At 71.5% G+C, this 56,394-nt stretch carries 54 protein-coding genes and 1 pseudogene (1 of these 55 only partly in view); 26 read left to right on the forward strand and 29 right to left on the reverse strand.

Annotated features, from left to right (window positions below; all coding sequences use genetic code 11):
* From CHC11_RS42255 to trxA, 3 genes are all read right to left on the reverse strand, one after another.
* Positions 1-206 (reverse strand): hypothetical protein (locus CHC11_RS42255; RefSeq protein ID WP_218826402.1); only part of this gene is annotated, 206 nt, incomplete at its 3' end.
* Positions 207-1,492: 1,286 nt separating this feature from the next.
* The gene (locus CHC11_RS36900) at positions 1,493-2,344 is read right to left on the reverse strand and encodes a putative RNA methyltransferase (protein WP_245920241.1); all 852 of its coding nucleotides are present in this window, start codon (positions 2,342-2,344) and stop codon (positions 1,493-1,495) included.
* Between the two features lie 97 nt (positions 2,345-2,441).
* Entirely contained in the window at positions 2,442-2,795 is a 354-nt protein-coding gene (gene trxA / locus CHC11_RS36905) for a thioredoxin (protein ID WP_089316545.1), read from the reverse strand.
* A 130-nt stretch (positions 2,796-2,925) separates the two neighbouring features.
* Between trxA and CHC11_RS36910 the strand changes: the two genes are divergently transcribed.
* Positions 2,926-3,930, forward strand: a complete 1,005-nt coding sequence (locus tag CHC11_RS36910) for a sigma-70 family RNA polymerase sigma factor (RefSeq protein ID WP_245920242.1) — start codon at positions 2,926-2,928, stop codon at positions 3,928-3,930.
* A gap of 148 nt (positions 3,931-4,078) precedes the next feature.
* Positions 4,079-5,428: a class II 3-deoxy-7-phosphoheptulonate synthase gene (locus tag CHC11_RS36915; RefSeq protein ID WP_089316546.1), complete on the forward strand. Its 1,350-nt coding sequence runs from the start codon at positions 4,079-4,081 to the stop codon at positions 5,426-5,428.
* Positions 5,429-5,554: 126 nt separating this feature from the next.
* On the opposite strand, the gene CHC11_RS36920 is transcribed toward CHC11_RS36915, so the two are convergent.
* From CHC11_RS36920 to CHC11_RS36930, 3 genes are read right to left on the reverse strand one after another with little or no spacing between them, the layout of a single operon-like run.
* A complete protein-coding gene (locus tag CHC11_RS36920) occupies positions 5,555-5,923 on the reverse strand; it encodes an ATP-binding protein (protein WP_067638735.1) in 369 nt (122 codons plus the stop codon).
* A gap of 44 nt (positions 5,924-5,967) precedes the next feature.
* The gene (locus CHC11_RS36925; protein WP_089316547.1) at positions 5,968-6,306 is read right to left on the reverse strand and encodes an STAS domain-containing protein; all 339 of its coding nucleotides are present in this window, start codon (positions 6,304-6,306) and stop codon (positions 5,968-5,970) included.
* 31 nt (positions 6,307-6,337) lie between these two features.
* On the reverse strand, positions 6,338-8,614 hold the full coding sequence (locus tag CHC11_RS36930) for a SpoIIE family protein phosphatase (protein WP_245920243.1): 2,277 nt from the start codon (positions 8,612-8,614) through the stop codon (positions 6,338-6,340).
* A 327-nt stretch (positions 8,615-8,941) separates the two neighbouring features.
* On the opposite strand from CHC11_RS36930, the gene CHC11_RS36935 reads away from it, so the two are divergent.
* Together CHC11_RS36935 and CHC11_RS36940 are read left to right on the forward strand one after the other, a co-directional pair.
* Positions 8,942-13,183: a hybrid sensor histidine kinase/response regulator gene (locus CHC11_RS36935; RefSeq protein WP_245920244.1), complete on the forward strand. Its 4,242-nt coding sequence runs from the start codon at positions 8,942-8,944 to the stop codon at positions 13,181-13,183.
* Positions 13,184-13,254: 71 nt separating this feature from the next.
* Entirely contained in the window at positions 13,255-13,911 is a 657-nt protein-coding gene (locus tag CHC11_RS36940) for a response regulator (protein ID WP_089316549.1), read from the forward strand.
* 26 nt (positions 13,912-13,937) lie between these two features.
* Here CHC11_RS36940 and gltX read toward each other — a convergent pair whose 3' ends face one another.
* Together gltX and CHC11_RS36950 are read right to left on the reverse strand one after the other, a co-directional pair.
* The gene (gltX, locus tag CHC11_RS36945; RefSeq protein WP_089316550.1) at positions 13,938-15,338 is read right to left on the reverse strand and encodes a glutamate--tRNA ligase; all 1,401 of its coding nucleotides are present in this window, start codon (positions 15,336-15,338) and stop codon (positions 13,938-13,940) included.
* Between the two features lie 45 nt (positions 15,339-15,383).
* Positions 15,384-15,962, reverse strand: coding sequence for a TIGR03086 family metal-binding protein (locus CHC11_RS36950; RefSeq protein WP_089316617.1), 579 nt, complete (start codon positions 15,960-15,962; stop codon positions 15,384-15,386).
* Between the two features lie 97 nt (positions 15,963-16,059).
* Here CHC11_RS36950 and CHC11_RS36955 point away from each other — a divergent pair, with 97 nt between their 5' ends.
* Together CHC11_RS36955 and CHC11_RS36960 are read left to right on the forward strand one after the other, a co-directional pair.
* Entirely contained in the window at positions 16,060-16,917 is an 858-nt protein-coding gene (locus tag CHC11_RS36955; RefSeq protein ID WP_218826403.1) for a helix-turn-helix domain-containing protein, read from the forward strand.
* Positions 16,914-17,552: an NUDIX hydrolase gene (locus tag CHC11_RS36960; RefSeq protein WP_089316551.1), complete on the forward strand. Its 639-nt coding sequence runs from the start codon at positions 16,914-16,916 to the stop codon at positions 17,550-17,552. Before CHC11_RS36955 ends, CHC11_RS36960 begins: the two co-directional genes overlap by 4 nt.
* Before the next feature lie 3 nt (positions 17,553-17,555).
* Here the strand turns inward: CHC11_RS36960 and CHC11_RS36965 are convergent, their stop codons facing one another.
* The 3 genes from CHC11_RS36965 to CHC11_RS36975 all read right to left on the reverse strand — a co-directional run bounded on the left by CHC11_RS36965 (position 17,556) and on the right by CHC11_RS36975 (position 20,003).
* Entirely contained in the window at positions 17,556-18,317 is a 762-nt protein-coding gene (locus tag CHC11_RS36965; RefSeq protein ID WP_089316552.1) for an SDR family NAD(P)-dependent oxidoreductase, read from the reverse strand.
* 82 nt (positions 18,318-18,399) lie between these two features.
* On the reverse strand, positions 18,400-19,410 hold the full coding sequence (locus tag CHC11_RS36970; protein WP_089316553.1) for a methyltransferase: 1,011 nt from the start codon (positions 19,408-19,410) through the stop codon (positions 18,400-18,402).
* Positions 19,411-19,502: 92 nt separating this feature from the next.
* Positions 19,503-20,003, reverse strand: coding sequence for an HAD domain-containing protein (locus tag CHC11_RS36975; protein ID WP_089316554.1), 501 nt, complete (start codon positions 20,001-20,003; stop codon positions 19,503-19,505).
* A gap of 101 nt (positions 20,004-20,104) precedes the next feature.
* On the opposite strand from CHC11_RS36975, the gene CHC11_RS36980 reads away from it, so the two are divergent.
* The gene (locus tag CHC11_RS36980) at positions 20,105-20,959 is read left to right on the forward strand and encodes a class II glutamine amidotransferase (protein ID WP_089316555.1); all 855 of its coding nucleotides are present in this window, start codon (positions 20,105-20,107) and stop codon (positions 20,957-20,959) included.
* 57 nt (positions 20,960-21,016) lie between these two features.
* Positions 21,017-21,829, forward strand: coding sequence for a PIG-L family deacetylase (locus CHC11_RS36985; protein WP_089316556.1), 813 nt, complete (start codon positions 21,017-21,019; stop codon positions 21,827-21,829).
* On the opposite strand, the gene CHC11_RS36990 is transcribed toward CHC11_RS36985, so the two are convergent.
* The 5 genes from CHC11_RS36990 to CHC11_RS37010 form a co-directional block, all read right to left on the reverse strand.
* Positions 21,822-22,964 carry an ARPP-2 domain-containing protein gene (locus CHC11_RS36990; RefSeq protein WP_089316557.1) on the reverse strand — a complete coding sequence of 381 codons (1,143 nt, stop codon included), beginning with the start codon at positions 22,962-22,964 and terminating at the stop codon, positions 21,822-21,824. The genes CHC11_RS36985 and CHC11_RS36990 overlap by 8 nt on opposite strands.
* On the reverse strand, positions 22,961-24,403 hold the full coding sequence (locus CHC11_RS36995) for a hypothetical protein (protein WP_089316619.1): 1,443 nt from the start codon (positions 24,401-24,403) through the stop codon (positions 22,961-22,963). The genes CHC11_RS36990 and CHC11_RS36995 overlap by 4 nt, the downstream gene beginning before the upstream one ends.
* Before the next feature lie 226 nt (positions 24,404-24,629).
* Positions 24,630-24,992, reverse strand: coding sequence for a VOC family protein (locus CHC11_RS37000; protein ID WP_089316558.1), 363 nt, complete (start codon positions 24,990-24,992; stop codon positions 24,630-24,632).
* A gap of 84 nt (positions 24,993-25,076) precedes the next feature.
* Positions 25,077-25,709, reverse strand: a complete 633-nt coding sequence (locus tag CHC11_RS37005; RefSeq protein ID WP_089316559.1) for a TetR/AcrR family transcriptional regulator — start codon at positions 25,707-25,709, stop codon at positions 25,077-25,079.
* Positions 25,702-26,994 carry an acyl-CoA dehydrogenase family protein gene (locus CHC11_RS37010; RefSeq protein WP_089316560.1) on the reverse strand — a complete coding sequence of 431 codons (1,293 nt, stop codon included), beginning with the start codon at positions 26,992-26,994 and terminating at the stop codon, positions 25,702-25,704. Before CHC11_RS37010 ends, CHC11_RS37005 begins: the two co-directional genes overlap by 8 nt.
* A gap of 106 nt (positions 26,995-27,100) precedes the next feature.
* On the opposite strand from CHC11_RS37010, the gene CHC11_RS37015 reads away from it, so the two are divergent.
* From CHC11_RS37015 to CHC11_RS37025, 3 genes are all read left to right on the forward strand, one after another.
* A complete protein-coding gene (locus tag CHC11_RS37015; RefSeq protein ID WP_342750033.1) occupies positions 27,101-28,165 on the forward strand; it encodes a phosphotransferase family protein in 1,065 nt (354 codons plus the stop codon).
* A 55-nt stretch (positions 28,166-28,220) separates the two neighbouring features.
* A complete protein-coding gene (locus CHC11_RS37020) occupies positions 28,221-28,727 on the forward strand; it encodes a GNAT family N-acetyltransferase (RefSeq protein WP_089316562.1) in 507 nt (168 codons plus the stop codon).
* A 186-nt stretch (positions 28,728-28,913) separates the two neighbouring features.
* Entirely contained in the window at positions 28,914-29,852 is a 939-nt protein-coding gene (locus CHC11_RS37025) for a TIGR03621 family F420-dependent LLM class oxidoreductase (RefSeq protein ID WP_179279192.1), read from the forward strand.
* Here CHC11_RS37025 and CHC11_RS41810 read toward each other — a convergent pair.
* From CHC11_RS41810 to CHC11_RS37040, 3 genes are all read right to left on the reverse strand, one after another.
* Positions 29,849-30,022 (reverse strand): hypothetical protein, encoded by a 174-nt coding sequence (locus CHC11_RS41810; RefSeq protein ID WP_179279193.1) that lies wholly within the window; start codon positions 30,020-30,022, stop codon positions 29,849-29,851. The two genes, CHC11_RS37025 and CHC11_RS41810, sit on opposite strands and share 4 nt — an antisense overlap.
* Positions 30,023-30,305: 283 nt before the next feature.
* Positions 30,306-30,992 (reverse strand): RlpA-like double-psi beta-barrel domain-containing protein, encoded by a 687-nt coding sequence (locus CHC11_RS37035; RefSeq protein ID WP_089316565.1) that lies wholly within the window; start codon positions 30,990-30,992, stop codon positions 30,306-30,308.
* 771 nt (positions 30,993-31,763) lie between these two features.
* Entirely contained in the window at positions 31,764-32,333 is a 570-nt protein-coding gene (locus tag CHC11_RS37040) for a hypothetical protein (protein ID WP_089316566.1), read from the reverse strand.
* Between the two features lie 517 nt (positions 32,334-32,850).
* On the opposite strand from CHC11_RS37040, the gene CHC11_RS37045 reads away from it, so the two are divergent.
* Entirely contained in the window at positions 32,851-33,945 is a 1,095-nt protein-coding gene (locus CHC11_RS37045) for a winged helix DNA-binding domain-containing protein (protein WP_089316567.1), read from the forward strand.
* 70 nt (positions 33,946-34,015) lie between these two features.
* Here the strand turns inward: CHC11_RS37045 and CHC11_RS37050 are convergent, their stop codons facing one another.
* On the reverse strand, positions 34,016-34,285 hold the full coding sequence (locus tag CHC11_RS37050; RefSeq protein ID WP_089316568.1) for a hypothetical protein: 270 nt from the start codon (positions 34,283-34,285) through the stop codon (positions 34,016-34,018).
* Between the two features lie 364 nt (positions 34,286-34,649).
* Here CHC11_RS37050 and CHC11_RS37055 point away from each other — a divergent pair, with 364 nt between their 5' ends.
* Positions 34,650-36,062, forward strand: coding sequence for a DUF2786 domain-containing protein (locus CHC11_RS37055; RefSeq protein WP_245920246.1), 1,413 nt, complete (start codon positions 34,650-34,652; stop codon positions 36,060-36,062).
* 82 nt (positions 36,063-36,144) lie between these two features.
* On the opposite strand, the gene CHC11_RS37060 is transcribed toward CHC11_RS37055, so the two are convergent.
* A complete protein-coding gene (locus CHC11_RS37060) occupies positions 36,145-36,357 on the reverse strand; it encodes a helix-turn-helix domain-containing protein (RefSeq protein WP_021594883.1) in 213 nt (70 codons plus the stop codon).
* A gap of 416 nt (positions 36,358-36,773) precedes the next feature.
* Between CHC11_RS37060 and CHC11_RS37065 the strand changes: the two genes are divergently transcribed.
* The 3 genes from CHC11_RS37065 (at position 36,774) to CHC11_RS37070 (ending at position 40,044) form a co-directional block, all read left to right on the forward strand.
* Positions 36,774-37,733 carry a hypothetical protein gene (locus CHC11_RS37065; protein WP_089316569.1) on the forward strand — a complete coding sequence of 320 codons (960 nt, stop codon included), beginning with the start codon at positions 36,774-36,776 and terminating at the stop codon, positions 37,731-37,733.
* 780 nt (positions 37,734-38,513) lie between these two features.
* Positions 38,514-38,711 (forward strand): hypothetical protein, encoded by a 198-nt coding sequence (locus CHC11_RS40820; RefSeq protein ID WP_143227446.1) that lies wholly within the window; start codon positions 38,514-38,516, stop codon positions 38,709-38,711.
* Between the two features lie 610 nt (positions 38,712-39,321).
* On the forward strand, positions 39,322-40,044 hold the full coding sequence (locus CHC11_RS37070) for a hypothetical protein (RefSeq protein ID WP_089316570.1): 723 nt from the start codon (positions 39,322-39,324) through the stop codon (positions 40,042-40,044).
* 135 nt (positions 40,045-40,179) lie between these two features.
* On the opposite strand, the gene CHC11_RS37075 is transcribed toward CHC11_RS37070, so the two are convergent.
* Complete coding sequence (locus tag CHC11_RS37075; protein ID WP_089316571.1) at positions 40,180-40,962, reverse strand: hypothetical protein; 783 nt, start codon at positions 40,960-40,962, stop codon at positions 40,180-40,182.
* Positions 40,963-41,085: 123 nt separating this feature from the next.
* Between CHC11_RS37075 and CHC11_RS37080 the strand changes: the two genes are divergently transcribed.
* The 3 genes from CHC11_RS37080 (at position 41,086) to CHC11_RS37090 (ending at position 44,764) form a co-directional block, all read left to right on the forward strand.
* Complete coding sequence (locus CHC11_RS37080; RefSeq protein WP_218826404.1) at positions 41,086-42,042, forward strand: aldo/keto reductase; 957 nt, start codon at positions 41,086-41,088, stop codon at positions 42,040-42,042.
* A gap of 57 nt (positions 42,043-42,099) precedes the next feature.
* Complete coding sequence (locus CHC11_RS37085; RefSeq protein ID WP_218826405.1) at positions 42,100-43,014, forward strand: serine/threonine-protein kinase; 915 nt, start codon at positions 42,100-42,102, stop codon at positions 43,012-43,014.
* A 466-nt stretch (positions 43,015-43,480) separates the two neighbouring features.
* A complete protein-coding gene (locus CHC11_RS37090; protein WP_089316572.1) occupies positions 43,481-44,764 on the forward strand; it encodes a citrate synthase in 1,284 nt (427 codons plus the stop codon).
* A 120-nt stretch (positions 44,765-44,884) separates the two neighbouring features.
* Here the strand turns inward: CHC11_RS37090 and CHC11_RS37095 are convergent, their stop codons facing one another.
* Positions 44,885-45,073: a hypothetical protein gene (locus tag CHC11_RS37095; protein ID WP_089316573.1), complete on the reverse strand. Its 189-nt coding sequence runs from the start codon at positions 45,071-45,073 to the stop codon at positions 44,885-44,887.
* Positions 45,074-45,253: 180 nt separating this feature from the next.
* On the opposite strand from CHC11_RS37095, the gene CHC11_RS37100 reads away from it, so the two are divergent.
* Both CHC11_RS37100 and CHC11_RS43100 read left to right on the forward strand, forming a co-directional pair.
* Positions 45,254-46,168, forward strand: coding sequence for a hypothetical protein (locus tag CHC11_RS37100; RefSeq protein ID WP_089316574.1), 915 nt, complete (start codon positions 45,254-45,256; stop codon positions 46,166-46,168).
* Positions 46,169-46,179: 11 nt separating this feature from the next.
* Positions 46,180-46,866, forward strand: a complete 687-nt coding sequence (locus CHC11_RS43100) for a nucleoside triphosphate pyrophosphohydrolase (RefSeq protein WP_245920247.1) — start codon at positions 46,180-46,182, stop codon at positions 46,864-46,866.
* A gap of 323 nt (positions 46,867-47,189) precedes the next feature.
* Here CHC11_RS43100 and bioB read toward each other — a convergent pair whose 3' ends face one another.
* Positions 47,190-48,341 (reverse strand): biotin synthase BioB, encoded by a 1,152-nt coding sequence (bioB, locus tag CHC11_RS37115; protein ID WP_089316575.1) that lies wholly within the window; start codon positions 48,339-48,341, stop codon positions 47,190-47,192.
* Between the two features lie 435 nt (positions 48,342-48,776).
* The gene (locus CHC11_RS37120; protein WP_089316576.1) at positions 48,777-49,007 is read right to left on the reverse strand and encodes a hypothetical protein; all 231 of its coding nucleotides are present in this window, start codon (positions 49,005-49,007) and stop codon (positions 48,777-48,779) included.
* A gap of 156 nt (positions 49,008-49,163) precedes the next feature.
* On the opposite strand from CHC11_RS37120, the gene CHC11_RS37125 reads away from it, so the two are divergent.
* A complete protein-coding gene (locus CHC11_RS37125; RefSeq protein WP_245920248.1) occupies positions 49,164-49,853 on the forward strand; it encodes an alpha/beta fold hydrolase in 690 nt (229 codons plus the stop codon).
* Positions 49,854-49,868: 15 nt separating this feature from the next.
* Here the strand turns inward: CHC11_RS37125 and CHC11_RS44000 are convergent.
* Positions 49,869-50,114: pseudogene (locus tag CHC11_RS44000) on the reverse strand (DUF4291 family protein); the annotation flags it as partial.
* Between the two features lie 18 nt (positions 50,115-50,132).
* Positions 50,133-50,837 carry a TetR/AcrR family transcriptional regulator gene (locus CHC11_RS37135; RefSeq protein WP_218826406.1) on the reverse strand — a complete coding sequence of 235 codons (705 nt, stop codon included), beginning with the start codon at positions 50,835-50,837 and terminating at the stop codon, positions 50,133-50,135.
* Between the two features lie 86 nt (positions 50,838-50,923).
* On the opposite strand from CHC11_RS37135, the gene CHC11_RS37140 reads away from it, so the two are divergent.
* Positions 50,924-51,820: a TIGR03620 family F420-dependent LLM class oxidoreductase gene (locus CHC11_RS37140; RefSeq protein ID WP_089316578.1), complete on the forward strand. Its 897-nt coding sequence runs from the start codon at positions 50,924-50,926 to the stop codon at positions 51,818-51,820.
* A gap of 172 nt (positions 51,821-51,992) precedes the next feature.
* Here the strand turns inward: CHC11_RS37140 and CHC11_RS37145 are convergent, their stop codons facing one another.
* Complete coding sequence (locus tag CHC11_RS37145; RefSeq protein WP_089316579.1) at positions 51,993-52,649, reverse strand: response regulator; 657 nt, start codon at positions 52,647-52,649, stop codon at positions 51,993-51,995.
* Positions 52,650-52,657: 8 nt separating this feature from the next.
* Positions 52,658-53,794, reverse strand: a complete 1,137-nt coding sequence (locus tag CHC11_RS37150) for a sensor histidine kinase (protein WP_245920249.1) — start codon at positions 53,792-53,794, stop codon at positions 52,658-52,660.
* Between the two features lie 157 nt (positions 53,795-53,951).
* Here CHC11_RS37150 and CHC11_RS37155 point away from each other — a divergent pair, with 157 nt between their 5' ends.
* The 3 genes in view from CHC11_RS37155 to CHC11_RS37165 are tightly spaced (each overlapping or abutting the next) and all read left to right on the forward strand, a layout consistent with a single transcriptional unit that may run on beyond the window.
* Positions 53,952-54,857: an ABC transporter ATP-binding protein gene (locus CHC11_RS37155; RefSeq protein WP_089316581.1), complete on the forward strand. Its 906-nt coding sequence runs from the start codon at positions 53,952-53,954 to the stop codon at positions 54,855-54,857.
* Positions 54,854-55,630, forward strand: a complete 777-nt coding sequence (locus tag CHC11_RS37160) for an ABC transporter permease (RefSeq protein ID WP_089316582.1) — start codon at positions 54,854-54,856, stop codon at positions 55,628-55,630. Before CHC11_RS37155 ends, CHC11_RS37160 begins: the two co-directional genes overlap by 4 nt.
* Positions 55,627-56,394 carry the 5' portion of a hypothetical protein gene (locus CHC11_RS37165; protein WP_089316583.1) on the forward strand. It continues 15 nt past the right edge of the window, so the window shows 768 of its 783 coding nt (coding positions 1-768); its start codon is at positions 55,627-55,629; its stop codon lies beyond the right edge, outside the window. Before CHC11_RS37160 ends, CHC11_RS37165 begins: the two co-directional genes overlap by 4 nt.

Genomic DNA, 56,394 nt, shown 5'->3' on the forward strand with positions numbered 1-56,394 from the left:
AGGATCAAACTCTCCATCAAGGCCACACGACCAGCCAGGGGGCGAACCCCAGCCGACCAAACCTCAGGAAACAATCCCAGCATCACCATCCCCCCAAAAGGGGACAGCATTGCCTCAAAGAAATCCCCACCACCCCACAAAAGCGAGATGGCACGGGGCGACCCGGCCAAAAAGACCGAGCCGATAAAGGCACTGGCTTTTAACACGCTGTTGAGTTCTCAAGAAACGGACACCCACCGCGCCGAACCCCGCTCCCGCGGTCCCCGGCTCCGGGGCAACCCTGCTAACTTACCAGGCTCATCTCCGGTGTCAAGCCGATCTGGGAAGATCTTTTTGACGAATCGAAGGTTTCCCGGTCCCCCACGCGACGACACAACCCAAGTCGAAGACTCAGAAAGATCGTTCCGTGGGAGGCGCCCTGCGGGCCGGCCACCTCGCGGCGTCCTGCATCCCGTTGTGGGCTCTCAAACCATCTTACATCGGTCCGAGTGGCGCTCGAACCACTTTCAGTGGCTTGCTCCCCAGGGCCGGCCGCCTCTCGGCGTCCGCGTCCCCTTGGGGCGAGGACGACATTAAGGCGCCCCGCCGGGACCGTCAAATCGCGGGCCCCACGAACCCGCGCCACTTGTCACCCGTGCACACCGTCCGGTGCGCCGACCTCCCTTTTCACGCGCTACGTGCTTCGGGTCACAGTGGGGTACCGTGCCTTGACCGCTCTCCCCGAGACGGACCGTCTCACGGGGCGGGAGGTGGCTCCCGGGTCTGCTGTCGCCCGAGGTCAGGAGGAAGCCCGTGAATGTGCCCGCCGGCGTCCGCGCTTCGGCGGAGCGTCTCGTGGTCGCCGCGACGATGGGACCCACGGTTCATGACGTGCACGCTTGGCGGTTCAAGGTTGTCTCCGGCCTGATCGAGGTGCACGCGGACCCGGACAGGCTCCGGCCGAGGCACGACCCCGCGGGACGCGGCCTCCACCTCAGCAGCGGCGCCGCACTGGTGAACCTGCGCCTGGCCGCCGCGCAACTCGGTCACGAGGCCGTCGTGCGGTTGCTGCCCGATCCCGGACGGCCGTCCGTCCTCGCGTCCGTGCGCCTGGCCGGACGGCACCGCGTATCCCGCGAGGAGCGGCTTCTCTACGCTGCGACCCTCCGACCGTTCCGCGCCGGTCCACCCTCCGCGGGCGGCCGTCGTCCCCCTTCACCCGTGGTCGACGAGCTGGCCGGAGTGGCGAGGCTGGAAGGAGCGACGCTTCGCCGGCTTCCGCCGGCGCCTCACTCGACGGGGCAGCGGGGGGTGCTGACCACTCGGGGGGACTCCCCTGCCGAGTGGCTTCGCGCCGGCCAGGCTCTCCAGCGTCTCCTGCTGAGCGCGGCAGCCCGCTCGCTCGCCGCGTCGTTCCTCTACGAAACGGTCGCCGTACCGGGCGTCGAAGAGGTGACGGAGCCGGGCGAGACCCCGCAGGTCATGCTGGAGATCACGCAGGCGGGGCACGCGCCTACTCCAGCCGCCGGTAGGTGGACAGGACGAACGACAGGGGCGCGGCCAGCGGCTCGGGCAGCCTTTCCAGCCGTTCCCTGAGCCGCTCGGGCGGAACGTGGTGCGCGCTCGGCCCCATTCCGACGAGTGTGATCACCTCGCCGTGCGTCAGGACGGTCCCGGTTTCGAGCACCTGGCGCGAGTCCAGCTTGAAGTAGCCGGAGAGCGCGGTGTCCATGCGCTCGGTCTTGTCCTGGTCGATCGAAAGCAGGCCGAGGGGCTCCACGAGCGTTTCGAGGTGCCGGGGGGACGGAGTCACCGTGAACAGCAGCCCGTCGTCTCGGAGTACGCGGTGGAACTCGGTCGCGTTGCGCGGGGCGAACACGTTGACGACGGTGTCGGCCGCGCCGTCGCGCAGCGGGAACGGCCGCCAGAGGTCCGCGACGACGGCGCCGCAGCGCTGATGGGCCTTGGCGGCGCGCCGGGCGGCGTGCTTGGAGATGTCCAGGGCGAGGCCGACGGCGTCGGGCATCCGGTCGAGGATGCGGCCGAGGTAGTACCCGGTTCCGGCGCCCGCGTCCATGACGAAGGCGGGGTCGGCACGCGCAACGCTCCAGGCGAGCCGGTCCGCGAGGGCCGCGAAGTGGCCGGTCGTCAGGAACTCGTCTCTCGCGCGGACCATCTCCGGCGTGTCGGCCGTTCCCGGACGGGCGTTGCCCGGCAGAAGGTTCGCATACCCCTGGCGCGCGATGTCGAAGGCATGCCCTCCCGGGCAGGCCAGGCGGCGGTCGGCCAGTTCCAGGTCGGCTCCGCACACGGGGCACACCAGGTATCGGACGACATCGGCGAGCATCCGTCCATCATCGACCATGCCCGCAGGGGAAGGGGCGGCGCCGTCTGCTTCTTTGCCCTCTCGCCTCTCCGGCGCCCGCCGCGCGCCTCGTCCGCGCTACCTGGCGGGCGGCGGGTCAGGCATTCGCGCGCCGGCGGACGTCCTCCATGTCGAGGCCGCGGACCTGCTCGATCACGTTCTCCAGCACGGACTCGGGCAGCGCGCCCGGCTCGGCGAACACGATCATGCCGTCGCGGATCGCCATCAGCGTGGGGATGGACCGGATGCCGAACCGCTCCGACAACTCGGCCTCGGCGTCGGTGTCCACCTTGCCGAAGACGACGTCCTCGTGCTTGTCCGCCGACCGCTCGAACACGGGTGCGAACCTCTTGCACGGCCCGCACCACTCTGCCCAGAAGTCGACCAGCACGATGCCTTCGCCCTGAGCCACCTCGTCGAAGTTCTCAGCGGTCAGTGTGACCGTGGCCATGTCGGTTTCTCCTCAGTCGGGGTATCACGACGTAGAGCGGCTTACAGCCTCGCAGTATTCCCCACCCGGGAATCACAGAGCGGTAATTGGCGTTCTCCTCCTAGGGAGATCGCACCGGAGAAGGGTCAGGATGGCTGGAACCCGAACCAAGGGCGACAGGGTCGAAGTCCCCGACAAGGATCTTGTCGGGGCGTACCTCGACCGGATCGGCCGTAGCCCCCTGCTCGACGCGCAGGAGGAGGTCGATCTGGCCAAGGCGATCGAAGGGGGCCTGTACGCCGAACAGCTGCTCGACGAGGGGAAGGTGCCCGAGGGGGCGTCCCGTGAGGAGCTGGCGGAGCTGGCCGCGGCGGGGCTGCGCGCGAAGCAGCGTTTCGTCGAGGCCAATCTGCGGCTGGTCGTCTCGATCGCCCGGAAGTACCCGACCGACTCGTTGCCCCTCATCGACCTCATCCAGGAAGGGAACCTGGGGCTGATGCGCGCGGTGGAGAAGTTCGACTACCGCCGCGGCTTCAAGTTCTCCACCTATGCCACCTGGTGGATCCGGCAGGCGATCGGCCGCGGGCTGAGCCACACCGCCCGCACGATCCGCCTGCCGGTCCACGTCGAGGAGGAGTTGTCGCGACTGCGGCGCGCGGAGCGCCAGCTCAGCCGCGAGCTCGGCAGGGAGCCGTCGCGCGACGAGCTCGCGGGCGCCCTCGGCGCCAACGCCGAGCACGTCGACGAACTGCTGCGATGGCGGCGCGACCCGGCGAGCCTGGACGCGACCGTCGACGACGCCGGCGAGACGTCCATGGGCGACCTGCTGCAGGACCCGGACGCCGTCACCCCGGAGGCGGAGATCCTCGCGCTGGACGACATCGAGGGCCTCGGGCGGCTGCTGGACCGGCTCCCCGAGCGCGAGTCCGCGATCCTGCGGGCCCGGTTCGGGATGGACAGCGGGCAGCCGCTGTCGTACGCGCAGATCGGCGCCCGGTACGGGCTGAGCCACAACCGCGTCCGGCAGATCACCGACCGTTCGCTGCGGCGGCTGCGGCAGCTGGCCGGCGAGACGGACCTGAGCGGCCGCCGGACGCTCGTCGGCGGCAACGGCACCGCGCCGGAACCGGCCACCGCCGGGACCCGGGCGGCCTGAGCGCGCGCCTGAAGCGGCGTCCCGCCGCATGACCGGCAACAGGGCGGCCCCGGAAACGGGGCCGCCCTGCCGCGTCCAAGGCCCGCGAACCCCCGCCGCGCGGGTGCTTCCCGTTCACGCAGGGCGGGGCGTGCCATAGCCTTTCAGGGTGAGTACTTCCGCCGCCTTCGGGGACCTCGACGCCTGGCGCGCCCTCCCCGCTCTCCAGCAGCCTGATTGGGACGATCCGGACGAGGTTGGCGAAGCGGCCGCCGAGCTGGCGGCCCAGCCGCCGCTCGTCTTCGCCGGTGAATGCGACCAGTTGAAGGCGCAGCTCGCGGACGTCGCCCGCGGTGAGGCGTTCGTCCTGCAGGGCGGCGACTGCGCCGAGACGTTCGAGGGGTCGAACGCCGACGCGGTGAAGAACAAGCTGAAGACGCTGCTGCAGATGGCGGTCGTCCTCACCTACGCGGCGAGCGTCCCCGTCGTGAAGATCGGCCGGATGGCGGGCCAGTACGCCAAGCCGCGCTCCAAGCCCGTGGAGGCCCGCGGCAGCGTGGAGCTGCCCGCCTACCGGGGCGACGCGGTGAACGGGTTCGCCTTCGACGCCGCCTCGCGGCGCAACGACCCGAAGCGCCTGCTCAAGGCCTACCACTGCTCTGCGGTGACGCTGAACCTGTGCCGGGCGTTCACCAAGGGCGGCTACGCCGATCTGCGCCAGGTGCACGCCTGGAACCAGGACTTCGTCGCGCAGAGCCCGGCGGGTCGCCGCTACGAGCAGCTGGCGGGCGAGATCGACCGGGCGCTGACGTTCATGAAGGCGTGCGGGGCGAACCCGGACGAGTTCCACGGGGTGGAGTTCTACTCCAGCCACGAGGCGCTTCTGCTGGAGTACGAGCGCGCGCTGACGCGCATCGACCACCTGAGCGGCCTGCCCTACGACGTGTCCGCGCACTTCCTGTGGATCGGTGAGCGGACCCGGCAGCTGGACGGCGCGCACGTCGAGTTCCTGCGCCACATCCGCAACCCGATCGGGGTGAAGCTCGGCCCGACGACCTCGGCCGACGACGCGCTGGCCCTGATGGAGCGGCTGAACCCCGAGCGCGAGCCCGGCCGGCTCACCTTCATCACCCGCATGGGCGCCGACCGCATCCGCGACACGCTGCCGCCGCTGATCGAGAAGGTGCACCAGAGCGGGGCCCCCGTAGCGTGGATCTGCGACCCCATGCACGGCAACACGTTCGAGGCGCCGAGCGGGCACAAGACCCGGCGGCTGGACGACGTGCTGGACGAGGTGGCCGGGTTCTTCGAGGTCCACCGGGCCCTCGGCACGCACCCGGGCGGCATCCACATCGAGTTCACCGGCGACGACGTGACCGAATGCGTCGGCGGCGGCCAGGGGCTCGCCGAAGCCGACCTGCACCAGCGCTACGAGACGGCCTGCGACCCGCGGCTCAACCGGGGCCAGTCGCTGGACCTGGCCTTCATGGTCGCGGAGCTGTACCGCAAGTCCGTCTGATCGGGTCCGTTCGATCAACTCGGCCTGACCGTCTCGGCCTGACCGGTGCGCGCCCACCCGCCACGTGCGGTGGGCGCGCTGCCGGTCGGAGCCCGTGCGGGAGGCGCGTTCCAGGCGGGACGCGTGTCAGATGTCGACCTCGGCCCAGACGACCTTTCCGCCGGTCACCGGGTCGGCGCCCCACGAGTTGGCGAAACGGTCGACGATGAACAGGCCGCGGTGCGACTCGTCCAGGGGGCCGGGGACGGTGAGTCGGGGCAGCTGGGCCGCGCGGTCGCGGACCTCGACGCGGACCCGCCCGCTGCCGCGCAGCAACCGCAGCTCCAACGCCGTCCCGGCGTGCCGGACGGCGTTGGCGACGAGCTCTGCCACGATCGCGGTGACGAGCTCCTCACGGTCCATGAGCGCCCAGGTGCGCATGGTCCGGGCCGCGAGTCGCCTCGCGTACTCGACCGCCTCGGTCTGGGGCGCCGCGCGCAGCGTGGTCTCGGTCATCGGGTCGGTCACTCCGCCCGCTCGCCGTTCTTCATCGTTTCCCTTCACCGCCCATCGGCCGAAGCCTCCTCCGCCGGGCCCTCGATGAGGAAGCGGTCGAGCCCGGTCGTGCGCAGCACGTTCTCGACGCGGCCGTAGGCCCCGGTGACCGTGAGCGTGGCGTTCTGCGCACGCGCGTGCTTGTACGCGCGGACGAGAACGTTCAGGCCGGAGGAGTCACAGAAGTCGACCGCCGCGAGATCGACGACGACCGACCGCTCGCCCGCGTCCACGAGCTCGGTCAGCCGAGCGCGCAGCTCGTCGGAGGAGTGCAGGTCTATCGAGCCGCGCGCGGCGATCGTCGCACGGCCGTCCTGTCGTGTCGTGTGCAAGGCAAGCCCCACGCCACCCCACCTTACCGATTGTTGGTCTCCATCATGACGCCCGCAGAACGATGAGGGCAACGTCGTCGTTCGACGGCTCCGGGCCGAAGTCGCGCACCGCGCGCTGGATGCGGGCCGCCACGGCCCCGGCGCTCAGTCCGGTGCATTCGGCGAAGATCCGCTCCAGGCCGTGCCCGTCGCCGAGGAGCCGGCTGCCGGCGCGCCGCTCGGTGACCCCGTCGGTCACGCAGAGCAGGACCTCTCCGCGACGCAGCTCGACGGTGTCGGTGTTGAACTCCACACCGTCGAAGACGCCCAGCAGCGGCTGGGGCGAGGCGACCTCGCGAACGTCGCCCTCCGGGTCGAGCACCAGCGGGGGCGGGTGCCCCGCGCTCGTCAGTTTGATCGTCACGCCGTCGCGGCGCCGGCGGGCCGCGATCTCGCCGTGCAGCAGGGTGAGCAGCCGCCCGCGCTCCCCCTCGCCGAGAATGAGCCGGTTGAGGCGGGCGAGGACGGCCGGGACGGACAGGTTCTCGGCGGCGAGGATGCGCAGCGCGTGCCGGGCCAGGCCGGTGACGGCGGCGGCCTCGGGGCCGGTGCCGCACACGTCGCCGATGGCGAACCGCCAGCGGGACGCGGGGGCCGGTCCGCCGGGCAGGCGGCCGCTTTCGAAGACGTCGTAGAAGTCGCCGCCGACCTCGCTGCCCTCCCCGGCGGGCTCGTAGACCACCGCCACCTCCAGGCCGGGGATCTCGGGGATGCCGGGCGGCAGCAGGCTGCGCTGCAGGGCGCTGCTCATGGCGGTCTGGGCGGAGAACAGGCGCGCGTTGTCGACGGCGAGGGCGGCGCGGCGGCTCAGCTCCTCGGCCAGCTCGAGCGCGCTGCGCGGGAAGCGGTCGCCGGCCGGGCGGCCGATCACGATGGTGCCGATGCGCCGGCCGCGGGCGATCAGCGGGAAGGCGTAGACCTGGTCGGTCGCGGTGTCGCCGACGGCGGCCCGGACGTCCTCGGGCGCGGCGGCGAGCCCGTTCCACGGCCCGGGGGCGTCGGTGGGGGGGACCGCGCCCGCGAGTTCGAGCAGCTCCCGCAGGCCGTCGGAGCGGTCCTCGTCGGCGTGCCACACGTAGGCGAGCCGGTCGGGCTCGGCCTCGGTGACGGTGTAGACGGCGCACCAGGTGGCCAGGCGCGGCACGACGAGCTGGGCGACCAGCGCCATCGTGCGCTCCTGGTCGAGGGTGCCGGCGAGCAGGTCGCTGGCCTCGGCGACGAAGCTGAGCCAGCCGCGCCAGGATCGTTCCAACTCGCCCACCCTGGCCTTCTCCAGGGAGAGCGACATCTCGTCGGCGAGCCTGCCGAGCCGGGCGCCGTCGGAGTCGTCGAAGCGGCCGGACAGGGACGAGACGGCCACGATGAGGCCCGTCAGCCGGCCCTGGGACTCCAGCGGCGCGGCGGCCAGCGAGGAGGCCCGCAGCGCCGCGGCGGTCGGGTCGGAGGCGTCCGCGGCGACCCAGGCGGAGCCTGCGCGGGCGGCGGGGGTGAGGGAGGCGACCGAGAGCTCGCCGAGCGGCATCTCGGCGGCCGTCCCGGCGGCCGATCCCATGATCAGCCGTCCGTCGCGCTCGGTCAGCAGGACGGCGGCGCCCTCGGCGCCGAGGACCTCGCGGGCGGTGACGACGCCGTCCTCCATGGCCTCCACGGCCGCCGGGGAGCGCAGGAGCCGGTCGCCGGCCACGGGGACCTCGCCCGCGCCGCCCGCGAGCCGGCCGTCCCGGGCATGGCCGCCGGCGGCCGCCCCGTCCCGCACCGGTTCGGCCGCGTCGCGGGCGCCGCGCTCGCCGACGGCGTACTCCTCTCGCACGGAGCCGTTCGCGGCGATGTCGGCGGTGTCGGCGGTGAAGGCCGCCTCGGCGCCCTCGGCGGCCGAGCCGCCGGTCGGCGCCACGGCACCGGCGGCGCCGGGCCGGGGCAGCCGGAACCAGACGCCCTTGGTGCGGCGGTCGTAGGAGACGCCCCAGGAGTCGGCGAGGCGGGCGATCGACGGGAGCCCGCGCCCGCTGGAGGCGGTGACGCCCGGCATCTCGATGCCCCGGGTGGGGTGGCGGTCGCGGACCTCGATCTCGACGTCGCCGCCCGCCAGGCGGCAGGAGACCTCGAACGAGGTCCCGGCGTAGGCGACCGCGTTGGTGGCGAGCTCGCTCGTCGCGAGGACGGCGTCGTCGGCCACCTCGTCCATGCTCCAGTCGGCCAGCACCTTGCGGACGAATCGGCGCGCGTCCGCCACCGCCGCCGCGGCGGACGGGAAGGAGGCCGTCGCCGTCTGCCGATCCAACTGTCGTCCCTCGTTCGAAGCGTTTCCTACCCGGGCCTGGCTATCGTGACAGACTGGTCGGCCGCCCGGCACCGAGAGCCGCGAACCCGCTCGGGAATGCGTCCGGCCTGGGCCTTCACGATCCCCGCCACAACACGACAGACCGTAACACGAAGGCTACGAGGGCGGACGCGCGGCCGGTCCCGGTGGACGCCGGGACCGGCCGGAGGAAAGTCCGCCGCCGCGCGGCGACGTAGAGTACAGATGCGGCCGATGAGGCCCCCAGAGCAGCCAGGAGTCCGTGGTATCCGGATAACCGACGAATCGCGGGCCAGGAGGATGAACAGCATGCCGCGTACCGCGTCACGTGCCCGCCCGAACGGCGGGTACCGCGACACCACCCCGCGTTACAGCGACGCGGACCTCGAACCGCTCCTGAGGGCGCTGGTCGCCGTAAGGGACGGCAAGGCGAGGTCGGAGCTGGACGTGCCGGGCGAGGGCGCCGTGGCGGAGGCCGCGGCCGTCCTGGAGGAGATCCGGGAGAACGGCATGGAGCTGGCCTCGGGCCTGAGCCGCGTCCGGAAGGAGATCGGCCGGGAGGGGCAGCTGCGGGGACGCCTGACGCCGGGGACGCTGCGGGGCACCTGGGCGGGCGCGGTGGAGGACGCCAACGCGATCATCGACAAGCTCACCGACCTCGCCACCGGGATGAGCCAGGTGGTGGAGGCGGTGGCCGCCGGGGACCTGAGCCAGCGGGTGGAGCTGCGGGTGCGCGGCCGGCCGATGCGCGGGGAGCTGCTGCGCATGGCCAAGTCGGTCAACGGCATGGTCGAGCTGCTCGACCAGTTCACCTGGGAGGTCACCCAGTTCGCCCGCGAGGTCGGCACCGAGGGCCGCCTCGGCGGGCAGGCGCCGGCGCGCGGCATGACCGGCCGCTGGCGGGACGTGACCGCGTCGGTGAACGTGATGGCGTCGCGGCTGACCTCGCAGGTCCGCGACATCGCGGAGGTCACCACGGCGGTGGCCCGCGGCGACCTGACCCGCAAGGTCACGGTGGAGGCGTCCGGTGAGCTGCAGGAGCTGAAGCTCACCGTGAACACGATGGTCGACCAGCTGTCGGCGTTCGCCGGCGAGGTCACCCGCGTGGCCCGCGAGGTCGGCACCGAGGGGCAGCTGGGCGGCCAGGCGAACGTGCCGGGCGTCAGCGGCGTCTGGAAGAACCTGACCGACAACGTCAACGCGATGGCGAACAACCTGACCTACCAGGTCCGCAACATCGCCCAGGTCACCACCGCCGTCGCCGAGGGCGACCTCGGCAAGAAGATCACGGTCGACGCGCAGGGCGAGATCCTGCAGCTCAAGAACACCGTCAACACGATGGTCGACACACTGTCGGCGTTCGCCGACGAGGTCACCCGGGTCGCCCGCGAGGTCGGCACCGAGGGCCGCCTCGGCGGCCAGGCCCGGGTGCCCGGCGTGAGCGGCGTGTGGAAGGACCTGACCAGCAACGTCAACGGCATGGCGTCCAACCTGACCTACCAGGTCCGCAACATCGCCCAGGTCACCACCGCCGTCGCCGAGGGCGACCTCGGCAAGAAGATCACGGTCGACGCGCAGGGCGAGATCCTGGAGCTCAAGGACACCGTGAACGCGATGGTCGACACCCTGTCGGCGTTCGCGTCCGAGGTCACCCGCGTGGCGCGGGAGGTCGGCACCGAGGGGCGGCTCGGCGGCCAGGCGATCGTGCCCGGCGCGGGCGGGGTCTGGCTCGACCTGACCGACAACGTCAACTCGATGGCGAACAACCTCACCAACCAGGTGCGCGGGATCGCGCAGGTCACCACGGCGGTGGCGCAGGGCGACCTGACCCGCAAGATCGAGGTGGACGCGCAGGGCGAGATACTGCAGCTCAAGACCACCCTCAACACGATGGTCGACACCCTGTCGGCGTTCGCCGACGAGGTCAGCCGCGTCGCCCGCGAGGTCGGCACCGAGGGCCGCCTCGGCGGCCAGGCCCGGGTGCCCGGCGCGGGCGGCATGTGGAAGGACCTGACCGACAACGTCAACGGCATGGCGTCCAACCTGACCTACCAGGTCCGCAACATCGCCCAGGTCGCGACCGCGGTCGCGCACGGCGACCTGACGCGGCGCATCGACGTGGACGCCCAGGGCGAGATCCTGGAGCTGAAGACCACGCTGAACACGATGGTGGACACGCTGTCGTCGTTCGCGTCCGAGGTCACCCGCGTGGCGCGGGAGGTCGGCATCGAGGGCCGCCTCGGCGGCCAGGCCGAGGTCGAGGGCGTCTCGGGCACCTGGAAGCGGCTCACCGAGAGCGTCAACGAGCTGGCCGGCAACCTGACCACCCAGGTCCGCGCGATCGGTGAGGTCGCCAGCGCGGTCGCCACCGGCGACCTGACCCGGACGATCACCGTGGAGGCGCGCGGCGAGGTCGCCGAGCTGAGCGACAACGTCAACCTGATGGTCGCGACGCTGCGCGAGACGACCCGCGCCAACGAGGAGCAGGACTGGCTCAAGACCAACCTGGCGCGGATCGGCGGGCTCATGCAGGGCCACCGCGACCTCCAGCAGGTCGCCGACCTGATCATGCGTGAGCTGACGCCGACCGCCAGCGCCCAGTACGGCGCGTTCTACCTGGCCGAGATCGCGGGCGAGGAGCCCGATCTCGCGCTGATCGCCGGGTACGGGACGCGGCGGCACCGCGGGGGGCCCGTCCGGTTCGGGCTGGGCGAGGGCCTCGTCGGCCAGGCGGCGCAGGAACGCCGGGCCCTGCTGATCGCCGACGCCCCGGCCGACTACGTCAAGATCGGGTCGGGCCTCGGCGAGGCGTCCCCGGTCAACATCATCGTGCTGCCGATCGTGTTCGAGGACGAGGTGCTCGGCGCGATCGAGCTCGCCTCCTTCGGCCGGTTCACCGACGTCCACCTGGCGTTCTTCAGCCAGCTGATCGAGACGATCGGGGTCACGCTCAACGCGATCCGGGCCAACACCCGCACCGAGGCGCTGCTCGGCGAGTCGCAGCGGCTCGCGCAGGAGCTGCAGGAGCGCTCGGACGAGCTGCAGCGCCAGCAGGGCGAGCTCCGGCACTCCAACACCGAGCTGGAGGAGAAGGCGGCGCTGCTGGCCCAGCAGAACCGCGCGATCGAGATCCAGAACTTCCAGATCGAGCAGGCCAGGCGGACGCTGGAGGAGCGCGCCGAGCAGCTGGCGATCTCCTCGCGGTACAAGTCGGAGTTCCTGGCGAACATGTCGCACGAGCTGCGCACGCCGCTGAACAGCCTGCTGGTGCTGGCCAAGCTGCTGTCGGAGAACCAGGACGGCAACCTCACCGACAAGCAGGTGGAGTTCGCCCGGACGATCCACGAGTCCGGCACCGACCTGCTGGAGCTGATCAACGACATTCTGGACCTGGCGAAGGTCGAGGCCGGGAAGATGGAGGCGCACCCGCAGCGGCTCTCGGTGTCGGCGCTGGTCGACTACGTGGACGCCACGTTCCGCCCGCTGTCGGTGGACAAGGGCCTGCAGTTCGGGGTGGAGGTCGCGCCGGACGTCCCGGCCGCCCTCAACACCGACGAGCAGCGGCTGCAGCAGGTACTGCGGAACCTGCTGTCGAACGCGGTGAAGTTCACCGCCGAGGGCGAGGTGCGGCTGCTGATCGAGCGGGCCGGCGACATCGACTTCACGCTGCCGGCGCTGTGGAACACCCCCGACGTGATCGCGTTCCGGGTGATCGACACCGGCATCGGGGTGAGCGCCGACAAGCTCCAGGAGATCTTCGAGCCGTTCCAGCAGGCCGACGGGACCACGAGCCGCCGCTACGGCGGCACCGGTCTCGGGCTGTCGATCAGCCGCAACATCGCGCGGCTGCTGGGCGGGGAGATCCACGCCGAGAGCCAGCCGGGCCGCGGCAGCGTGTTCACGCTCTACCTGCCCGCCCAGTACAGCGACCGCGACGACCGGCGCCGCTCGACGCCGCCGGACGAGGCGGTCGTCGCGGGCGCGGAGGGCGCGCCCGCGATGATCTCCGGGGCCGCGCACGGGAACGGCGGCGTCGGGGGGGCGGGCGCGGAGGGCGCGCCGGCGGCGGAGCAGCGCCCGCCCGGCGGGGAGCGCCCCGGCAAGTCCGAGCGAGCGCTGAACGGGATGCTGCGGGAGCCGCCCAAGGACTTCCTCGACACGGTCCTGTCGGGCCGCAAGGTCCTGATCGTCGACGACGACGTGCGCAACGTGTTCGCGCTCACCAGCGTCCTGGAGGGCTACGGCATGGAGGTCCTGTACGCCGAGGACGGGCAGGCCGGGATCGACGTCCTGCACCGCAACCCCGATGTGGCGGTCGTGCTGATGGACATCATGATGCCGGGCCTGGACGGCTACGCCACCACGGCCGCGATCAGGGAGATGCCGCAGTTCGCCGAGTTGCCGATCATCGTCATCACGGCCAAGGTGATGAAGGAGGACCGGGAGAAGAGCCTTGCCTCGGGCGCGTCGGACTATGTGCCGAAGCCCGTGGACGTGGACCATCTCCTTGATGTCATGAGGAACTGGCTGCAGCCCTCCATCGTCCGCTGAGGAGAGGAGCCGGACAGTAGGGTCGCCGTGGGGGTGCGGCGCTGGCGGGGACCGGGATCGGAGAGACGCGCGTGGACGACAAGGCCAAGATCCTGCTCGTGGACGACCGCGAGGAGAACCTGATCGCGCTGGAGGCCATCCTCAGCTCGCTCGATCAGGACCTGGTCCGCGCGCGGTCCGGTGAGGACGCGCTGAAGGCGCTGCTCACCGAGGAGTACGCGGTCATCCTGCTGGACGTCGTCATGCCGGGCATGGACGGGTTCGAGACGGCCCGCGACATCAAGCGCCGCAAGAAGACCCGCGATCTGCCGATCATCTTCCTCACGGCGGTGAACAGCGACCCCGACTACGCCTTCCGCGGTTACGCGGCGGGCGCGGTCGACTTCATCTCCAAGCCGTTCGACCCGTGGGTGCTGCGCGCCAAGGTCTCGGTGTTCGTGGAGCTGCACAACAAGAACAAGCAGCTCCGCGACCAGACGGCGCTGCTGCGCGAGCAGGCGGCCCTGCTGAGGGAGCAGACGGCGCTGCTGGAGGCGCGTCCCACGGGGGCGCCGCAGGATGCGCCCGGCGACCGTTCCGCGGGCGACCTCCTGGCCTCGGTCGAGGAGCAGGCCGAGGTGCTCGGCAAGCACGTCCCGGCCACGCTTCGGGACGAGTACGAGGAGCTGAGCCGCAGGATCCTGCTCCTGCGCGAGACCCTCGACGGGCAGGCGCCCGCCCCGGACTGACCGCTTCGCGGCGCCCGGGCGGGCGGCTAGGCGCCGGCGTCCAGCCGGGCGCGGGCGGCGGCGATGCGGGCGAGGGTGCGGTCGCGGCCCAGGATCTCCAGCGACTCGAACAGCGGCAGCCCCACGGTGCGGCCGGTGACGGCGACGCGGACGGGCGCCTGGGTCTTGCCCAGCTTGAGCCCGTGCTCGGCGCCGATCCGCTCCAGCCGGTCCTTCAGCTCGGCGGCGTTCCACGGCGCGTCCTGGTAGGCGGCCTCGGCGGCGGCGAGGATCGCGGCGGCGGGCTCCTTCATCGCCTTGTTCCAGGACTGCTCGTCGGACGGCGGCTCGTCCAGGAAAGCGAAGTCGATCATCTGGATGATCTCCGACAGCAGCGCGACGCGGGTCTGCGCGAGCGGCGCCAGCTCGGCGAACACCGCGACGTCGACGTCGAAGGGCGCCTCCTGGAGGAACGGCAGGCACTCGGCGATGAACTTCTCGGGGGGCAGGGCCCGGACGTACTCGCCGTTGATCGCGCGGAGCTTCTTGACGTCGAAGAAGGCGGGCGAGGTGTTGACGTCCTCGATGCGGAACTCCTCGACCATCACGTCCCAGGGGAGGATCTCGCGGTCGTCGGACGGCGCCCAGCCCAGCAGCATCAGGTAGTTGCGCACGGCCTCGGCGAGGTAGCCCTCGGCGCGGTAGTCCTCCAGGGCGACCTTGTCGCGGCGCTTGGACAGCTTCTGCCGCTTCTCGTTGACGATGACGGGCACGTGCGCCCACACCGGCGGCTCCGCGCCGAGCGCCTCCCACAGCAGCTGCTGCTTGGGCGCGTTGGACAGGTGCTCCTCGCCCCGCACCACGTGGGTGATGCCCTGGCTCATGTCGTCGACGGCGTTGGCCAGCAGGAACGTGACGGACCCGTCGGCGCGGGCGATGACGAAGTCCTCAAGGACGGCGTTCTCGAAGACGGGCTTGCCGCGCAGCAGGTCGACGACGGTGGTCTGCCCCTCGTCCGGGGTGCGGAAGCGGAGGGCCCGCCCGGGGCCCGTCTCCAGGCCGCGGTCGCGGCAGAAGCCGTCGTAGCCCTTGTGCTGGTCGCCGGTCCGGGCCACCACGGCCTCGCGGGAGCAGTCGCAGTAGTAGGCGCGGCCCGCGTCCTTCAGCGTGCGGACGGCCTCGGCGTGCTTGTCGGCGTTGGCGGACTGGAAGTAGGGGCCCTCGTACTGCTCGCCGTCCATCCCGAGCCACGCCAGGGCGCGGATGATGCCCTCGGTCCATTCGGGGCTGTTGCGGGAGGCGTCGGTGTCCTCGATCCGCAGCACGAGCGTCCCGCCCGACTGCGCGGCCATCGCCCAGTTGAACAGCGCCGAGCGAGCGCCGCCGACATGGAACATGCCGGTCGGTGACGGGGCGAAACGTACGCGGATCGAAGAGGTCGAAGACATGCCACCAGCGTAGAGCGACCCGGGGCCCGTTCGCGCCGGGTTCGATCAGGGCTTCCAGTACGGGTCGCGGCCGGACATGCCGAGGAGGCGGTCGAGCAGCGGCGCGTCCTCGGGCACGGCGACCTCGGGACCGAGCGCTCCGTACTGGCGGCTGATCTCGGCCGTGGAGACGACCTGCTCCCATGCGGCCCGCAGCACCGGCTCCGGGAAGGCGGGCTCGCGGCCGGTGGCGACGGCGAGGTCCCAGCCGTGCAGGACGCACTCGCCGAGCACGATCCCCGCGATGAATTCGGCGGGCATGCCCTCCTTGTTGCCGGTGAGGCTGGTGCCGCCCTCCCAGGCGGCCGGGTCCTGCCATGCCCCGGCGGTCCGGCGGGCCTGCTCCGCGAAGCGCTCGGCCCAGCAGGGCTCGGCCGTGAAGTCGTGGTCCTCCCCCGGCCCCGCGGGCGGCGTCCTGCGCGCGGCGCTCTCGCCCCGCGCGCTCCAGAAGATCAGATGGTTGACCAGGGCCCGCACGTCCCAGTCCGGGCACGGCGTGGGCGCGTCCATCTTCTCCCTGGGAACCTCCAGGACGATCCGCGCCGCGGCCTCCGCCGCGGGCGTCATCCGGCTCCGGATATCCATGATCGTTTCCTCGCTCATCCGTTCGAACACACGTGCACCGTAGAACGGGGCCGCGGCGCCGGTCTTGAACAAACGCGACACCGGTTAGCCTGAGTCGGTGGATCGATCCCTACCCGGCGGGACGCGGGGCATCCTGCACGCGCGGACGGGGCTGGAGCGCTTCGGGATCGAGCGGCTGGAACCGCCCGCCGGCCTCGCCCCGTTCGTCGCGAACTTCTGGGTGCTGCGCTGGGACCTGCGGGGACGGCCGCCGCACCGCCAGCGGGTCCTCACGCGACCGTCGGTCCACATGACGTTCACCAGCTACCTGACCGCGGGGACGACGCGGGCCCGGATCGCGGGCGTCGTGCGGGACGACTTCGTCGAGGAGATCCACGGTGAGGGGCGCGTGGTGGGGGCCGCCTTCCGGCCGGGCGGGTTCCGGCCGTTCATGGACGCGCCGGTGTCCACGCTGACCGGGCGGTTCCCGGGAGTGGACGAGGTCTTCGGCGACGAGGGCCTGACGCTCGCCCGGGAGGTCTTCGCCACCGCCGGCGCGCAGGAGGCGATCGGGCGGCTCGCGGCGTTCCTGACCGGCCGGAACCCCGAACCCGACCCGTCCGCGGTCAAGGCCGCCGCGGTCGTCGAGCGGATCGCGGCGTGGCCGGGCCTGGTGCGGGTCGACGAACTGGCCGCGGACGTCGGGCTGAGCGCGCGCAGCCTGCAGCGCCTGTTCCACGAGTACGTGGGCATCGGCCCGAAGTGGGTGATCCGGCGGTTCCGCATGCAGGAGGCCGCCGAGCGGGCCGCCTCCGGGACGGGGGGCGACTGGGCGGAACTGGCGGCCGAACTCGGCTACGCCGACCAGGCGCACTTCACCCGCGACTTCACCGCCGCCGTGGGGACCTCGCCCGGGCGCTACGCGCGGGAGGCGGAGCAGGACGCGGAAGCGGGGCCTGGCAAAATCGACGGATGAGCGCCCCCTCCCCCGGCCCCTTCGACGACCTCGCCGCGTTCCGGGCGCTCGCCGCCGGACGGCTCGGCTCGTTCGAGCACACGACCGTCCCGGACGCGCCCGGCCTTCGCCGCGCCGGGGTCGTGCTGTGCGCGGTCGAGCACGACGGCGTCCCGTCGTTGATCCTCATCAAGCGCGCCTACCGGGGCCGGAACCCGGGCCAGTGGGGGCTGCCGGGCGGCGGCATGGAGGACGGCGAGACCCCCGAGCAGGCGGCGCTGCGCGAGCTGCACGAGGAGATCGGCGTGACCGCTGGTCCCGCCGACGTCCTCGGCAGGCTCGACGACTTCCCCGCCGCCTCGGGCTTCGCGATCACGCCGGTCGTGGTGGCGCTGGACGATCCGGGCCCCCTCGCGCCGAGCCCGGACGAGGTCCACTCCGTCCACCACACGAGCCTGCGCAAGCTCGCCGCCGACGACACCCCGGTGTGGGTCCCGCAGCCGGGCGGCGGGCGCCTGCTGCAGATGTGGCTCGGCCCCGAGTGGCGCGTCCACGCCCCGACCGGCGCGATGCTGTGGCAGTTCCGCGAGGTGGTGCTGCTGGGCCGGTCCGCCAGGGTCGCCGACTTCGCCCAGCCCGACTGGACGCGCCACTGAGCGTCAGAACGTCCCGCCGTCCACGACGACGCGCTGCCCGGTCACATAGGACGCCGCGTCCGAGACGAGGAACCGGACCACGTCGGCGACCTCCTCGGGCGTGCACACGTGCCCGTAGGGGGACACGGCGTCCTGCTGCCGGATGTCCTCGATGCCGGCCGTGGCACGGACCAGCCGGCGCCCCATCTCGGTGTCCACCAGGCCGGGCGCGACGACGTTGACGTGCATGCCGTTGCCGCGCTCCTCCTTGGCGAGCACCTGGGCGAGCGCCTCCATCGCCGCCTTGCCCATCGCGTAGGGGCCGCCGAACGCCGGCATCATGTCCGTGGCGACGCTCGACACGAAGACCAGGTCGCTGCGCCCGGCGCGCCGCATCAGCGGGATCAGCGCCTGGCTGAGGTGGTGCGGGCCGAACGCGTGCACGCGCATGACCCGCTCCAGCTCGGCCGGATCGGTGTCGGCGACGCTGTCGCCGCGGCTGGCGATCCCGGCGCTGTGCACGAGGATGTCCAGCTCCCCCAGCTCCGCCTCCACCTGCGCGGCCAGGGAACGGCACTGGTCGAGGTCGTCGACCGAGGCGCGGAACGCACGGCCCCGCGCCCCGGCGGCCTCGATGTCGGCGACCGTCTTGCGCGCGGCCTCGTCGTCGCGCCGGTAGGCGACGGCGACCCGGGCGCCGTCCGCGGCCAGCGCCAGGGCGATGGCCCGGCCGATCCCCCGGCTTCCTCCGGTGACCAGGGCCGTACGGCCGTCGAGAGAACTCACGCGACACTCCTTCGCCGGGCTGCTTGCGGGGTACCATCCTGCCCTGCCGCGCGCCCCCGCCGTAAGCGGCCCCTGACACAGGCTAGCCCGCGAGTCCCGCCTCGATCAGGTAGTACGCGGTCTCGGGCAGCGGCCCGGTCAGCGAGACGACCGTGAGCCCCGCGCCGCCCAGCAGCTCCCGGAACTCCGACTCGGTGCGTTCGCGCCCGCCGGTCGCCACGAGCATGTTGAGGTCGTTGTTGACGATGCCCGCCGAGCCCGGTGCGACCATCTCCGGCATGACCTGCTCCAGCAGGAGCACCCGATCGTCCGGGCCCATCGCGGCCCGGCAGTTCCGCAGGATCGCGCCGGCCTTCTCGTCGTCCCAGTCATGGATGACGCTCTTGAGCACGTAGGCGCCGGCGCCTTCGGGAACGGCCTCGAAGAAGTCGCCCGGCACGATCTCGGCCCGGTCGGCCACGTCGGACAGGACGCCGGAGGCGGCGGCCAGGCCCGTCGGCAGGTCGAACAGGACGCCGCGCAGGCCGGGATCGGCCCGCAGGATCGCGGCGAGCAGCGTGCCGTCCCCGCCGCCGAGGTCGGCGACCGTCCCGTAGCGGCCGAAGTCGTGCGCCTCGATGACCGCCGGCGCGACGTCGCGGGTGTGCTCGGCCATCGCCCGGTTGAACGTCTCCGACAGCTCGGCGTCCGAGGCGAAGTACTCGAACGGCGTGCTGCCGGTCACCCGTTCCCACGCGTACTCGCCCGTGCGGACCGTCTCGGCCATGTCGCCCCACGTCCGCCACACCTGCGGGCCGCAGAAGAGCCTGATCAGCGAGCGGATCGAGTCGGGGGCGTCCGCGCGCAGCCGCCGCCCCTCCGCGGTCAGCGCGAACAGGTCCGGCTCCTTCTGCTCGACGACGCCGAGGCCGGTGAGGCCGCGCAGCAGCCGGTGGAGGGACGGCGCGTGGGCGCCGGTCGCCCCCGCCAGTTCGGTGCTCGATCTCGGCCTGTCATCGGTGAAGGCGTCGGCCAGCCCGATCTCGGTGGCCACGTGGATCATCTGTGCCGGCATGAACCCGAAGGCCAGGTCCATCAGTGGTGATCTCGGCATTGTCGGCTCCCTTCCTTGCCCTCCCCGACGCTAGGGGGCCCTCGGAAGGGGCGTCTTGGACGAACGGAACCTCGGGCCGCCCGCGCCCGAGGTCACCCGGAGCGGGCGCGCAGCCAGGCCGCGGCGGCCTCGACGTGGTCGTCGGTCAGGCCGGTCAGCGGGTCGATCTCCACGAGCAGGTGGTCGGCGACGTCCGGCTCCCCCGCGATGCACGCGGTGGCGTCCGGCTCGTCCTCGAACCAGACGAACGGCCGGCCCTCCGCCCACGCGGCCACGTGCCGGGCCTTCCAGGCGCCCAGCGTGCGGCCCTCCGTGATGCCGGGGAACCGCGGGATCGGCACGAACGGAAGTTCCGGAAGCCCGATGCGGGGAGCGATCCACTCGTTGGCGCTGTCGCACCAGTAGCTCGCCCAGGCCAGTTCGGCGCCGGTGGACTCGGCCAGGTCGAGCAGCGCCGCGCCGTGCCCGGGATAGAGCCACAGCTTGTACGTCATCCCGTTCGGGGAGCACTCGTGCCGCTGGAAGCCGCGATGCGGCCGCTCGAACGGGTTGAGCACTCCGTCAACGTCCAGCAGAACCACCGGCGACCCCATACACGGACCGTACGACATCCAGGGCCGCCCGTCGAAGGCCATTTGCCGTGCGCGTTACCGTGCGCGGTCTTAGGCCGCCGCCAGGCGGGCATCGTCCCCGTATGTGCCGCCTGTTCGGGATGACCACGGGAGGACCCCGCGTCCGCGCCACGTTCTGGCTGCTGGACGCCCCCGACAGCCTGCGCTCCCAGAGCCGCCGCATGCCCGACGGGACGGGCCTCGGCTGGTTCTCGCTCGGAGGGGAGCCAGTCCGCGACCGCGCCCCCGTCGCCGCGTTCCAGGACGCCGACTTCAACTCCGAGGCGCGGCACGTGGTGTCGCACACCTTCGTCTCCCATGTCCGCTACGCCTCGACCGGCGCGCCCGACGTCCACAACTCCCACCCCTTCGTCATGGACGACCGGCTGTTCGCCCACAACGGGGTGGTGCGGGGCGTCGACGTCCTCGACTCCTGGCTCACGGACGTGGACCGGGTACCGATCCAGGGGCAGACCGACTCGGAGTTCGTGTTCGCCTACATCACGGCGGAGATCCGGCGGCAGGGCGACACGGCGTCCGGGCTGATCGCGGCCGTCCGGCGCATCGCCGCCGAGTTGCCGATCTTCGCGTTGAACATCCTGCTGGCCGAGTCGGGGCGGCTGTGGGCGCTGCGCTACCCGGACACCCACGAACTGTGGGTGACCACGCCGCGCCTGACCGAGCCGGGCGCGCAGTGCCACCTCGGCGCGGGCCGCGAGGAGGGCCAGGTGAAGGTGTCCAGGCACAGGGAGCCGACGCCCGCGTGCGTCCTCGCCAGCGAGCGCCTGGACGACGATCCCGGCTGGCGGCTCCTCGACCCCGGCGAGCTGCTCATGCTGGACGGTTCGGAGGCGTCCTCGGCGTTCCCCTTCGACGCGCCCGCGCACCCGCTGACGGCCGCCGACCTGTCGGGGGCCGAGTCCACCTCGCAGGCGTGATCGACTGTCACACCCGGGACGTAGAGTGGACGGCCGAACCTGCCGAGGAGTCCCCGAATGACGCATGAGCTCACGTTGATGGCCGTCCACGCCCACCCCGACGACGAAGTCCTGGGAACCGGCGGCCTACTGGCCCGCAGTGCGGCCGAGGGGGTCCGCACGGTCCTTGTCACCTGCACCAACGGCGAGCAGGGCGACGACTCCGGCGGTGTGAAGCCCGGCGAGCCCGGGCACGACGCCGAGGAGGTGGCGCGGCGGCGCCTGGCCGAGCTCCGCGAGTCGGCATCCCTGCTCGACATCGGCCACCTGGAGCTGCTCGGCTACCAGGACTCCGGCATGGACGGCTGGTCCACCAACGACGACCCGGCGGCGTTCGCGAACATCCCGCCGGCGGAGTCCGCCGGGCGGCTCGCCGGGCTGATGGAGCGCTACCGGCCGCAGGTGGTCGTCACCTACGACGAGAACGGCGGCTACGGGCACCCCGACCACATCCAGGCCCACCGGATCGCGCTCGCCGCCGCCGAGCAGACCGGGATTCCCGACAAGCTCTACTACACGGCCGTTCCGCGGTCGGGCATCAAGCAGTTGTTCGAGGCCGCCCGGGCCGCGGGCATGGACCTCGGTTTCGAGCCGCCCGAGGACTTCGGCACCCCCGACGAGCTGATCACCAGCGCGCTCGACGTCTCCGCCCATTTCGAGGCCAAGCGCGACGCGCTGCTGGCGCACGCCAGCCAGGGCGAGAACATCTTCCTGCTGAAGCTGCCGGAGGAGATGCAGAAGGCGGCGTTCTCCTCGGAGGCGTTCATCCGGCACTTCAGCCGGGTCAAGGCACCGAGCCGGGAGGACGACCTGTTCGCGGGCCTCAGGTGACGCGCCGCTGCGCCCGGAAGTGGTCGAGGACGTCCTGCCGCAGCAGGTAGCCGAAGCCGGCCCGTTCGAGGCGCAGCGCCAGGCCCGCGACGTCGGCGCCGAGGGCGGCGGCGGTGGCGCCCAGCCGCCAGTCGTGCTCGGCCAGCCGCCTGAGCAGGTACCCGCGCCTGACCTGCGCCTCCGAAAGGCGGAACGTCTTGAGGTAGGCGACCTCGCCGTCCCCGGCGGTGATGGTCTCCCCGATGTGGTTCTCCCTGCCCAGCGCGAACGAGGGCAGGAACCGCACCAGCTCGAACCCGTGCAGCGACTGCACCGCCTGGCGCGACCCGTCCCCGTCGAGGAGCCGCCCGGCCATGACCTCGTCGTGGAAGGCGGCCCACTCCGCCTCGCGCATCTCCGCCGCGACGCGCAGGTCGCCCAGCGTCCTGACACCGGCGGGATCGATCGGCGCGGACAGGTCGCCCGCGGGGGCGCCCAGCAGGCCGTACATGTAGATCAGTTCCCCGAAGAGGTCCTCGACCAGCGTCGGGTGCAGAGCCCGGTAGTCGTCGGGGTGCGGCACGACGAACGCGCCGGCCAGGGCGTCGGCCACGTACACCAGGACGCCGCACTGCCCGGGATGGATCTCGAAGATCCGCAGCGCGTCCTCCAGGCCGCGCACCCGCCGGCCGAGGTAGGTCTCCTCGCACCGCGGCGACAGCCCGTGCGCGACCGCCCTGCGCGACCACTCCTCCCACGCGATCTCCGGGCCGCCGAAGTGCAGCGCCAGATAGCCCTCGACGGCCAGGTGCAGGGGAAGGAAGCGGAGCCGGTCCTTCCCCGCCTTCCTGGCCATCCGCCGCGTGAACCGCACGGGCATGCGCGGCGGGGCGGCCCGCGTGTCGCGCTCCAGGAGGCGCGTCCCGTACGAGGCCGCCTGCGCCTGGTCGCCGTCGCTCCACGTCGCGACGAAGGCGTGGGGGACGAACGAGACGTAGGCGGCGTCGCCCACGTCCACGACCGTCACCGGCTCCTCGAACACCTTCCGGTGCAACCGCAGGTGGGGCACGGGCTCGTCCCGGACGAGGGGGACGAGCCTGATCGAGCCCCACACCTGCGCGGGCCGGGTCTCCAGCCCGTCCAGCGTGATCGTCATGCGCGCTCCCCGAGGAAGCGGGCGGTCCGTTCGGACAGGTGCGCCCGGAGCCTCGGCAGGCCGACCCGCCCCTCGGCGAACCGGGCCAGCTCGACCAGCGTCGGCAGGTCCTCGGCGTTCCGGACGCCCGCGGTCGGCACGCCCGGCGCCAGCCGCCGCACGTCGAAGTCGTCGGCGTCGTACACCGGGTTCAGGTGCACGATCATGACCCGCTGCCCCGGGGCGCGGCGGTGCCCGGGGTCCAGGCGCGTCCGCCAGACGCTCAGGACGTCCGCGGCCAGCCCCGGCGGCGCGTTGTCCCAGCCGTCGGAGACGATGAGGAGCCGCTCGGGGCCCGTCTCCAGCGCGTCGATGATCCGGTGGCCGAGCGGCGTCGGGCCGGACGGGTACACCAGCAGCTCGTCGGTGCGACCCGACGTCCACAGCGGCGTGTACTCCTTCGCGAGCGCCTCCAGCAGGTAGTGCGCGGCGAGCGCGACCGCCAGCGGGCGCCTGCGCTTCTCCCCCGAGCCCAGCGAGGAGTAGCTGTCGTCCAGCACGGCCGCGACCCGCCCCCATGAGCCGCGCGCGGCCCCGGCCGCACGCCGCGCGGCGGTGCGCAGCGCCTCGGACAGCTCGGCCCGCCGCCGGGCCCGGTCGTCCAGCGGCAAAGCCAGCACGTACGACGCGAGCCTCGTCAGCGGCATCTCGCCCAGGTCGGCCCGCACGGCCTCGACCTTCGCCTCCCGCGCGCTCTCCTGAAGGCGCAGCCGCTCCAGCCGCGTCATCCGGTGCTGGATCCGCTCCAGGAAGACCTCGCGCGGGATCTTGTGCTTGGCGGCGAACCCCTCAGCGACCGTGTACGGAAGCTCGTAGATCGCGGCCTGCTCGTAGTGCGCCCGCCGCCACTGCTCGTAGAGGGGCGTCTGGAACGCCTTGACGCCGGACGGCGCGAACAGGAACGCCGGCTGCTCGCCGCGGAGCCGCAGATGCGCGTGGCGCACCGCGTCCTTCACCGCCGTCCGGTACTTGACGGAGTCGAACGCCGGGTCTCGGCGTCCGGCCATCCAGTCGCGGATGATGGCGCGCGTCCGCCGGTTGTTCACGCCGAGCCGCCGCAGGTCGCGGAACAGCCGGTACACCCGCTGCGGCGGCAGCCTCTCCAGCCGCCGAGCGATCAGCCGCCCCTCGCCGCGCCGCCGCTCGACCCCCACGCCGCCCGCGCGCACCAGCAGATTGCGGATGATGATCGCCGCATTGTGGTCGTTGACGTCCAGCGCGAGCACGGCCGCGTACATGTCGCGGTAGTTCTCCAGCATGTACTCGTGCAGGAACTCCAGGCTGAGCCGCTGCTCCCACGGACCATGGTGGAACTCCCGCTGCCCGGTGGACGTGATCGCCGCGTTCACGAACATCAGCACGTCCTCGCACGCGACGAGGTCGGCGAACGTCTCGCTCATCATTCCCCCGGTCGGTCAAGGCGCCGGCCGGGGAATGGGGGCGCGAGCAGCGAAGCATCGCTTGAGAGGCAAGTTCCGGAAGTCGCACCGAAGTCCCGCGGCCGGCTCCCGCACCGTAGCACCACATTCTTCGCGAAGCCCTCGAGTATTCAGGGGTGTGAAGCGTCGTGTCCGATGACAGGCGTGGGCGCGGCCGCCGGGCTCCACCCCGGCCGAGGGCCGGGGATCAGGGACGGTAGGTGCCGAAGTACCACTCGTTGCCGTCGGGGTCGCGGGCCGCGTAGTCGCGGGAGCCGTAGTCCTGGTCGGCCGGCTCGCGGAAGATCTCGGCGCCCGCGGCCTTGGCGCGGTCGTGGTGGGCGTCGGGGTCGTCGACGGCGACGTAGACGGCGGCCTTGGCCGTGGAGGCGGCCCCGAACATGATGAGGCCGGTGTCGTAGCGCATCTCGGCGTGGACGATGCCGCCCTCGTCGTCCTTGTGGACGTCCACGGGTTCGAAGCCGAAGGCACTCTCCAGCCACTCGAGCGTCCTGACCGGGTCTGTCGCCCGGATCAACGGGTAGAAGGTGCGGCGGATCTCGCTGGTCATGTCGTCCTCCCTGAGGTCTGGATGCCCAGTCTGCGGGAAGCGGATCCGCCCGTCTTGGACGAATGTGACCTGGGCTTTCGACGATCAGCGGCGGGCGGCGTCGCGTTCGGCGGCGAGGCGGCGGGTCTCCGGGGAGACGGGGGCGCCGAGGATCGCCGCGACCACGTCGACCAGGTAGCTGGTGAACAGGCGGTCGTCGGTGCGGGGGCCGGAGCGGGCGCGGCGGGCCAGCTCGATCGCGGCGTACAGGATGGCGGTGAACCGGCGGTGCAGCCTTGCCGCGTCCGCCTCCAGAAGGGGCTCCACCAGGGTCCGCCAGCGGCAGAGGCTGTCGCGGGGATCGTCCAGGACCGCCACGGGGACGAGGGGGGCCGGGCGGTTCAGCACGTCCGCCCAGATCTGCAGGTAGGCGCGGCCCGAGGCGTCGGCCAGGCGGGCCGACATGGGCCGGACGAGGGCCGCGGCCAGGGGGCGGACGCCCTGTTCGCCGTCCTGGTAGGCGTCGAGCAGGGCATGGCGGCGGGCCTCGACCTCGGGGGCGTGCCGGGCGAAGATCGCGCGCAGGATCCCGGCGCGGTCGCCGAAGTGGTACTGGACGGCCGTGGCGTTGCGGGCGCCGGCCTCCTGGAGGATCTCGCGGAGGCTGACGGCGTCCACGCCGCGGGCGGCGTAGAGGGTCTCTGCGGCGTCCAGCAGCCGTTCACGTGTGTCACTCATCGCCGATCGCACGCTCCAGGGCCTCGGCGAACCGCTCGCGGGCCGCCGCCCGGCGGGTGGGCAGGTGGCCGGACGGCCACAGGCCCTCCACGGGCTCGACGTCGCGCAGCAGCTGCCGGGCCAAGGTGATCTTGTGGACCTCGGTGGGGCCGTCGGCGATGCCCATCGCCTCGGCGCCCATCATCATGGCGGCGAACGGCATCTCGTTCGACACGCCGAGCGCGCCGTGCAGGTGCATCGCGCGCTGGACGACGTCGTGGTAGACCTTCGGCATCGCGGCCTTCACCGCGGCGATGTCCCTGCGGACCTTCCGGTAGTCCCGGTGCTTGTCGATCAGCCAGGCGGTGCGCAGCACGAGCAGCCGGAACTGCTCGATCTCGATCCAGCTGTCGGCGATCTTCTCCTGGGTCATCTGCATCTTCGCCAGCGGCCCGAACCGGGTCCGCCGGGAGACCGCGCGCTCGCACATCATGTCGAACGCCTTGCGGACCTGCGCGATCGTCCGCATCGCGTGGTGGATGCGGCCGCCGCCCAGGCGCGTCTGGGCGATGGCGAACGCCCCGCCCTCCTCTCCGAGGAGGTTCTCGGCCGGCACCCGGACGCCCTCGTACCGCAGGTACCCGTGGGAACCCTCGCGCTCGCCGCCGACGCCCACGTTCCGGACGGTGACCAGCCCGGGCGCGTCGGCCGGCACGATGAACATCGACATGCCCTCGTAGGCGGACACGTCGGGGTTCGTCACGACCATCACGATCAGGAACGTCGCGTGGCGGGCGTTGGAGGAGAACCACTTCTCGCCGTTGATGACCCAGCCGTCCCCGTCGCGGACGGCGCGCGCGGTGAACAGGGTCGGGTCTGCTCCTCCGTGCGGCTCGGTCATCGAGTACGAGGAGGAGATCTCTCCGTCCAGCAGGGGGCGCAGGTAGCGCTCCTTCTGCTCGGGCGTGCCGAAATGGGCGATGATCTCGGCGTTGCCGGAGTCGGGCGCCTGGCAGCCGAACACCGACGGCGCCCAGCGGGAGCGGCCCAGGATCTCGTTCAGCAGCGCGAGCCTCACCTGCCCGTACCCCTGGCCGCCCAGTTCGGGACCCAGGTGACACGCCCACAGGCCCTTATCGCGTACCTGGTCCTGGAGTGGGCGCACGAGCCGCTTGTAGCGGGGGTCGGCCTTGTCGTAGGGGTCGCCGAGGACCAGGTCGAGGGGTTCGACCTCATCTCGGACGAAGACGTCCGCCCAGTCGAGAAGTTCCTGGTAGGCGGGGTCGGTCTCGAAGTCCCAAGCCATGGCGAGCCTCCTCGGTCGTGTCCCCCGATAATCGGTGTACCTCAGTAAGTAATGCAAGTGCATGACTGTTACTCTCCGGTACATCAAGCGTCGGAAAGGGACCGCCGTGCAGCCTGAGCAGATCGACCGCGCCCTCGTGGACTTCGACGTCCTGGCCGGGTGGATGGAAGGCCGCAACCTGCCGGGCGGCCCGTTCGAGGACGTCGAGCGGCTGGCGGGCGGCACCCAGAACACACTGGTCCGGTTCCGCCGGGGCGGCCGCGACTACGTGCTCAGGCGCGGTCCGGGCCACCTGCGCGCGAGGACGAACGAGGTCCTGCGGCGCGAGGCCCGCGTGCTGGGAGCGCTCGACGGGACCGACGTCCCCGCGCCGCGCCTCATCGCGGCCTGCCCGGACGAGACCGTCATGGGCGGCGCTGTCTTCTACCTGATGACCCCTGTGGACGGTTTCAACGCGTCGGTCACGCTGCCCGAGTCGCACGCGCGGAACGCGTCCGTCCGGCGCGAGATGGGGCTGAACGCGGCGCGGGCGCTCTCCGCCCTGGGCGCCGTCGACCACGCGGCGGTCGGCCTCGGCGATTTCGGCAAGCCCGAGGGCTTCCTGGATCGGCAGGTGGGCCGCTGGATGTCCGAACTCGACTCCTACAGCACGCTCGACGGCTACCCCGGACCGGAGATCCCCGGCCTCGACGACGTCGCGCGGTGGCTGGAGGAGCACCGTCCCAAGGCGTGGCGCCCCGGGATCATGCACGGCGACTACCACCTGGCCAACCTGATGTACTCCTTCGACGGTCCGGAGGTCGCGGCGATCGTCGACTGGGAGATGTGCACGATCGGCGACCCGCTGCTCGACCTCGGCTGGCTGCTGGCCACCTGGCCCGACCGCGCCGACCAGAGCGCCGCCCTGGCCGGCCCGCTCGGCGCCGCGGGCGGCCTGCCCACCGCCGAGGAGCTGGTCGAGGTCTACGCCGAACGGGCGGAGGCCGCCGACGGCCGCGACCTGTCGTCCATCACCTGGTACGCGGTGCTGGCCTGCTTCAAGCTCGGCATCGTCCTGGAGGGCACCCACGCCCGCGCGTTCGCGGGCAAGGCCCCCAGGGAGACCGGCGACCTCCTCCACTCGATCACGCTCGGCCTCTTCTCCCGTGCCCGCACCTTCATCGGCTCCTGAGGCCCCTCGCGCCCCTGGTCGAGGACTGCCAGGATCTCCTGCACGAGGAGGTGCGATGGAGATCCACAAGGGCGGGCCCGGCGACGCGCCGGTGATGATGGCGATGCTGGACGGGGCGGTGGCGTGGCTCACCGCCGACGGCCGCACGGGGCAGTGGGGCAGCGAGCCGTGGTCGCGGGATCCGCGCCGCGTCGAGCGGATCTCGGGCATCGCCCGCGACGACGAGATCTGGATGGCGCGGGTCGACGGGCGGCCCGCCGGCGTCATGGCGGTCGCGCCCGGCCCCCCGCACTACGTCGACCCGGTCGACGAGCCGGAGCTGTACATCACCCTCCTGGTCACCGACCGCGCGTTCGCCGGGCACGGGGTGGGCGGCGCGCTGATCGCCAAGGCGCGGGACGAGGCCAGGGCGAAGGGCGTCGGCCTGCTGCGCGTCGACTGCTACGGCGGCGGCGACGGGCGGCTGGTGGAGTACTACCGGAGCAACGGGTTCGAGACGGACGCCGCCTTCACCGTGGGCGACTGGCCGGGACGGGTCCTGTCCCAGCGTGTCAGCAGGTAGGCGGCCTGCTGCTTGCAAAACCGCGCCGCGCGCCGCAGCCTGGAAGTGACCGGCGCGAACGGGGCAGTCGGTGACGCCCTTACGCCGCACGGACGGCGACCGAGCCGCTCGCCTCGTTCCGCCGGTCGAAACCTCATGTCGCATTCCTGCCAGCCGAACGGCCCTGCCACGGGGCACGCTCGGGACATGCACAGGAACTTTCGCTTCGGCGTGGTGGGCGAGTCGATCCGTTCCGGCCGGGAACTGGCCGACACGGCCCGCCGCGCCGAAGAGCTGGGGTACGACGTCCTGACCTTGCGGGACCACTACGTCGCCGAGCCGTTCGGCGACCAGCTCGCGCCCATGGTGGCCCTGGCGTCCGCCGCGTCCGCGACGAGCGCGCTCCGGCTGGGCACGATGGTGCTCTCCAATGACTTCCGGCACCCGGTGATGCTCGCCAAGGAGGCCGCCACGCTCGACCACCTGTCGGGCGGGCGGTTCGAGCTGGGCCTCGGCGCGGGCTGGCTGCGCGAGGAGTACGAGGCCGCCGGGATGCCGTTCGACCGGCCCGGGACGCGGGTCGGGCGCCTCGCGGAGTCACTGCAGATCCTGCGCGGCCTGCTGGGCGGCGAGAAGACGACGTTCACCGGCGAGCACTACGCGATCGACGGCCTGACGGTCTTCCCGCGCCCGGAGCGGCGCCCGCCGCTCGTCGTGGGCGCGGGCAGCCGGCGCATGCTCGGCATCGCCGGCCGCTACGCCGACACGGTCGGGATCCTCCCCCGCGCCCTGCCCGAGGGGACGATCTCGGACGAGGTCTCCGAGCGCCTCCCGGACACCATCGCCCGCAAGGTCGACTGGGTCCGCGAGGCCGCCGCGGGGCGGGACGTCGAGCTGAGCATGATGGTGACGCCCACGTTCGGCCCCGACCCGCGCCGCGCCGCCGCGAAGGTCGCGGTGACGCGCGGCTGGGGCACGTCGTCGGCCGAGGTCGTCCTCGACATGCCGTCCCAGTTCGTGGGCCCGCCCGAGCACGTCGCCGAGCAGATGCTGACCCGCCGCGACCGCTTCGGCTTCACCTACTACCAGGTCTCGGACGCGGTCATGGAGGCGTTCGCCCTCGTCATCCCCCTCCTGAGCCCCTAGAGGGTACCGGCGAAGCCGGCGAGGGTACCGGCGAAGCCGGCATTCATGGCGAGCCTCGGCTCCGGCTCGGTGAGCCGGTCGGCCTCCAGGGCGTCGAAGCGCCCGCGCTGGAGGACCACGACGCGGTGGCACGGCTCCACCGGCTCGGCCGGGTCGCTGGAGGCGATCATGACCACCTTCCCCTCGGCGGCGCCTCGGCCGAGCACGGCCGCCAGGGCTGCGTGGACCTCGCCCCGCCCGCGCTCGACCGGCTGAGCGCCGCGCGCTTCCCCGCCCTTGCCGACGGAACCGATAAAATGGGGATTCCCCGGTGATCTTTCGATACCGGGGAATCCCCGTTCTCCATGCACCGGCAGCCCTGCGCCGGGTCTGGAAGAGGCCTTTGCGAACCGGGTGCGAGCGGGCTCACATTCGCACCGTGAGCCGTTTCACCAATGGTCCGCCGGCCTCATGTCATGAGCCGAAAGGCCGGGGCTCGCCCTTCTTTCCGGCACCGGAGCCCCAGGACAGGACCTCCCACTTGACGCCGTTCAGGTGGCCCTCGCCGGAGCCGGCGTTGTACTTGCTCTCCGGCTTCTTGCCGTCCAGCAGGTACCTGAAGGTGTAGGTGTCGAGGTCGAGCATCACGCCCCGGTGGGACGGCTCGCCGGGCCCGCGGTCGCCCACGAAGCCGGTGATGCTGCGGCCCTTGTAGGTCACCTTGACCTTGGTGTGCATGGGCCAGCTCGGGCTGGCGAACAGGCCCTTCTGCATCGGCTTGCCACCGGCGGGGGCGCCGGTGTCGCCGTTCACTCCGGACCCGTCGTCCCAGAAGTAGGACGCCTTCGTCTTGCCGCTGAGCAGGGCCTTCGGGCCCTTCTTCACGGGCTTGGCGTCCTTCTTGGGCTCGGTCTTCGAATCGGCCTTGGAGTCGGCCTCGGCCTTCGCGGGGGCCTTCGGCGCGGTGAAACCGCCGAGCGCGCCCTTGTCGGCGAGCCGTTCGGGGGACTTGTGCTCCTGCGCGGCCACGGCCTGCTGCGGCAGGAACTGCTTCTTGGGAGCGGAGTCATCGCTCGCGGCGGCGACACCGGCCACCATCATGCCCGCGAGGGCGGTGCCGGTGACGCCGGTCAGGATGACGTTGATCGCTCGCTGCTGCATGGGGATCCTTCGTTCGGGGTACAGGGCTGCCGTTCCGCACGGGAAGGACGCGCAGGTCACGCGCCTGTTCCGGGCAGGGGTGAACGGCTCCGAGACTCGAGACTCGGGAGATGCCGCCGCGAGGGAGACCCACTTTGGAACGATCCACGGGCATGGTGGACCGCGCCCGCGCCCAATCGCGCACGACCGGTCTCGGACGTGCGTGGTGACACAGGCTTGGTGAAGCGGGAAGGACGCCGACCGGGGGCTCACGGGCCCAGCACGGTGCGCGGCCGCTGCATGGTGCGGCTGCGTTCGGCGAGAGGGATCCCGCCTGGCGGGCGGGAAGCGGCGGTTATGCGATTGGCCAGGTCAACGGTTCTTTGACCCTGACCTGGAGATGACTATATACGGCATTACCGCGCTTTCGCCAAACGGGGGATTTCTTTACCTTTGCCAAGGTAGATCTTTTAAGCCCGAACTGGACCGGAACGCCTTTCCCATCGGGCCTGAGGGCCAGTCACCGGGTGCCGCGCCCGCCCAAGAAAGATCTTTACTCCGATGAGATCGGCTCCGCCGCGGCCCGGCCGCCCCGCTCTGCCGTGGGGGGAACAGCCCGGGGCTCATGGGCGCTGAAGATGGGTGGCCGCACACGCACACCCTGGACCCGTCACAACGATTGCGTGACCGCGACAAGGAGGGCGACCCGCATGATCGGGCCGCGCGGCGGCATGCTCGCAGCCGCATACCCGCGCGGCCGTGAGCCGCACGGGGGAACGTCGTCGTCAGCCGTCAGTGCGTCGGGTAGACCGAGGGCACGAGCGGCGTCGGGCCGGTACCGCCGGTGAACACGGAGGGGCTCGGCTGCGGCGGAATGTAAGGCGACTCCGCGTAGGGACCCTCCGCGTACGGCGACTCCACGTACGGTGCCTCCGCGTAGGGGGTTTCCGCGTAGGGAGTCTCCGCATACGCGGGTTCTCCATAAGCAGGCTCACCGTAGGAGGGCTGCCCGTAAGCGGGCCCACCATAGGCGGGCTCACCGTAGGGCAAGCCGGCGACGATGGGGCCCTGCGCCGCCGGGACGGCCTGGGCCACGGGCGGCGGGACGGGCGGCGGCACGTGCGAGCCGTCCGCCCGGCGCTGCTCCGCGGCCGCGCCGCGACGCTCGGCCAGCACGGCCATGAGGGCACGGGCCGTCTCGGCGTCCATCTTCAGCAGGACGCTCGGCATCCCGGCCTGATCGACGAACGGGGATACCGAAGGCGGAGTCGGCAACTGCGGGAGAGCCGCCCGCATCTCCTCGCGGAGATCCTGGGCCAGCCGCAGCGCCTGTCGGTCACTGTCGTTCAAGTGTGCGGTCATCGCGATCTCCGGGGAGTTCACGTGCGGGGGTCCGGGGCAATCCTGCTAGGGATGGCGTGCAGGTGCAAGGGCTGATGCACGTGCATTTCAAGAAAAATCCTGCCGTAACCCCCGCGTGGGTCGATCGTTTCGAACGCGCCAAGACGCGCTCGCCGAGGCTCCAGAACGGCTTGACCAGCAGGGATCCGTACGGTCGGCCCACTCTCCCGGCCCGATGACCGCGGCCTGCCTGCACGGTGCGTGGTTCCCCGGCCACGCAGACGGCACCTGGATTCTGGGGAAAATTCAGGCGCAGCCTTCGTCTCCGGAACGGCGACGCCGAGCGCGCCGCCGATCCCCAGCCCCACGCGTCGGGCGGTAAGCGGACATCACACCGACCGACAGGATGGGACGCACAGTTCCATGCCGACCGACAGGAGGACCGGGCTCGCCGCGTAGAAGCGCGATACGACGCCGCCCCTGCTCCCGCTTGGCTGCGGCGCTGCGTGCGGGACGTCGTTGACGGCATCCTGGACGAATGACAGAGACCCTGAGCGTCCGCGCCCTCAACCGGGCCACGCTGGCACGGCAGATGCTGCTCGCACGGGAGCCGATTCCCGTCACCGAGGCGGTGGGACGGCTGTGCGGGATGCAGGCCCAAGAGCCCAAGCCGCCGTTCCTAGGGTTGTGGACGCGCCTCGAAGGGTTCCAGGCGTCCGATCTGCACTCCGCCTTGCACGACCGATCGCTGGTGCGCGCCACCATGATGCGCGCCACGCTGCACCTGGTGACGAGCGCGGACTACACGAGGTTCCGTACGGCGATGCAGCCGATGCTGGACGGCGGACTTCGGATACTGGGCGACCGCGCCAAGGGGCTCGATCTGGAGAAGGTCGTCCCCGCCGCACGCTCTCTCCTGGAAGGAGGACCACTCACCTTCAATGAGGTACGCGCGCTGCTCCAGCAACAGTTCCCGGACGTCAACGACCGTGCCCTCGGCTATGCCGTCCGGCTGTGCGTACCTCTGGTCATGGTGCCCACCGAGGACAGGTGGGGCTTCCCGCGCACGTCGCGCTTCGCACTGGCCGACTCCTGGTTGGATTCGGGGCCGAACGCCGAGGACGCCGTCGACGAACTGATGCTCCGCTACCTCGCCGCCTACGGGCCGGCGTCCGCCGTGGACGCGCAGACGTGGTCCGGGCTGTCTTCGACCGGCGAGGCTCTGGAACGCCTTCGCCCAGGTTTGCGCACCTTCACCACTGACAAGGGCCGGGAGGTGTTCGACCTGCCGGACGCGCCTCGCCCTGGTGAGGACGTCCCCGCGCCCGCACGGTTCCTGCCCGAGTTCGACAGCCTCGTCCTCGCACACGCCGACCGCAGGCGCGTCATCGCCGACGAGCACCGCCCCATGCTCACGACCAAGAACCTGCGTGTCCGCGCCGTCTTCCTATGGGACGGGTTCGCGCGCGGCATCTGGGAAGCAGAGTACAAGCGCAAGGTCGCGACGCTCCGGATGCGCCCGTTCGAAAATCTCCCCCGTACGGCAGTCGACGAACTGAGGGCCGAAGGCGAAGCCCTGCTGCGCTTCATGGAGCCGGATGCCAAGGAAACGGTCGTCACCGTCGAGGTATGACGCGGCCGCCCTCGGCCGCGCATGCGGCAGCCCCCGGAACGAGGGCCGGGGGCTGCCGGGGTGACCGCTGCTAGCCGGCGCCGTCCTGCCCGCGCATCTCCTCGACCACGACGCTCTGGTACGCGCGGGAGGTGTCCGGGACGTAGCTCAGCCGTGCCAGCGCCTTGCCGTCGTGGTCCCTGATCTCGAAGTGATAGCCCTCTCCGTTCTCACCCACGTGCGCCGCGGCCTGGTCGTGCCTGAGCCGGCACATGGTGTCGACCTTCTCCAGCGCGACCTTCAGGCTCCCCGCGTCGCTGATGAGCCGCGCGGGCTCACTCGTCTCCCAGATCTCGAACATCAGTCGTGTCCTGTCGGCGGTCGGTCGGAAGGAACGGGCGGGGCATTCCAGACGTCTGGGACAGCTTGCGCCTCTCTCGTGGATCTTTCAATCAACAAAGATATCGGATTGATCACTATTCGAAGTTGTCCACGCTCATACCGTCATGTCCGCATGTGACAGCGGTCCACCTCCCGCTGTCCAAGGCCGGGTTCGGTGCAGTCGGCCGCTCGCAAAGACCGAACATGATTCGGACGACCTCGCCTCCCGCGACCCAACTGACTCGACGGGGCCCTTTGCTCGTTCCGGCCGGACAGCGGCTGAACCTCGTCGCCGCCGGATGGGAGGATCGTCCCCCCGGGTGACGTCGACGGGAGGAGTGACGGTGCGGAAGACCTGGCGGGGCGGCCGGACGTTCGAAGCCCCGGTCGCCCTCACCACGGACGAGGCGGTGCGATCGCTCGCCCGCGGCGACCGCACCACGTTCCGGCGGTTCGTGGGTGAACTGACCGACCGTCCCGACACCCCCGGCTGGACGGCCGCCGCCGACCGCTGCCTCGCCGACCGGCTGCGGCACGGGATCACTTCCGCCTGGCAGCGCGGCTGGCAACCGGCCGACCTGGTGCGCTTCACCGCCCGCCGGCACACGACCCGCCACGCGCGCCTTGCCACCGACGCGATCGCCGACGAGATGCGCGCCTACTCCCCCGCCACCGTCGGCGATCGCTGGCGCGAACAGCTGGCCGCCCTCCACGCCGACGTGTGGTGGCCGGAGGACGGCTCCCATCCGTCCCGCTGGTGCCGCCGCGAAGGAGTCGAACGCGCGACCTACGTGGCCTGCGCCGTCGAACTCATCCACCTTCTGGAAACCCTCGCGAGGCTCCCTTCCATCACCCCACCCCCTGGTGCCGGGCAGCCCGGCACAGACACCTCCCGCGCGAACGGCCCTGGCCCGGGGACGTTCAGCGCAGGAAACCCCAGCGCCGATACGGACCAGGGCTCCCAGGGAACGCCCCGCCCCGGCAGCGATACGTCCGGTCCGAGGAGGGCCCGTGGTGGGTCACCTGGGGAGGCTGGCGGAGGCAGGCGGGCGGAGGCCGATCAGCGGATTCTGGGACGGGTCCGCGCACTCCTGGCCAAGGCCGAGTCGACCGAGTTCCCCGAGGAGGCGGAAGCGCTCAGCACGCGCGCCCAGGAGTTGATGGCGCGGCACAGCATCGACCAAGCGCTGCTCGCCGCGGAGACAGGCGAAGTGTGCGGCCCGGACGGGCGCCGCATCGCGGTGGACAGTCCCTACGACGCACCCAAGGCGGTCCTGTTGACGGTGGTGGCCGAGGCCAATCACTGCCGCGCGATCTGGCATCGGGAGCTGGGGTTCTCCACCGTCCTCGGGTTCCCGGCCGACCTGGCCGCAGTGGAGATCTTGTTCACATCGCTGCTGGTGCAGGCGACGTCCGCCATGGTGCACGCGGGTCCCAGACGCGACGCGCGCGGACGGTCACGGACGCGTTCGTTCCGCCACGCGTTCCTCAACGCCTACGCCGTCCGCATCGGGGAGCGGCTGCGAGGCGCGGCGGACAGGGCGGCCGCGGGCGCCGGCGGGAAGGATCTGCTTCCCGTGCTGGCGGCGCGCGACCAGGTCGTCGATCAGGCCGTCGACACGATGTTCCCCGACCTCGCCAAAGGGCGGGCGGGTTCGGTCTCCAACTATGAGGGCTGGGTAGCCGGGCGGGCGGCCGCCGACCTCGCCAGCCTGAACGGGCGCTCCGAGGTCACCGGGGCGTTCCGCGGTCCGTAGCGCACGGGGTCCCCCCGGGGGGCGAGGGGGACGTCCGGCCATGTGCTCGCTTCTTCCTTGTCTCGCTGTGCTCGGGAGCGGGTCAGTCCTTCTTGCGCCGGGTGTTGCCGCCCCGGCCGCGCAGCGGCACTCCCGCCTCCTTCAGGACGTTGTAGATGAACCCGTACGACCGGCCGGTCTCGGCGGCCAGATCGCGGATGCTCTCGCCGGCGGCGTACCGCGGAGCGAGTTCGGCGGCGAGCCTGGTGCGTTCGGCACCGGTGACACGGGTGCCCCTCGACAGTGTTCGAGCCACGGGGACCTCCTGATTCCAAGGCTGGGCGGCGGGGCCCGTCCCCGCAGCTCACAGCAGTGTTGATCTCCCCAACGTACACATTCCCCCCGATTGCGCCGACGATGCCGCGCGAATCACCGCGAATTCGGCCGAAGCTGGTCTTTTCCATGGCGAACGGCGTGTCGGAGCTAGACAGACGTGTCTGTCACCGCAGCCTCTCGGCCGATCCGCCGGATCACCCGCTCCGGCGGCCCCAAGACCGGAACCTCGCCTCCCCCACGAGCCCGGCCGGCCCCACCGCGCCCCCGCCCCCGAGCGGTCACCGGCCTCACAGCCGCCCCAGACGGCATCGAGTTATCCACAGAACCCCGTTCTGCTGCCCCTCGTCCGGACCGCCGCGCATGCTGGGCGCGTCCAGACAACCGAGGAGGAGTCCCATGGCCACGATCACCTTCCCGATCCCGTCCACCACGACCTCACGGTTCGCCGTGGCCGCCACCAACATCCCGGACGGCCCCGCCGCGCTTCTCAGAACCGCGGACGGCCCCTACCTCGCCCACATCGCCGGGCGTCTGGGCACGCGCCATCTCCAGGTCGCCCGCGAAGACCTCTCCCGCCTTCGCTGGGACCCAGGGCAGATCAAGGCGGCCCGACCGGAGGACCGGCAGCTCGCGCGACCCTTCAACGACGCCGAGCAATTCGCCGTCGTCACCGCCTTCGCCCCGATCACCGACCAGCCCCGAGCGGTCCAGGTGGCCCGCGCCGCCGCGTACGCCATCGCCGAGGCCACCGGAGGGATAGCCGCCGACCTGGTCACGGGCCACGTCCTGACGCCGTCCAGCCGGGAGAGGACGCGCTTCGTCCTGGCCGACCGATGGCTGGGCGACGTCCTGCCGCCGTTCCGCGCCAACGGACGCTGCACCGCCGCCGACCCCGGGGTCGATCCGGAGGGCGTCAACGGCTGCGCCTGCCTCCGGCTGCGCACCCGCGGCCTGCGCCGCTTCGGCCTCCCCGAACTCCAGATCACCGACGTCGCCTGCCCGCATGACCTCACCGCCCTCAACGTCCTGCGCACCGCCGCCCGCCGCCTCCTCACCGACCACTGGTCCTGGCTGGCCACCGGCCCGGCCGTCGGCGACCGCACGATCCCCGACGCCCTCGACCTGACCCAGAGCGACTTCAACGACTTCTGGGGCACCACCCGCCGAGTCCCCCTCACCCCGCCGTCGCCCTTCCAAGTCCGCCTCTCCCCACTGACCTCCCGCCTCATCGACGTAGGCCAGCCCGCCCATTTCGAAGGCACGATCAATGAATGGCTCTGGGGCGACACCGTCCCGCATGGCCTGCACGACACCCAAGAAGCCCCCGCACCCCACCCCCTCCCCACGGCCGCCTAGCACCGCGCCTCCAAAGCCCGGGCACCGCAGCGACCAGACAGCCACCGCCCACCCTTCAACAGGCCATCGCCCACCCGTCACCGCCATGGCCACCAGTTCCTACCGCCCCGAAGCTCTCGACCACGGCTCCCGAGCAGGATTCATCCTCATCGACACGACCACTCGCAGCACTTCCAAGCCCACGCCGGCACCGCAGAACCTCCCGGCCGTCCCACGCCAGGACGGCCGGGCCCATTCGCGACGCCCCGCACGAAGCCCCAAGCTCCACAAGCCGGCCGACCACACCACAGAACCCCAACAGGTCAGCGCCTGATCGCCACCGCCTGGTACCGGATCTCAGCCACGATGTCCGTCACGGAGCCACCGAGACCTGCCCCCCTCCTGCATGGGAGCGAGAGCAAGGGACAGCTGGGTGGCAGCGCGGCCGATCGGACCGTGGGAGGGCGTCGGCGTACTGCGCTCCGGCGGCCGGCCGGGCTGCCCCGCACGGTGTCGGCGCGTCCGGCGCCGCCATCACCGCGGTAGAAGATCAAAAAAGGGCGGCACCAAGTCGATCCCGACAAGCCCGACTCTGCCGTCGGTCCAGCCTAGGGAGAGGCCGAAATACCGCTACTCCCGTCTTCGTCTGGGGCCGGCGGGCCCTTGGCTTCCTGGCCGGGTCGGCTGGGTCGAACACCCGCAAATTCGATCATTAGCCGCAGTGACAGCGAGTGACAGTTTTGGGACCGCACCGTCACCCGAGCATGCCACTACGGGAGGCGCCTCAAGAAGCCCGACCATGTGCTGATCACGCACGTGTCGTTGCTTGCGGATGTCTTATCACCGGTCCTCCACATCGCGCATCCCTTTGAATTCGCGGTAAATCAGCGCTTTGGGGGCCCGGCGGGCAACCCGAGGGGGCAGGCGGCGGGATTTCAGGATGATCCGGAATATGGCATACATTTCAGTCGCGGACGCGGCGGCAACGGCTGCACCTGATCATATGAGCGGACTGTGGGTAATGCTCAACGCTCTGTAGCCGAAGTGGCTACCATCGGCATTCACACGGTGACCGACGCGATCCCCCGGGGCGAAGATGAACCGTTTCCTGGCACATCCCAGACTCGCCGTCGCCTTCGGCGAATGGCTCCGCTGCACCTGCGGGTTCCTGGGATGTACCGCCATGGCCGGCGCCATCAGTATCGGTGCGGCGGTTCCGTCCGACGCGGCCACCGGAACCGAGCCGGAACCGCGCAGGCCCGTCCCACCTGTCTGTCGCCACGCCGTCGGCGACCGGTACACCGCACATCAATGCAAGGAGGCATGGGTGGCGATGTACGAGAGGTCTCGGAGACGTTCGGCACACGGCCGAGAATTTCCTCGCTGGGGCGACCGGTATGACCGGAAACCCAAGGAACACAAAGTGGCATCGCCGCATCCGCGCGAGAACCCGGCGCCCCATGCCGCCACGCCGGGCCGTCCGAAAAGCGCACGCCCGTCCCCCACCCCCTCCCCGAGCACTTCCAAGCGCACACCCGCCGCCTCCGCCCCAGCACGAGCACGCGAACAGGCCGACGAGGTCGATTCACGTCCTTCCTCGCTGCAGCCTGTGCTGCTTCTCGGCCTTCTGCTCCCCGCCGCAGCGGCGATGTGCTACCCGTTCCGGCATCGCATCTACAACGCCGCCACCGCCGGTGCGTCCCCCGTTCCCGCGCCCGATGCCCGGACACCGCGGGCCGCGCGATTCACCTACCGCCCCGCGCTCAACCCGTTCGCCTCGCCGGCCGCGGGCCTCAGGGGTCCGGGCGCCACGTCCACCGCGCGGGTACTGGCGCTGACCGCACTCGACGTGCACGGTGACGACTCGCTGGTCGTCGTCCCGCGGCCCGACGCCATCACCCTCTTCGGGCTGGCCGAGGACGAACTTCTCGACGACGACACGGCCGGGCTCTTCATCCCAGGGAACCTCGACGCGGCGCTCGCCTACCTGGAGACGGAACTCGCCATCCGCGAGAAAAGCGGTGCATCCCAGGGGCGTCGTCTCCTTCTGGTGGCCGACTGCGCCCAGGAGGCTGAGAGGATCACGGCGCTCCTCACCCACCACCCGGACGCCGTGTTCGCGATCCTGCTCGGTCACTGGACGGGCGACCAGGCCACGATCGACGACGAGGGCCTGGTCGAGGCGCCTCCCCCCGTGGCGTCCAACTTCCCTCCCCGCCTTCCGGCGATGTCCCGTACGGAAGCCCGTGACCGTCTCCTCGAAATCGTGGATCAGCACAAGGACAGCCAGAAGCCGCCGAGCCGCCGCCGCTCGACCTCCCGCCGCGGTTAGACAACACTCGAAGGTCTGCCCCTGACAGCCAGATCTCTCCAGGCGAACGGCACCGAGCGGCAACTCCAGGCTTACCCAGGTCACCATTGCTTCGTGCGCAGCCCGTCCGGATGTCAGGGACCACGCGGGTGGGGCTCAGGGCGTAAGGCTTTCTTGCCTCGCTATATCGGCCCTGATCGTCGTGAGGCTCCTCAGCGCCCGTCCCAAAGCGGCGGTGTCCGGGGGCTGGCCGGCGTCGCGGTCCACAAAGGCAGAGCACCGCAGGATCCAGGCGCGGACCACGTCTTCGACACGGGACTCGGACCGGCGCGTTCGGGCGAGGGTCATGGTCCGTTGCTCCTCCCCTACTCGACGGTTCAGGTGCTCGTCCGCGCTCAGCGCCTGGACGGCTGAGAGCGCGTAGCGGCCGAGCCTGTCCGCTGCCACGCCGCGTTCGCTCGCGATCCGGTCGAAGGTCTTGCGGGGCCAGCCGAGGATGGTCGCCGCTCCGCCGGCGTCGACGGTGTCGGCAAGCGGGCCCTTCCTGGCGGTGACCACTCGGCGCACGGAGTCGGGATCGAGCCCGTCCAGGTCACGAAGCAGGTAGACGGGGAATCCGCGGAAGGTGCTGATGACGTCGAGACCGCCCTGGGTCACCAGGACCTCGACGTCCCCGCGCTCGACGTCCAGGCCCACTCGGGACGCCAGCCGGGCGGCGGCCCTTGCCGAGCCGATCGGGGGTTCGTCGCCGAACCGGGCGATGATCTCCTCGCAGCGGCCGCGGGCCCCCTCGGCGAGGGCTGCGGACCACCGGCCCCCCTCAAGGTCGGGTTTCGGGAGAAGCCCGTGTTCCAGGCCGAGGCGCAGCTGCCAGCGAGCGAGACCGAGAAGGAGGGCGAGCTGGTAGGCACTGTGATCGGCGCGCGTCGTCTCAAGCATTGCCGGGCCCTTCCTGTCGCGTTGACGTGGACGTGACCCAGCCTCATGGATGGATGCCGCAACGCCGACTAGAACGCCGTTCTGTGGATAAGGGCCGGGGCGTCTGCATGGAAGGCTGAAGGTATGGACGCGATGGACGCGATGGACGCGGTACGTCGGCTCGGAGTCGGTCTCGCCGCGCTGGGGCGGCCGGCCTACATCAATGTGGGAAGCGCCGGGGAACTGCCGCCTGGGCGGAGCGTGGAGGCGATGCGCGAGGCGACCTGGAGCGTCCTCGACGCTGCCTACGCGGCAGGTGTCCGATGGATGGACGCTGCGCGCTCCTACGGCAGAGCAGAGGAGTTCCTTGGCGGCTGGCTGGCGGCACGCGCTCCTGAGGGGGTCCGCGTGTCGAGCAAGTGGGGCTACGCCTACGTCGGCGAGTGGAAGACCGACGCAAAGGTGCACGAGGTCAAGGAGCACAGCCTTGGCCGCTTTCAGACCCAGTATGAAGAGACGCGAAGCCTTCTGGACGGGCACCTGGCCGTCTACCAGGTGCATTCGCTCACCGAAGAGAGTCCGCTGTTCCGGGACGTCCCCCTCCAGGAGGCTTTGGCCCAGCTGACCGCTGAGGGTGTGCGCGTTGGGTTCTCGACGTCGGGTCCACGGCAGGCGGACACGATCAGGCGCGCCATGGGGTTGGAGGTGGCCGGTGAGAAGCTGTTCAGCACGGTCCAATCGACGTGGAACATTCTGGAAACCTCTGCTGGAGACGCGCTGCGCGAGGCCGATGACGCCGGTCTGCATGTGCTGCTCAAGGAGGTGATGGCGAACGGCAGGCTTGCCGTGCGGCCACCCTTGGAAGTCCAGAATCTCGCGTCCAAGCATGACGTGGGGCCGGACGCTGTGGCTCTCGCGGCGGCACTCAGCAAGCCTTGGGCCGGCACCGTCCTCATCGGCGCGGTGAGCACGGCCCAGTTGCAGGCCAACCTCGCGGCGACGGATGTCCTCCTCGATGAGGGCGACCTGGGAGACATGGCGAGGCTGAACGTCCCAGCGGAACGCTACTGGGCCGAACGGAGCGCGCTTTCCTGGACGTGAGCGGTCGGACGAACCCGAGTCCCGTGGCACGATTTGATCACGCCCCACCATGATCGGATGGCCGTGTCCATGCAGCCCGAACCTCCCCAGATGATCGGCCCGTACCGCGTGGTCGCCCGGCTCGGTTCCGGTGGCATGGGCGAGGTGTTCCTCGGGGCGTCACCCAGCAGGCGGCTGGTCGCCGTGAAGGTCATCCGGCCGGAACTGCTGGACGATCCCAGGTGGCGGGAGCGGTTCCGCCGCGAGGTCACCTCGGCGCGCTCCGTGAGCGGCTTCTACACGGCGCCCGTCGTCGACGCCGATCCGGACGCGGCCCGGCCGTGGCTGGCGACGCAGTACATCCGCGGCGTGAGTCTTTCCGAGGTGGTCCGGGAGAAGGGGCCGCTCCAGGAGCAGACGGCCTGCCGGCTGGGAGCCGGATTGGCCGAGGCGCTCATCGCGATCCACGGGGCGGGGATCGTCCACCGCGACCTGAAGCCGTCCAACGTCCTGCTGGCGTCGGACGGGCCGCGGGTCATCGACTTCGGCATCGCCCGGCTCCTGGACGCGCTGCCGCTCTCGCGCACGGAGATCCTGGGGACGCCCGCGTACATGTCACCGGAACAGGCCCTCGGCGACCCCGTCCATCCGGAAAGCGACGTGTTCTCCCTCGGCTCGACGCTCGTCTTCGCGGCGACCGGCGCGGCGCCGTTCGGTGGCGGGCGCAAGGTTCGCGGACGGATCGTCTACGGCGAACCCGACCTAGCGCTCCTGCCGGCTCCCATGCTGGGGCTCGTCACGCGCTGCCTCACCAAGGACCCCGGGGAACGTCCGACACCCGAGCAGATCCTCGTCGCCCTGAGCACGCTGCTGGACGCGCACTACGGCGACGAGTGGCCGCCCATGGACGTCGAGCAGTTGATCGACGTCCAGGAGCGGACACTGGTCGAGTTGACGGCGGAGCAGCCGACCGTGCGTGTGCCGCACGAATAGGACGTGCACAGGGCCATACGGCCGGTCGGCCATGGCGGCAGGGGGCTGAGATTCTTCTCACTTTCGCCGGCTTCGCCGGCAGGGCGCCGAGGGGCCTCCGTGGCATCCTCTCCCGTTGCGCGAGATCATGAGAACGCCGCGCCGGCCGACCGGCCGGTGAACGACCGGCGGGGAGGGCGAAATTTGGTCGATCGCTGCTGACCGTCCGACTTTCTGCCCAGGCCAGCCGGACCAGGCGTTACGGGCTGACTCGTCCCGTTCCGGTGCAGGGGCGAACAGGTCCGGGGACGCCGCGTCCGCGAGCACCGGTGGGGCGGGCACGACGAGACGTGAGCGGCTCGCGCACCCGCCGCGACCGGTCGGTCCGCCGTCAACGGGGACGGCCCGGATCAGCCCCTGTGATCACGTGGATACGATGAAACCGGAACGTCTACGCAGGTGTGGACGCAGTTGGGAGTGAGCGAGTATGTCGGATTTCGAGCTCGACCACGCGGGCGGCCGCATGCCTCTGGAGGTCAGCGAGGCGACCGAGGGCCCCTCGGGGCTGGTCGTGGGCAGCCTCCTCAAGGAGACGGGCCATGTCACGCTCGATCCGGGGTTCACCAACACGGCGTCCACCACGTCGGCCATCACCTACATCGACGGTGAGGCGGGAATCCTGCGCTACCGGGGCTACCCCATCGAGGAACTGGCGGAGAAGTCGTCCTTCCTCGAGGTGGCCTACCTGCTGATCTACGGCGAGCTGCCGACGGCGGACCAGGTGGGCGCGTTCACCGACAGCGTGCGCCGCCACACGCTGCTGGACGAGAAGTTCCGCGCGTTCTTCTCCGCGTTCCCGCGCCGCGCGCACCCGATGGCCGTGCTCTCGTCCGCGGTCAGCGCCCTGTCGACGTTCTACCAGGACAGCCTCGACCCGTTCGACCCGGAGCAGGTCGACCGGTCGAGCATCCGGCTCATCGCGAAGCTCCCGACCATCGCGGCCTACGCCTACAAGACGTCCAACGGGCAGCCGCTGCTCTACCCGGACAACTCCCTCGGGTACGTGGAGAACTTCCTGCGCATGATGTTCGGCCTGCCCACGCAGCCGTACGAGATCGACCCGGAGATCGCGCGAGTACTGGACATGCTGTTCGTCCTGCACGCCGACCACGAGCAGAACTGCTCCACCTCCACGGTGCGGCTGGTGGGCTCCAGCCAGGCGAACCTGTTCTCCTCGGTGTCCGCGGGCGTCGACGCTCTGTTCGGCCCGCTGCACGGTGGCGCCAACCAGGCCGTCCTGGAGATGCTGGAGCGCATCCACGAGAACGGCGACGACATCGACTCTTTCGTCGAGCGCGTTAAGAAGAAGGAGCCCGGCGTCAAGCTCATGGGCTTCGGGCACCGCGTCTACCGCAACTACGACCCGCGCGCCGCCGTCGTGAAGAAGGCGACGGGCAAGGTCCTGGACGCGCTCGGCAAGTCCGACCCGCTGCTTGACCTGGCAATGCGCCTCGAAGAGGTCGCCCTCAGCGACGACTACTTCGTCGAGCGCAAGCTGTACCCGAACGTGGACTTCTACACGGGCGTCATCTACAAGGCCATGGGGTTCCCGACGAACGCCTTCACGGTCCTGTTCGCCCTGGGCCGGCTCCCCGGCTGGATCGCCCAGTGGCGCGAGATGATGAACGACCCGTCCACAAAGATCGGTCGTCCGCGCCAGGTGTACGTCGGACCGGGCGAGCGCCACTTCGTGGAGCTTTCCGCCCGCTGACGGCGGTTCCCGAGCGCGGCCCCGGGACGGCGGACTCATCGTGCGCGGCGGGCGGGGGACCCCCCGCCCGCCCATGATCATCTCCTGGGACACCGCCGGGTCTGCCGATGCCGCTGGGGATCACCAGCTCGCTGAGGGCATCGCCGAATCCGCGTACGAGGGGGTCATCGACTCCACGAACGTCGTCATCGCCATCGGCGCTCCCGACCACGTCAGCCCTGACGGAGATGACAGGACGACGGTCCTCACCGACCTGCCGACCTTGCACGCCACCGCGCCGCCCGTCCGCCGGCGGGCGGGCTCGATCAACGGGTTGGTCCCTGACCTGCGCGTTCCGACTCCCACCGGGAGGGCTCGGCCTGCCGCCGGCCCGGCCGTTCCGCGACGCGGGCAGCGGTTATCCACAGAATCTCGTTCTCCTCGGCCCACCTGGCGGCCTCCTCGATGCTGGACCTCGCATGCCGGTCCACCGGCCACGAGGAGGCTGCAATGCGCGTCACCATCACGGTCCCCGAAGAGACGACCGCCGATTTCGTCGTCGCGACCGACAGGAACCCCGGCGACCTGTCGGCGGCGATCCTCCGGAGGTTCTCCGGCTCCTTCGCGGCGGCGATGTCGGAACGGCTCGGTTCTCCCCGACTCGCGCTCGCCTGCCACCCCGCGGTGAACTCACCGTGGGACCTCTCCGGAGTCACCGGCCCGGACGCCGACGACACCGGAAGGCTCCGCCAAGCGACGCAGCACATCGGCGTCACATCGGTCCTGCCCGCCGGTGATCTGCCGTTAGGGCCTCACCTCGCCCGCGCCGCGGCGAAGGCGATCGCCGAATCGGTCTGCGGCGTGCTCGTGGACCCTGTATCGAGCCAGGTCCTGCCCGTCGTGCCGTTCGGGAGATTCGACGAGTTCGCCCTCGCCGACGACTGGCTCGGGGTCGCCCTGCCGCCCTACAGGAACTCCGGCCGCTGCGCCGCCGACGAGGACGACATCGACGGCTGCGCCTGCGTCTACCTCACGACCCGGGGGCTGTGCCGGTTCGGCCTGCCCGAACTGCAGATCACCGACGTCGCCTGCCCGCATGACCTGGCCGCGCTCAACGTCCTGCGCACCGCCGCCCAGCGGCTGCTGCCACTCGGCAGGCATCCAGGAGCGCACGCCCTGCCCGCGGAGTTGCTGCTGACGAGCGCCGACTTCTCCGCCTTCTGGGGCAACCGCGACCCCATGTGGGACGACGGCCCTCTCGGCGTACGCCTCATCGAGGTGACGCCCCACCGCCTGGCCGTACGCCCGCCCGCGGATTTTCCGGGCACGCTGAACGAGTGGCTGTGGGACGAACTCCCGCCCGTCCTGCATGAACTGCTCAGCTGCGAACCGGACCACGCCACGGCGGGCCGTCCGAGTGGCTAACGTCGTCGGGCATGGAGCAGTCGTCGGGCATAGAGAAGTCATCGGGCATGGAGAACGAGCAGGCACCGGGATCGCTCGCGAGGGCGCTGGCGGATGTGGTGGCAGAACGTGAAGCCCAGGACCGGATGTGGGGCGTTCAGGATTTCCCTGACGGGACCGAGCCGGGTTTCACCGCACGCGCAGAGGAGGCGAAGCAGGAATGCGCCGCGGCATGGGCGCGTGGCGAGCTGACGTGGCGCCACATCCTCACCGAGGAGTTCTACGAGGCTTTGGCCGAGTCCGACCCGCGAAGCCTCCGTAACGAACTGGTCCAGACGGCGGCTGTCGCCCTCAAGTGGGTCCAGTGCCTCGACCGGCGGCACGGCGGGACCGTCCACCAGACCAGGGACGGACGCCGATCCGAGAAGCTCGTCCGCGATCGGATCCCCGAGATCATCCGGGGTGCGGGCGGGTCCCCGCAAACGCGGACCGCCGCCCAAGAGGAACAGGCGGTGCTGCTGCGCAACAAGCTCTACGAGGAGGCCGGCGAGTACAGCGCGACCGGCGATCCCGCGGAGCTCGCCGACCTTCTGGAGGTACTTCACGCCCTCGCCGCTCTCCACGGCCTCACGCCCGAGCAATTGGAAGAGCACCGCGCTGCCAAGGCGGCGGAACGAGGAGCGTTCTCCAAGCGCCACGTCCTTCGCCTCTCCCACTGACCTTCCGAGCGATCAGGGGCGGAGCGTTACGGCGGGGCCGTGAGGGCCTCCTGGAATGCCGATGCAGATGTCGCAATCCACACCGAACCCGGAGGCCCTCCCTCATCCCAAGATCATCAGCTGCGAGTCGTCAACGTCCACAACCTCCGTGACCAGAACAACTAGCCGACCACCTCAAGCTTCTCCCGGTCCGCGGAGGCAGCGCGACAGAAACGCCAGCGCATCCGGGGAGGCGCTCGGCCTGGGGAGGCGCTGCTTTTGGGTGGTTCTGAGGCTGGTTTGGTGGGGGTGGTGTTGAGGGCCTCGCCGGGAGCACTTGGGGGTTAGGCGTTGGGGGGAAGGGTTGTGCCGGCTCCGCGGCGGCGCACTGTCACCAGGTCTGCTCGGGCAGGCCCGAGGGGGTGCGGAGGGCGGTCGTCGTCGACCTCTCCTCGTTCGGGTTCGTCATCGGACGTGGAGGCCCTCGATCGCCTTCGGTGTTCGGGCAGCGTGGTGGTGGCCGTGCCTTCGACCTCGAAGCCCGCGTCGGCGATCATGTCGAGATCGGCCCTGCCTGCCTGCCCCTCGCTGGTCAGGTAGTCGCCCAGGAAGATCGAGTTGACCACGTGCAGTGCGAGGGGCTGAAGCGTCCGCAGATGGATCTCCCGCCCGCCGGCGAGACGCACCTCCACGTCCGGGCAGACGAAACGCACCATCGCCAGTATCCGCAGGCAGCGCTGCGGGGTGAGGGCCCACTTCTCGGCCATCGGGGTTCCCTCGAACGGGATCAGGAAGTTCACCGGGACCGAGTCCACGTCCAGATCGCGCAGCGCGAAGACCACGTCCACCAGGTCCGCGTCGCTCTCCCCCATACCGGCGATCAGCCCGGAACAGGCCGACAGTCCTGCCGCCTTGGTCTGCCGTACGGTGTCGACCCGGTCGCCGAACTCGTGCGTGGTGCAGATGTCCGCATACGCGGCTTCGGCGGTGTTCAGGTTGTGGCTGTAGGCGTGGACGCCGGCCTCTTGCAGCCGTCCCGCCTGCGCGCCGGACAGCAGTCCGAGACAGGCGCAGATCTCCACGTCCTCGTCGCGTTCCTTGATCGCCGAGATGATGCCGGCGACCCGCTCCACGTCCCGGTCCGACGGACCGCGCCCGCTGGCCACCAGGCACACGCGCTTGGCGCCACCGGACACGCCCGCTCCGGCCGCCGCGGCCGCCTCGTCGGGCTTCAGCCAGGTGTAGGTCAGGACCCCCGCCTTCGACCCCAGCCGCTGCGAGCAGTACGAGCAGTCCTCAGGACAGAGCCCCGACTTCAGATTGACCAGATAGTTGAGCTTGACCCGGCGCCCGAACCAGTGCCGGCGTACCTTGCCGGCGGCGGCCACCACGTCGAGCAACTCGTCATCAGAGGTTTCCAGCACCGCGAGCGCCTCGGCCCGGGACAACGGCTCCCGGCGCAGCCCCTTGCCGATCAGTGTCTCCAACAGGTCCATGGCGGCGATCCTCGCCTCCTGCGCACGCCACGCCAAGGTACGCACCGGACAAGAAGGCCGATCAAGATCTGTCGCTCACGGCAGCGCGAGGCGCACGCGGGCAACGCCTGCCGACTCGGTGCGACGGGCCCTCCGGGCGCCGCTTCCAGGACGCTTGGCTCCCGTTCACTTGCAGGGAAATGCTCGGGAGGCGGTTCAGCGTCGCGAGCGCCCGGCGCGCGAGCGGGCGCGGCGCGCGAGCGGGCGCGGCGCGCGAGCGGGCGCGGCGCGCGAGCGGGCGCGGCGCGCGAGCGGGGGCGGGCGCGGTGCGGGGGCGGGCGCGGTGCGGGGGCGGGCTCTCCTTGCGGACGGCGGAGCCAGCGCCCCACGCGCGGACGTGGGGCGTTCGGCACGGCCGGTAGGCGGGGAGGGCAGTGCGTACGGGCCTGGAAGGGGTCAGGACCAGACTTGATGGAGGGTCCAGGGGCCGGGCGTATGGGGAGCGATGACCTCGGCGATCGCAGGGCCGTCCGGTGTCGCCACCTGAAGGCGGTAGAACCTCGCCTGGCCTGGGGCCTGCCATTCTTCGAGGACCCGGCGCACGTGGTAGCGGCCTCGGGGGCCGGTGATCTGGGAGGGGCGGCCCATGGGTGTGGTCTCCGCCGAGACCGGTTCATCGATCAGCACGAGACGACAAGCTAGCCCGAACACACGTTCGAAGCGAGCGACACGCCAGGGCGATTCAAAGTATTCAGGCGCACCTGCCTTCCCGGCTCAGGACTCGCGGGAAGGGGAGTGTCCGCGGTGCTCGCTAGTGTCGGTGCCGGCGCACTACGGAGGACGATGAACATGGCGACCTACACGCTCATCCCGGGCGCGGGTGGACAGGCCTGGTACTGGCATCGTCTGGTGCCGGAGCTGCGGGCGCGAGGGCACGATGCCGTGGCCGTCGAGCTTCCGGCCGGTGATGACGCTGCGGGCCTGACGGATTACGCCGACACGGTCGTCGAAGCGATCGGCGACCGGACGGACATCATCCTGGTGGCGCAGTCGATGGGCGGCCTCACAGCACCGCTCGTCTGCGAGCGGCTGCCGGTCGACCTGCTGGTGCTGCTCAACGCCATGGTCCCGTCGCCGGGCGAGACGGGCGGTGATTGGTGGGAGAACACGGGGCAGGCGAAGGCGATGTCCGACCAGGCGGCCCGCGAGGGACGGACGCCGTCCGCGGAATTCGACGTCGAGGAGTGCTTCTTCCACGACGTGCCGGACGATGTGAAGGCAGTGGCGCTGTCGCAGGAGCCCGCGCAGTCGTCCACCCCGTTCGCGGAGCCTTGGCCGCTCCACGAGTGGCCCGGCACCCCGACCGTGTTCCTGCAGGCACGCGACGACCGCCTCTTCCCGCTGGAGTTCCAGCGAAAGGTGGTCGGCGAACGGCTGGGAATCACCGTGGACGAGATGCCGGGCGGACACCTTGTCGCGCTGAGCCGGCCCCGGGAACTGGCCGACCGCCTGGAGGCTTATCTCACGCGATGATGCGGCGGCTTGAGGTGTCCGGCCGGCCTTGCGTAGTCCCTGAATCTTTCGGACCAGCGGGGTGAGGTGCTCGATGCCGAGGACCCAGTCGTCGACATAGCGGTCGACGATGTGGCGGCTGAGGCCTATCCGGATGCTGCGCGCTTCAAGCCTCCGGCCGTGGAGGGAGCGTTCGGGGCCCCATTGGACATGCACGACCGCCTCCGCGAACCGGCGGCGCCAATCCTCGGAGCTCCGGAAGACGCGGCGGTCGGGATCGGTCGGTACGGCCGCCGCGACTCAAGCGGTTTTCCGGCGGCGGTGGGCCTTCTGGCGGCAGGCGGCGCCGCAGAAGCGGGCGGGACGCCCCGTCGGGGCCGAGGTGAGAGGCTTTCCGCACACCTCGCACCGCCTTTCGTTACGCTCCCCGGACCGTGTTTCGTCTTCTTTCGTTACGGGCCGGAGGGCGTCGCACGCCAGTGCCGTCATGCGTCCGGGACGGCCCTCGGGGCGCTGCCGGCGTTCCATCAGCATGGCCCCGACCATGAGGGTGCGGACGTCGTGCACGTTCACGTCCGGGCGGACCTCGCCGGCGGCCTGCGCCCGCCGCAGCAGCTCGTCCAGGACGGCGGTGAACTGCTCGTCCGTGCCGCAGGCGTCGAGCGTTCGCAGGTCCGCGGCCAGAGCGTCGCACAGGGCGTGGTTGAACATCGCGCGCTCCACGACCCGCATGAGGAAGCCGTAGAAGGCCTCCCCCGGCTGCTCCGCGTGGACGAGGGCCTGCGCCTCGTCCACGATCCGCTCGATGCGATCCGTGACGACCGCCTGGAACAGGGCTTCCTTGGTCGGGAAGTGGCGATAGACGGTCCCGGCTCCGACGCCCGCCCGGCGGGCGATGTCGTCGAGCGGGACGAGGCGGCCGTCCGCGGCGAACGCCTCGAACGCGGCCTCCAGTATGCGTTCGCGGTTCCGGCGCGCGTCGGCGCGCTGGGGCCGTCCGCTCACCGGCGCCTCCTCCATCGGTTGACAAGCGGGGCGGACGTTCCGGTAACGTCCTAAGCGGGTTGATCGTTCCGATTATAGGAGGACCGATGGCGGCGGTGGACGAGGCGCGGGCCGGGCTCGGCAGGATCGGCGTCGGGCTCGTGACGCCCATCGCGCCGGCCGACGACTGGCGGCGTGCGGCGCAGCGCGTGGAGCGGGCGGGTTACGGGGCGATATGGGTGAACGAGGCCATCGGCGGCCGGGAGGTGTTCACGCAGCTGAGCGTGATGCTCGCGGCAACGGAGCGGATCGTTCTCGGCTCGGCGATCGCGAACCTGTGGGCGCGGCATCCCGCCGCCATGCAGGGCGCCGCGTCGGTCCTGGCCGACGCCTACCCCGGACGGCTCGCGCTCGGCGTGGGCGTCAGCATGGGGGCGATCGTGGAGCAGAGCGGGCAGAAGTGGACCAGCCCGCTGAACCGGATGCGAGAGTACCTCGACGGCATGGACGCGGCCGTCGAAGCGGCTCCGGTACCCGGGAAGCCCTTCCCGCGGCTGCTGGCGGCCCTCGGCCCGAAGATGCAGGAACTGGCCCGGGACCGCGCGGACGGAGCCCTTCCCGCCGCGATGCCCGCCGAGCACACCAGGCAGGCCCGAGAAAGGCTCGGCGACGACAAGCTGCTCATCGTCATGCAGACCGCCATCCTCGAGACGGATCCGGTGAAGGCGCGCGGGCTCGCGAGAGGGACCCGGATGCTGGAGCTTCCGGGCTCGCCCTATGTCCGCTCGCTCAAGGCGCTCGGATACGGGGACGAAGCGGTCTCCGGCGGCGGCTCCGACGAGGTCGTCGACGCCTGCTTCAACTGGGGCGACGAGGCCGCCATCGCCGAACGGATCCGGGGACACCTCGACGCGGGAGCCGACCACGTCTGCGTCACGGTGTTCGCACCAGACCTGGCCTCGGCCGCCGACCAGTACGAACGCCTGGCCCCGGCCCTTCTCTGACCACAGCGACCGTCGCACTTCGGACCACGCGCCCCTGCGCCACGTGAACCTCACCCCGCACCGCGGTTTGCACCACGGACCCGACGCCACAGGCCCGTACGTTCCGAGTACCTCAGGTGGACTCTCGCCGCCCCTGCCCCGTCCGGGGTCCAGGCCGGGTCCCGCGCGGGAGTCAGCGGGGGCGGACGAGGCCGGTCTCATAGGCGGTGATGACCAGTTGGGCCCGGTCGCGGGCGTGGAGCTTGGCGAGCAGGTGGCCGATGTGGGTCTTCACGGTGGCGGGGCTCAGGTGGAGGTGCTCGGCGAGTTCGGTGTTGGACAGGCCGCGGGCGATGAGGGCGAGGACCTCGCGCTCGCGGTCGGTGAGGGCGTCCAGTCCGGTCGGCGGGGGCTGCGCGGGGCCGGGGCGGCGGACGAACTCGGCGATCAGCCGCCGGGTCACCGACGGGGCGAGCAGGGACTCGCCGGACGCGACGACGCGGATCGCCGACAGCAGGTCGGCGGGCGGGGTGTCCTTCAGCAGGAAGCCGCTCGCCCCGGCCCGCAGCGCCGTGTAGACGTAGGTGTCCAGGTCGAAGGTCGTGAGGATCAGAACGCGGACGCCCGGGATGTCGGCGCAGATGCGCCGGGTGGCCTCGATGCCGTCCATCCCGGGCATGCGGACGTCCATGAGGACGACGTCCGGGCGCTCCCGGGCGGCCAGCTCGACGGCCTCGGCCCCGGTGCCTGCCTCGCCGACGGTGCGCAGGCCGGGGGCGGTGTCGATCAGGACGCGGAAGCTGCCGCGCAGCAGGGCCTGGTCGTCGGCGACGAGGACGCGCAGTTCCAACGGGGTTCCTAGGAGTCGTACGGGAAGGCGGCGGAAACGGCGAAGCCGCCCTCGGGACGCGGGCCGGCGGTGAAGTCGCCGCCGTACATCATGACGCGTTCGCGCATGCCGATGAGGCCGTGCCCGTCGCCGCCCGGCAGGACGCGGGTGCCGGGCCCGTCGTCGGTGACGTCGATGCGCATCCGCAGCCCGTCGGCTCTGACGCGGACGCGGCAGCGCGCGGGGGCCGCGTGCTTGACGACGTTGGTGACCGCTTCCTGGACGATGCGGTAGGCGGAGAGCGCGACGCCGTCGGGGAGCTCCCCGCTGTCGACGTCCAGGTCGACGTGGACACCGGCCATGGCGGCGCGTTCGGCCAGGGCGGTCAGGTCGGCGAGGCCCGGGGACGGGGTGAGGTCAGCGTCGGCGGCGCCGGTGCGCAGGACGCCGAGGAGGTGGCGCATCTCGGCGAGCGTGCCGCGGCTGGTGGTCTCGATGACCCGGAGGGCGTCGAGGGCCTCCTCGGGACGGGCCTCGGCGACGTGGACGGCGACGCCGGCCTTGACGGCGATGAGGCTCATACTGTGCGCGACGACGTCGTGGAGTTCGCGGGCGATGCGGAGCCGCTCGTCGGAGACGGCCTGGTCGGCGAGGCGCCGGGCGGCGTGCGCGGCGTGCGCGCGGCGTTCGCGGACGAGGCGGCCGAGTGTCCAGGACGCGCCGAGGACGGAGCCGCCGAGCAGCAGCCTTCCGAGGATCTCGGCCTGCGGTCCGACGGGGCCGGCTACGGCGCCGGCGAAGATGAACACGGCGCTGGCGACGCCGATGAGCAGCGTGGGGACCCGGCGGCGGCGGCGCCGGGTGAGCGCGACCTGGTAGAGGGCGAGCCCGGCGGCGGCGTAGGTGTCCCAGGGCAGGCCGAGGAGCAGCGTGGCGGTCGAGGCGGACAGGACGGCGGCGAATACCGGGAGGGGCCACAGGCGCCGCACCGCGAGGGGCAGGGCCGCGGCGGCGACGAGCGGGAGGACGAGGAGCGGCGAGGCGTCGGTGCCCGCCGGCAGCACCAGGAGCACAAGGGCGTACACGAGCGCGGCCCCGGCGTCGAGGCCGATGAGGCCGCGCCGGCCGAGCCGCGGAAGCGGAGAGCGCAGCTCGGATTCGTCCACGTCACGAAGGTAGCGGCACGGCGGTGCCCGCGCCTCATGCCGGCGGCCGTCATACCGGGGGCGGAGGCGGTGGGACGGTCTCGGAGCACGGTCGTACGCACGGTTCCCGCCCGCGTTCCGATGTGCCCAGGGACGGTCGCGTACGACGCTCGACCCCATGATCGAGGTACGCGAGCTGACGAAGCGCTACGGCGGCACGACCGCGGTGGACCGCCTGTCCTTCACGGTGAGGCCGGGGACGGTGACGGGGTTCCTCGGCCCGAACGGGGCCGGCAAGTCGACGACGATGCGGATCGTGCTGGGCCTGGACCGTCCGGCGTCCGGCGAGGCGTTGGTCAACGGGGGGCGGTACACGGCGCTGAAGCGGCCGATGCGCGAGGTGGGAGCGCTGCTGGACGCGGGCGCGGTGCAGGGCGGGCGCCGGGCGTTCGACCATCTCGGCTGGCTGGCGCGCAGCAACGGGATCGGGATGGGGCGGGTGACGGAGGTCCTTGAGCAGGTGGGGCTCGCCGGGGTCGCGGGCAAGCGGGTCGCCGGGTTCTCGCTGGGGATGCGGCAGCGGCTCGGGATCGCCGCGGCGCTGCTGGGCGATCCGGGGGTGCTGATCTTCGACGAGCCGGTGAACGGCCTGGACCCCGACGGCGTCCGCTGGATCCGCGAGCTGATGCGGGCGCTGGCCGCCGAGGGCAGGACGGTCCTGATCTCCAGCCATCTGATGAGCGAGATGGAACTGACGGCCGACCGGCTGGTCATCATCGGGCGCGGGCGGCTGATCGCGGACACGTCGGTGCGGGAACTGGCGGACCGGTTCCGGCGCGGGGTGCTGGTCCGCTCGCCCCGTCCGGCGGAGTTGACCGCCGTGCTCGCCGCGGCGGGGGGCCTCGTCGAGGCCGTGCCGGGCGGGGCCCTCACGGTCACCGGGCTGGACGTGGCCGCCATCGGCGACACGGCCGCGGTGCACGGGATCCCGCTGCACGAGGTGACGCCGCACAGCGCCTCCCTGGAGGAGGCCTACATGGAGCTGACCGCGGAGAGCACCGAGTTCGGGGCGGTGGCGCCGTGATCGACGCGCTCGCCGCGGAGTGGTGCAAGCTCCGCACCACCCGCTCGACGTTCGCCGTCCTCGGGACGGTCGCGGCGTTCATGCTGCTGTGTCTCCTGTGGTCCTGGTACGTGACCCGCTACTGGGACGGTCTGCCGGCCGCGAGGAAGGCGACGGCGAAGGCGGCCCCGGCGGAGCAGCCCCTGGCGGTGGCGCTGCCGGTGTGCGCGGTGGTGCTGGGGGCGCTGACGATCACGTCGGAGTACGCGCAGGGCATGGTCCGGACGACGCTGGCCGTGCTGCCGAACCGCCCGGCCCTGTACGCGGCCAAGGGCGGGGTGGCGGCGGCGATGATGCTCGCCGCGTCGCTGGCGGCGCTCGCCGCCGGAACCGCCGCCGGGAACGCCATCGTGGGCGATCGTCCCGTGGCCGCGTTCCGGGGCCCGGCGCCGGACGTCGCGGTCCACCTGCTGTGGCTCGGCGTGACGACGGCCGCGGTCACGCTCATCGCCTTCGGGCTGGGGGCCGTCCTCCGCTCCACGGCCGCGACGATCACCGCGGGCATGGCCGTCCTTTTCGTGGCGCCCGGTCTCGCCCAGCTGCTGCCCTCGCCGTGGGACGAGCGGATCTGGTCGGCGCTTCCCGGCAGCCTGTCCAACCAGATCGCGGGTGCGCCGGGCTCGTCGACCGACCACGGCGTGCTGGCGCCGTCCGCCGCGATCGCGCTGCTGGTGACGTACGTGGTGGTCGCGCTCGGGGCCGGCGCCTTCTCGTTCACGCGGCGGGCCCCGTGATCGTCCACGCGGTGGCCGCCGAGTGGCGCAAGCTGTGCTCGATCCGCTCGACCTACTGGGTACTGGCCGTGACGGCGGCCTTCACCGGGTGCACCGTGCTTCTCGCGGTCCAGATGGCGCACGTCTGGGACGGCCTTTCCGCCGATCGGCGTGCAGAGTTCCTGCTGCGCCCGCTGCAGGAGCTCGGCACGTGGGTGGCGTCGCTGTGCCTGGCGGTGCTCGGCGCGCTGTCCGTCACCTCCGAGTACCGCACGGGGATGATCCGCACGACTCTCACCGTGCTCCCGAGGCGCAGCCCGCTGCTGCCGGCCAAGGCCGTGGTGGTCGGGACGGTCGCCCTGGTCACCGGGGAGGCCGCGACGGTCGGCTCGTTCCTCGGCACCCGGCTCGTCATCGGCGACCGCCCGTTCCCGGACCAGCACGCGTCCATCGTCCACGACCTGCCCGGCTTCCTCGTCGAGGGGACGGCGGTGCCGTTGTTCGCGCTGCTCGGCCTGTCGCTCGGCGTGCTGCTTCGCTCCACGGCGGGGACGCTCGTGTCGGTGGCGTTCCTGTGGCACGTCCTGCCGCTGCTCGTCTTCCACCTGCCGCGGCCGTGGAACGAGCGCGTCGGCTCGGTCATGCCCGGTGGCCTGCCCGCTCAGATGGCGGGGCTCGGCGCGGACAACTCCGTCTACGGCGATCTGCTGTCCCCGGGCGCGGCGACGGCCCTGCTGCTCGCGTACGCGCTCGTGCCGCTCGGTCTGGCCGCCCTCGTCCTCGCC

Origin of the sequence: Actinomadura mexicana (assembly GCF_900188105.1) — a bacterium.
GTDB classification, from domain to species: domain Bacteria; phylum Actinomycetota; class Actinomycetes; order Streptosporangiales; family Streptosporangiaceae; genus Spirillospora; species Spirillospora mexicana.

Bases quoted from the DNA above. Each gene is read 5' to 3' on its own strand.
- CHC11_RS36900 (WP_245920241.1), bottom strand. From the start codon at position 2,344: ATGGTCGATGATGGACGGATGCTCGCCGATGTCGTCCGATACCTGGTG.
- trxA (WP_089316545.1), bottom strand. From the start codon at position 2,795: ATGGCCACGGTCACACTGACCGCTGAGAACTTCGACGAGGTGGCTCAG.
- CHC11_RS36910 (WP_245920242.1), top strand. From the start codon at position 2,926: ATGGCTGGAACCCGAACCAAGGGCGACAGGGTCGAAGTCCCCGACAAG.
- CHC11_RS36920 (WP_067638735.1), bottom strand. From the start codon at position 5,923: ATGACCGAGACCACGCTGCGCGCGGCGCCCCAGACCGAGGCGGTCGAG.
- CHC11_RS36935 (WP_245920244.1), top strand. From the start codon at position 8,942: ATGCCGCGTACCGCGTCACGTGCCCGCCCGAACGGCGGGTACCGCGAC.
- gltX (WP_089316550.1), bottom strand. From the start codon at position 15,338: ATGTCTTCGACCTCTTCGATCCGCGTACGTTTCGCCCCGTCACCGACC.
- CHC11_RS36950 (WP_089316617.1), bottom strand. From the start codon at position 15,962: ATGGATATCCGGAGCCGGATGACGCCCGCGGCGGAGGCCGCGGCGCGG.
- CHC11_RS36960 (WP_089316551.1), top strand. From the start codon at position 16,914: ATGAGCGCCCCCTCCCCCGGCCCCTTCGACGACCTCGCCGCGTTCCGG.
- CHC11_RS36970 (WP_089316553.1), bottom strand. From the start codon at position 19,410: ATGCCGAGATCACCACTGATGGACCTGGCCTTCGGGTTCATGCCGGCA.
- CHC11_RS36975 (WP_089316554.1), bottom strand. From the start codon at position 20,003: ATGGGGTCGCCGGTGGTTCTGCTGGACGTTGACGGAGTGCTCAACCCG.
- CHC11_RS36980 (WP_089316555.1), top strand. From the start codon at position 20,105: ATGTGCCGCCTGTTCGGGATGACCACGGGAGGACCCCGCGTCCGCGCC.
- CHC11_RS36985 (WP_089316556.1), top strand. From the start codon at position 21,017: ATGACGCATGAGCTCACGTTGATGGCCGTCCACGCCCACCCCGACGAC.
- CHC11_RS36990 (WP_089316557.1), bottom strand. From the start codon at position 22,964: ATGACGATCACGCTGGACGGGCTGGAGACCCGGCCCGCGCAGGTGTGG.
- CHC11_RS36995 (WP_089316619.1), bottom strand. From the start codon at position 24,403: ATGAGCGAGACGTTCGCCGACCTCGTCGCGTGCGAGGACGTGCTGATG.
- CHC11_RS37000 (WP_089316558.1), bottom strand. From the start codon at position 24,992: ATGACCAGCGAGATCCGCCGCACCTTCTACCCGTTGATCCGGGCGACA.
- CHC11_RS37005 (WP_089316559.1), bottom strand. From the start codon at position 25,709: ATGAGTGACACACGTGAACGGCTGCTGGACGCCGCAGAGACCCTCTAC.
- CHC11_RS37010 (WP_089316560.1), bottom strand. From the start codon at position 26,994: ATGGCTTGGGACTTCGAGACCGACCCCGCCTACCAGGAACTTCTCGAC.
- CHC11_RS37020 (WP_089316562.1), top strand. From the start codon at position 28,221: ATGGAGATCCACAAGGGCGGGCCCGGCGACGCGCCGGTGATGATGGCG.
- CHC11_RS37025 (WP_179279192.1), top strand. From the start codon at position 28,914: ATGCACAGGAACTTTCGCTTCGGCGTGGTGGGCGAGTCGATCCGTTCC.
- CHC11_RS41810 (WP_179279193.1), bottom strand. From the start codon at position 30,022: ATGATCGCCTCCAGCGACCCGGCCGAGCCGGTGGAGCCGTGCCACCGC.
- CHC11_RS37035 (WP_089316565.1), bottom strand. From the start codon at position 30,992: ATGCAGCAGCGAGCGATCAACGTCATCCTGACCGGCGTCACCGGCACC.
- CHC11_RS37040 (WP_089316566.1), bottom strand. From the start codon at position 32,333: ATGACCGCACACTTGAACGACAGTGACCGACAGGCGCTGCGGCTGGCC.
- CHC11_RS37045 (WP_089316567.1), top strand. From the start codon at position 32,851: ATGACAGAGACCCTGAGCGTCCGCGCCCTCAACCGGGCCACGCTGGCA.
- CHC11_RS37050 (WP_089316568.1), bottom strand. From the start codon at position 34,285: ATGTTCGAGATCTGGGAGACGAGTGAGCCCGCGCGGCTCATCAGCGAC.
- CHC11_RS37065 (WP_089316569.1), top strand. From the start codon at position 36,774: ATGGCCACGATCACCTTCCCGATCCCGTCCACCACGACCTCACGGTTC.
- CHC11_RS37075 (WP_089316571.1), bottom strand. From the start codon at position 40,962: ATGCTTGAGACGACGCGCGCCGATCACAGTGCCTACCAGCTCGCCCTC.
- CHC11_RS37080 (WP_218826404.1), top strand. From the start codon at position 41,086: ATGGACGCGATGGACGCGATGGACGCGGTACGTCGGCTCGGAGTCGGT.
- CHC11_RS37085 (WP_218826405.1), top strand. From the start codon at position 42,100: ATGGCCGTGTCCATGCAGCCCGAACCTCCCCAGATGATCGGCCCGTAC.
- CHC11_RS37090 (WP_089316572.1), top strand. From the start codon at position 43,481: ATGTCGGATTTCGAGCTCGACCACGCGGGCGGCCGCATGCCTCTGGAG.
- CHC11_RS37100 (WP_089316574.1), top strand. From the start codon at position 45,254: ATGCGCGTCACCATCACGGTCCCCGAAGAGACGACCGCCGATTTCGTC.
- CHC11_RS43100 (WP_245920247.1), top strand. From the start codon at position 46,180: ATGGAGCAGTCGTCGGGCATAGAGAAGTCATCGGGCATGGAGAACGAG.
- bioB (WP_089316575.1), bottom strand. From the start codon at position 48,341: ATGGACCTGTTGGAGACACTGATCGGCAAGGGGCTGCGCCGGGAGCCG.
- CHC11_RS37125 (WP_245920248.1), top strand. From the start codon at position 49,164: ATGAACATGGCGACCTACACGCTCATCCCGGGCGCGGGTGGACAGGCC.
- CHC11_RS37140 (WP_089316578.1), top strand. From the start codon at position 50,924: ATGGCGGCGGTGGACGAGGCGCGGGCCGGGCTCGGCAGGATCGGCGTC.
- CHC11_RS37155 (WP_089316581.1), top strand. From the start codon at position 53,952: ATGATCGAGGTACGCGAGCTGACGAAGCGCTACGGCGGCACGACCGCG.